Origin of the sequence: Micromonospora inaquosa, from assembly GCF_003857055.1 — a bacterium.
In the GTDB taxonomy this organism is placed as follows: Bacteria; Actinomycetota; Actinomycetes; order Mycobacteriales; family Micromonosporaceae; genus Micromonospora; species Micromonospora inaquosa.
In genome coordinates, this window is sequence record NZ_QGSZ01000255.1 from 1 (window position 1) to 49,208 (window position 49,208).

Sequence of the window (49,208 nt, forward strand, 5' to 3'; positions counted from 1 at the left end):
GCGAAGATCCGCTCGCGGCTGCCCGTCTCGACGAGTTGACCCAGGTACATGACCGCGATGTCGTCCGCCAGGTACTCGACCGCGGAGAGGTCGTGGGTGATGAAGAGGCAGGCGAACCCGATGTCGCGTTGCAGGTCGGCGAGGAGGTTGAGCACCGACGCCTGCACTGACACGTCGAGCGCGCTGGTGGGTTCGTCCGCGATGAGCAGCATCGGCTCGGAGATCAGTGCCCGCGCGATGCTGACCCGCTGGCGTTGCCCGCCGGACAGCTCGTGGGGATAGCGACGGGCCACCTCGGCGCGCAGGCCCACCCGTTCCAATTGGGGAGCGACGCGGGCGTCCCGGTCACGCCGGGAGATCCGCTTGCCGGCCAGCCGCAGTGGCTCGGCCACGATCTCGCCCACCAGCATGCGCGGGTCCAGCGACGCGGCCGGGTCCTGGAAGACGATCGACACCGCGCCGCGATGGGGGCGCAGCCGCCGCCGGGACAGGTGGGTGACGTCCGTGCCGGCGATCCGCACCGTTCCCGCGGTCGGCTCGACGAGGCGCACCACGCATCGGCCCACTGTCGACTTTCCGGAGCCGCTCTCCCCCACCAGGGCGGTGACCCGGCCGCGCGCGATGGTCAGGGACACCCCGTCCACGGCACGCACCGGGCCGAAGTGCATCACCAGGTCCGCGATCTCCAGGGCGTTCGGCTGCGGCGTCATCGGTTCGCCTCCTGAGCTGCCGTCGGTGCGGTCGGTGCCGTTGTGCAGGGGTGCCAACAGGCCGCGACATGGTCGGTGCCACCGATGCCCTCCAGCGGCGGGGCGGCCTCCCGACACTGCTGGTCAGCGGCCGGGCATCGATCCGCGAAGGTGCAGGCGTCGGGTTGGCTCGCCAGCACGGGCACCAGCCCGGGGATCTCGGTCAACCGGTCCGTGCCGGCGTGCCGGCCCGGCTGCGGTGACGCCGACAGCAGGCCGGCCGTGTACCGGTGTCGTGGGTTGGCGAACAGGTCGTCCACCGGCGCCCGTTCCACCACCCGGCCCGCGTACATGACGACGACGCGGTCCGCGATGTCGGCGATCACGCCGAGGTCGTGGGTGATGATGAGGACGCTCGTGCCGAGCTGGTCGCGCAGGTCCCGCAGCACCTGGAGGATGCCGGCCTGGACGGTGACGTCCAGCGCGGTGGTCGGCTCGTCGGCCACCAGCACCTTCGGGCCGCAGGCCACCGCCATCGCGATCATCACGCGCTGGCGCATGCCGCCGGAGAGCTGGTGCGGATAGCTGTCGACCCGAAGGGCGGCGGACGGGATCCCGACGAGCGTCAACAGCTCGACGGCGCGCGCCCGCGCCGCCCGTCGGGACATCCGCTCGTGGACCTGGAGCACCTCGCCGATCTGCCGCCCGACGGTGAGCACCGGGTTCAACGAGGTCATCGGCTCCTGGAAGATGTAGGCGATCTCCCGGCCGCGGACCCGACGAAGCGCCGACTCGCGGGCCCCGATCAGCTGCGTGCCGTCCAGGCGTACCGAACCGGTGACCCGGGCGCTGCCCGGTAGCAACCCGGCGATGCTCATCGCGGTGACGCTCTTTCCGCACCCCGACTCGCCCACCATCCCGACGATCTCCCCGGGGGCGAGGTCCAGGCTGACCCCGTCGACCGCCGAGACGGTGCCGGTCTCGGTGGGGAACGACACCGACAGGTCGCGGATCTCCAGCACGGGCGCGGAGGCCGTGGTCATCGCCGGTCTCCCTTCGGGTCGAGGGCGTCGCGCAGGGCGTCGCCGAAGACGTTGAACGCCAGCGCCAGGCCCATGATCACGACGCCGGGAAGGACCGCGGCCCACGGTGCGCGGGCCGCGAACTGCTGGGCGGTGGCCAGCATGGTGCCGAGGCTGGGCGCCGGGGGCTGGATGCCGAGGCCGAGGAAGGAGAGCACCGCCTCGCCGAGGATCGCGGCCGGGATGGCGACCGTGGCCTGCACCAGGATCACCGACGTCGCGTTCGGCAGGATGTGCCGGGCCAGCACCCACAGGTCGCTCGCCCCGTCCACGACGGCCGCCGCGACGAAGTCGAGCGACTTGAGTCGCAGGGTGTCCGAGCGGACCACCCGGATCACCCCGGGGATCTGGGCGATGCCGATGGCCACCGCGGCGTTGCCGAGGCTGGCACCCCGGATCGCCGCCAACCCCACCGCCATGATCAGGAACGGGAACGCCAGCAGCAGGTCGGTGAAGCGCGAGATCACCGCGTCCCAGGCCCGGAAGTAGCCGGCCGCGAGCCCGAGCGGCACCCCGATGACCAGCGACGTGGCCACCGCCAGGAGCCCCACCTGCAACGACGCCCGCGCACCGAGCATGATGCGGGAGAGGACGTCGCGGCCGAGATCGTCGGTGCCGAGCAGGTGCCCGGCGGTGCCGGGAGGTGCGAAGGTGCGGGCGAAGTCGGTCTGGTCGACCGAGTAGGGCGCGAGCCAGGGCGACAGCAGGGCGATGACGCCCGCCAGCAGGAGCACGACGAAACTGACGACGGCGAGCGGGTTGCGTCGTAGCCGCCGCAACACGCGGGCACGCCGGGTGACGCTGACGGTGCCGGTCTCCGCCATCGGTACGGTGAGGACGGTCATGCCGGTTCTCCCGTCACCCGGATGCGTGGATCGATGACCGAGTAGAGCAGGTCCACCAAGAGGTTGATCACGATGTAGGCCGCCGCGGTGAGCAGGACGACGGCCTGGATCACCGGGTAGTCCCGTTGGAACACCGCGTCGATGGTCATCTTGCCGAAGCCCGGCAGCCCGAAGATCTGTTCGGTGACGACCGCGCCCGAGATCAGCCCGCCAAGTTGGAGACCCACCACGGTCACCACCACGATGAGGCTGTTGCGCAGGGCGTGCCGGGTGATGACGGCGCGCGGTCGTAGGCCCTTCGCCTTCGCCGTCCGCACGTAGTCGGAGGAGAGCGAGTCGAGCATCGCCGACCGGGTCTGCCGCATGATGATGGCGGCGAGGCCGGTGCCGAGGATCACCGCGGGCAGGACGATGTGGTGCAGGTTGTCCACGGGGTCCTCCAGGATCGGCACGAAACCGGAGGCGGGGAAGAGCCCGGTCGCCACGGACAGGTAGAGGATCGCCAGCAGCCCGAGCCAGAAGTGCGGCACCGACAGCCCGATCAGGGCCAGGCCGTTGGCGAGCCACTCCGCCGGACGTCCACGACGGACCGCCGCGAGCACCCCGGCGCCGACGCCGAGCGCCGCCGCGATGAGGATCGCCAGGACGGACAACTCGACGGTCACCGGCAGGGCGGTGGTGAGCATCGACGAGACCGGGGTGCCGGTGCGGATCGACACCCCGAAGTCGCCCTGCGCCATCCGCTCCACGTACTGGGCGAACTGCACCGGCAGCGGTTGGTCCAGCCCGTAGTGCTGACGGATGGCCGCCAGGGCCTCCGGCGACCGGTCCTCGCCGGCCAGCGCGAGGGCCGGGTCGCCGGGGAGCGCCCGTACGCCGACGAAGACCACGATCGTCGACAGCAGCAGGGTCACCGCCGACTGCCAGGCGCGGGTGAGTAGGTATCGGGCCACGACTACCTACTTGCCGAAGCCGGCGAAGGCCGCCCGGATGACGCCGTCCGGGTAGACCTGCAGGCCCTGGATCTGCTTGCTGACGGCGGTCAGGTTGCGCTGCCGGTAGAGGTAGATCAGGGCGTCGTCCTGCTGCATCAGGGTGACCGCCTGCCCGTACAGCTTGCGGCGCTGCTCGATGTCACCGGCCTGCCGGGCCTCGGTCAGCAGGGTGTCGAGCTGCGGGTTGCTGTAGCCGGCGACGTTCTGGCTCGCGCCGGTGCCGACGAAGTTGGTGATGTTGGCGTCCGGGTCGATCCGTCCGCTCCACCCCAGTTGCAGCAGCTCGAAGTTGCCGCGGTCCTGCTCGTCGAGGAGCGACGAGTACTCCACCGGGTTGATCTTCAGGTCGAAGCCGCCGTCCTTGACCATTGACTGCAACGCCTGGGCGAGGCGCAGCGTGTCGGGGGTGTTCGAGGCCAGCATCGTCACCGTGTACGGCGTCTGCACGCCGGCCTCGGCCAGCAGCTGCTTGGCCTTGGCGGGGTCGTGCGCCGGGCAGGTCTGCGCCTCGGGGGACGAGAACGTGCTCGCGGGCGAGATCGGGGAGCAGGCGACCGCGTGCAGACCGTTGAAGACCGCGTCGACCAGGGCCTTGCGGTCGATGGCGTGCTCGAAGGCCTGCCGAATTTTGGCGTTCTGGGCGAGGGGGCGGTTGATGGGCTTGGGGGCGGTGCCGATGCCGTCGACGTTGCCGACGTTGATGGTCAGGCCCTGGTAGCCGAGGGACTGGGACTGGAGGACGGAGACCGCCGCGTCCTGTCGGAGGGAGGCGACGTCCTGGGTGGAGACGGAGTCGGCCACCTGCGCGTCGCCGGAGCGCAGGTTGGCGGCGCGGATGCTCGCGTCGGTGAGGATTCGCCACGAGATGGCATCCAGGTGCACCTTGCTGGCGTCGTAGTAGTTGGGGTCCCGGACGACCTCGATGGAGTTCTGCGGCACCCGCTTCGCGAACTTGAAGGGGCCGACGCAGACCGGCGCCGAGGCGAAGTCGTCGCCGAGGCTCTGCAACGCCTTGGCGCTCATGATCATGCCGGCCCGGTCGGCGAGGGCGCCGAGCAGCGGGGCGAACGGCTGCTTCAGCCGCAGGACGACGGTCTGCGGGTCCGGGGTGTCGACGCCGTCGATGGGGCCGAGTTCGCTCTTGCGCGCCGACCGGGCGTTGGTGAGGTGCCGTTGCAGGGTGGCCTTCACCGCGGCTGAGTCGAACGCCGTCCCGTCCGCGAAGCGCACGCCGGACCGCAGCGGAATGGTCACCGTCCGGCCGTCGCCGCTCGTGGTGGGCAGGGCCGTCGCGAGCTGCGGTACGACCTGCGCCTGCTCGTTGACGTCGTAGAGCTTCTGGCACATCGCCTGGAAGACGTAGCGGGAGTAGAGGCTTCTCGACAGCGTCGGGTCCAGCGCGTCGGGCTCGGCGGAGAGGGCGATGACCAGTTCGCCGCCCTGCTTCACGGCGGCCGGGTCCGCGGGCGTACCGAAGGAGTCCTGGCCTGCCGACTGATCGCCGCCGGACGGGTCGCCGCCTTCGCTGTTCGACACCGGTGAGCAGGCGACGACCGTGCAGACGACGGCAGCCGCCGCCACGGCGGCCCGGAGCACCCGACGGCGGGGCAGGTTCGTTTCGCGGACGGAGAGGTTCGTCATGGAGAGCTCCTCGAGTGGGCGATTCGGGGAGCGTATGTTGTATACGATGTCCGCCGCAAGACCCTCGTGAACGGCTCGCCAGGCACCCGGGTGCCCTGAACAGGACCCGCCCGGTGTCAGATCGCGGGCCGCGTCCGGCCGCCTCGAACCAGGCTGAGCAGGACGACCAGCGCGAGCACCGCCACCACCGCGCTGAAGACCTCGCCGGCCGGGCGCAGACCGATCGTCTGGATCAGCAGACCGACTCCGACGGCGGGCACACCGAGCATGGCGAAAAGGATGGCGAAGAAGGTCGACACCGCCTCGGCCTGGTGCCGCGGTTCGGTCTTCATCGTGATCGTCGCGATGCCGTCGCCGACCGCCACCCCGGACGCGACCCCGACGAGCACCGCGCTGACGAGCAGCGTCGCCAGCGACGCCATCCACATGCTGAACCCGAGCAGGCCAGCCCCCACGACCAGGCCGACGCAGGCGCTGGCCAGCGCGGCGCCCGAGGACAGCACGCGGGTCAGCAGCTGACCGAACGCCGCGCCGGCGAACGCCACGAAGACCACCAGCGCGGCCAGGGTGTGTGAGGTCTCGTGCAGGACCATGCCGAGGAACAGCCCACTCACCGACGTGAGCACCCCGAGCGCGGCGAAACCCGCGCCAGCGGTGATCGCCGAGCGGACGAAGTCGCCGCGAATGGCCGCCGGCACGTGCAACCGCTGCACTCGCAGCGTCACCGGCGAACGCTCCCGCATCGTCTCCGGCACCCCGATCATCGCGAGGATCGCGATCACCGCCAGCACGAGCACGATGGCCCAGGGCAACCGGAGCGGCTCGGGCGCCACGTCCGACACGATCCCGGACAGCAGGGTGCCGGTGGCCAGGCCACCCAGGTTTGCGAAGATCGACACGGTGGCGGCACGCTTCGGGTGCCGGGGGTCGATCAGCTCTGCCAGCGCGGCGGTCGCCGCTCCGATGACCAGCGCGGCGGAGAGACCGGCGATGATCCGGCCCACGATGATCATCGCCAGGTCCACGGCGGTCAGGAACACGGCGTCGGCGACGACGGAGAGGAGCAGCGCGATGAGGATGACAGGGCGTCGGCCGATCTGGTCGGAGAGCCGACCGAAGACCAGCAGCCCGGCGACGACTCCCAGCGCGTACAGCGCGTAGACCACGGTCACTGTCAACGACGAGAACCCGAACTCCAGCTCGTAGAGCGGGTAGAGCGGGGTCGGCACGGTGGTGCCCACGAGCGTGATCCAGAACGCGAACGCGACCCGCACCGCGCCGGACGTGGACCGGGTCGTTGCGCCCCCGGCGCGGCTGGCGTCGGACATGATCACTCCCCCCGGGATCGGACCCCTGCCTGCGCGCCGCCGACTCCCGCACCCTCCCCGTCGCGGCCCCTGTCCCCGCGTACAGCATGGGTCTTGACCTTGGCGGAGATGCGGTAACGGCCCGAAACGACCGCATCAGGTGGCTGCGCGCTCAACCCCGGGCTCGGCCGGACAGGGCCGCCCGCAGCGCCGGTCCGAAGACCCGCCGGACGTCGACCGGGGAAAGCGCACCGATCGAGCGGATCGGGTTCAGGTAGCGCGTGAAGATCAGCCCACCGAGCACGCCGACCGCGGCGGTGGCACGTCGCGTCGCGTCGGGCCCGCCGAGAAATTCAGCGATGCGGAGGCGTAACTCACCGTCCAGGTAGTCCCGCAGGGCGCGCATCGTGTCGTCATCCTGCACCGCCATCCGGCTCTGCACCGGCCCGGTGGCGTCCCACAGGCCGGTGACGGAGTCGAGCAGGCGGTCGGCAAGATGGTCCCGGTCGCCCCGCAGAGCCTGGTCGAGCGCGGTGGGATCAACGCACAGCAGGTCCAGGGACTGACTGAAGAGGCCCTGCTTGGAGCCGAAGTGGTAACTGATCAACGCCGCGTCGACGCCAGCGGCGGCGGCGATGGCCCGGACCGTCGTGCCCGGATAACCGTGCTTCAGAAACAGCTCGCGGGCAGCCGCGGTGATGCGGGCCTTGGTGTCCGGGTTGCCGCGGGGCCGACCCCGAGTTTTATTCAACACGGTTGAATAGTGCTCTCCCCCGCTGGCACGGTCAACGCCGCCAACCCCCAGCGAGGAGCGAACACATGCGCACTGTCGTCTTCGGCGCCACCGGCCCCACCGGCCGTCAGATCATCGGCCAGGCCCTGGCCGCCGGCCACGAGGTCGTCGCGGTCACCCGCCGCCTACACGCCGTGCAACCCCGCCCCGGCCTCACCGTGGTCAGCGCGGACGTCGCGGACCCCGGCGCCGTCGACCGGGCCGTGGCCGGCGGCGACGCCGTTCTGTCCAGCCTGGGCGTCCCGCTCACCGCGAAGCCGATCACCGTCTACTCCCGGGGCAACGCGAACATCCTGGCCGCCATGGACCGCCACGGAATCAAGCGCCTGATCACCGTCAGCTCCAGCGTCCTGGATCCCACCTGGCGACCGTCCGGCGAGTTCTTCTTCAACAACGTGCTGGACCCGCTGTTCAACCGCAGGGCGGGCCGCACCGCGCACGAGGACATGCGGCGGATGGAGTCCCTCGTTCGCGACAGCGACCTGGACTGGACCATCACCCGGCCCTCCGGGCTGTTCGACCACCCGAGCGTCACTCACTACCAGGTGGCCGAGGACGTCGCGGACGGCCTGTTCACGGCACGCGCGGACCTGGCGGCGAGCATGGTGGCGCAGCTGACCGACGACCGGTACGTCCGACGGGCGATGGCGGTGATCACCACCGAGGTCAGGCCGAGCATCGCCGGTCTGATCTGGCGCGAGGCCATCATGAAGAAGAAGTGACCGTCCCGCCGCCCGGCGGTTGGTCACCGACACCGGACACCCGGCTCGGCGACCAACCGCCAGGCTCACGTCCAGCTATGCCGAGACGCTCGCGACCGCGAAGCGGCCGGGACGCGGTGGGAAGCGGCGCGCACGGTGCCGCTTCCCACCGCGTACACCTAGGAGTTGTATGCCTGCGCGGTCACCGTGACCTGGCGGGCGACGCCCGCGCGCGCGGGCCAGGAGATCCGCACCTCACGGGTCTCCCCCGGCAGCAACCAGAAGTAGTTGTCGTCGTAGCGGGCCGGCAGGACCCGCTCACCATGCTGGTCGCGCACGGCCAGCCGCACCAACGCGGCGACCGCACGGCCCTGGTTGCGGACCGTCGTGGTGACGGTGTTGCGCCCGTCCACCACGCGTACGCTGCCCGACGACGTCGACAGCCGCGTGCTCGGCAGGTCGGTGAGCGCCCGCAACTGCTCGGCCTTGTCATAGCGCCAGTAGGTGTTCTCCGCGAGCAGCCGGTCGCGGCTGTCGCGCAGCTCCAGTCGCACCAGGTGCAGCCCGCCACCGGCCGGCGCGGCGAGCGGGAAGACCGCCGTCGTGTCCGAGCGGGCCACGTCCACCCGCTGACGCTGGGGCGAACCCAGCGACCGGCCACTCAGGTCGTACCGTCGGGCGCTCACCGTGACCCCGCTCAGCGGCGCGGCGGTGTGGTTGACCACCCGGACCTGCCAGGTGCCCGGGTCGGCCTGGACGTGCACCGGCTCGCACCCCTTGCGGGCGCCGTAGTAGGCGCCGTTCACGTCGAGGTCGTAGTCGTAGGTCTGCCAGACAGTGCTGTGCCACGCCGGGTGCGACATCCACAGCAGCAGACCGGTGGCGTCCTGCCACAGGTTGGCGTTCCACGCCTCGAACATGGCGCGGTGGCTCTCGTAGTTGACGAACTGCGCCCGGGCGGCGAACTCGTCGAGCGAGTCGGACTCACCGAGCCGCGCGTCGATCGCCGCCTGGTACGTGCCGACGCGCTGGTTACCGATGGTCGACCAGTCGTGGTAGTTCCACACCTCACCGATCGGCCACTGCGGCGCGTCACCGACGAGGTTGCGCATGCTCTCGACGACCGGCACCACCGGCATGCCGATCTCGGTGTGGAAACCGAACGCGCCCGTGTCGTAGGTGTTCCTGTTGTTGTACGTCGCCGGCTCCACCCAGTGGTACGGGCCGTGGCCGCTGACGATGCCGCCGGCCGAGTTGGGGATGTAGAGGATCTCCGGGTGCTCGGTGGCCGCGGCCTGCTTGAGCCCGGCGTCCACGATCGGCGGCGGGTCACCCTCGTTCGCGCCACACCACACCACGATGCTCGGGTGGTGGCGGAACCGCCGGATGGTGTCGGCGGCGATGTCGACGTAGCCGGGCGGGTTGGGCAGGAACGCGCCCGCCTGCCAGAAGTCGTTCCACACCAGGATGCCCTGCTCATCGCAGGCCTGGTACAGCTCCTCGCGGTTGCTGCTGCCGAGCCAGTTGCGGATCATCGTGAAGTTCATGTCGCGGTGCATCTCGACGGTGTCGGCCAGCCGGTCGGGCAGCACCCGACGCAACAGTTCGTCCCAGCCCCAGTTGCCGCCCCGGGCGAAGACCGGCACGCCGTTCACGCTGATCTTGAGCTGGGTGACGGCGTTGCTGACCGACTTCACATCGGTCCACCGCTGCCCGTCGTCGGAGACCTGGATGACGAAGTCGCGCGCGTACGCCTGCTCCCAGACGATGGTCACCTGGTCGAAGCTGACCGGTGCGCCGAGGTCGACCTGGATCCACTGGTTGTCCTCGAACTTCGACGACCACCGGGTCCGCGGGTTGCCGTCGACGGCCCGGTCCGGGCCGTTCGAGTCGCTGTCGGACGACGACGCGGTGGCGGTCCTGCGCAGCGCCAGGTCGACGTCCGGCTCGGCCTGCCGCTGCACCGAGAGCCCCCACATGGACACGCCCCACGAGGTCGCCCGCGCACCGGTCTGGATGCGCAGGTGCTGGGCGGTCTGGCTGGCGAACATCTCGACCTGGGTGGCGCGGCTGCCCAGCGGGGTGTCGTTGCTGACCGCCTTCACATCGGTCCAGGCGTCCCCGTCGGCGGAGACCTGGACGCGGTAGTCCAGCGCGTACGCCTGCTCCCAGACGATGGTGACCCGGTCGAAGTCGACCGCCGCGCCGAGGTCGACCTGGATCCACTGGTTGTCCTCGGCCTGGGAGGCCCAGCGGGTCGCCGGATCGCCGTCGACGGCGTTGCCGGGACCGTTGCTGTCGTTCTCCGACGACAACGCGGTCGCGTCGCGGCGCAGGGCCAGATCCGGGCCGGTCCCGTCGGCCACCGACAGCGAGAACATCGAGATGCCCCAGCCGGTGGCGCGCTGGCCGGCCTGGATGCGTACGTGCCGGGCGTGCTGGCGGTCGAACGTGACGGTCTGGGTCGCGGCGCCGTCGACGAACTCCAGCGCCGGCCTGCCGGGGGGTGAGATGACGATCGGTTGGTGCCAGTCGTAGGCGAACTCGCGGACACCGAAGCGAAGCGCACGCCGGTCGCTGACCGAGCGGTTGACGGTGGCGGTGAGCGTGAGGTCGTACAGGTGCGGGTCGCCGTAGCCGTTGGGCCACCAGAGCCGGGGCTCGCGCAGCCGCAACGCGGGGAAGCGCTCCGGGGTGAAGGTGACTGTGGTGTTCCCGCCGGCGGGAACGGTCACGGTCGACTCGACGCGTACCCTGTCGAACTCCGCGTGGACGGTGACAGTGGTGGCGCTGGCCGCCGCGTTGCGGACCGGCACCCGGATGGTGACCTCGGCGGTGTCGGTGTCGGGCAGGTCGGGCAGCGTGGTCTGCACGTGCGGGTCGCCGATGACCACGGCGCCGGTGCTGCGCAGGCGGACGTGGTCCCAGAGGCCGGTGACCCGGTCGCGGACGGCGGGCATCCAGTCCCACCCGGACACCGCCAGGTAGGTCGGCGCGTCGAGGTAGTGGTGGGCCGACTGGAGGAAGGTACGACCGTCGGGGCCCTTGTCGCCGGGGGTGCCGGGATGCGGCATCGGGGTGACCCGGACGGCGAGGACGTGCTCGCCACGGTGACCGGCCAGCGCGTCGGTGATGTCGAAGGCCGCTCGCGCGAACGGGTGCGTGACGCTGCCGACCGCCACGCCGTTGACCCAGGCGGTCGCCTCGTGGTTGATCCCGTCGAACTCCAGCCAGATCCGTCGACCGGCCGAGGTGTCCAGGTCACGCGGCAACCGCAGCGCGCGCCGGTACCACCAGGTGTGCCGGGACAGCGCCTCCGGGATGCGCAGGTTGTTGAGGCCGGCCACCGGGTCGGGCAGGTGACCCTGCTCGACCAGGGTGCCCAGCACGGTGCCGGGCACCGTCGCCGGCAGCCAGGACCGGACGTCGACACCGGCGCGGGAGAGTTCGGCGCCGTCGGCGGTGCCTGCGAAGTCGTCCATCGTCAACGACCAGCCCGACTCCAGTGGCACAGTGCCGTCGGCGGCGACCTTCAGCTCGGGGGCCGGGCCGGCGTTGCCGCCCTCCCAACTGGTCCAACCCTCGGCCTTCGGCCGGCCGGCCAGCGCCACGCCGTAGACCTGGAAGCCGTTGAGGCCCACCGGGTTGCTGTTCGATCGCTTCGTGACGGTCATCCGGATCCACCTGGCGGTGACGGGTTCGGGCAGTTTGATGGTCTGCACGCCGCCCTGGCCCTCGGTGGTCTCGTACACCGACCGCCAGGCCCGGCCGTCGGTGGAGACCTCGATCCGGTACGCCGTCGCGGCGCTGGAGAGGATCTCGTCACCGTCGGTGTCGGTGTAGTTGCCGTCGAACGGCGCGTCGGTGAGCGTGGCCTCGAAGACCAGAGAGATGGCCTCGATCCGGCACGGCGCCTGAAGGTCCACCGCAATCCACTGTGGATCACCGTTGGCGGCACGCCAACCGCTCCCCCGGACGCCGACCTGCGGCAGGCCGTCCACGGCGAAGGTGGCGGGCGTCGGCGCGTAGTCGGTCGAGGAGACCGTCACCGGGCGGTACCGGGCAAGGTCGGTGGCGGTCGGGGTGGGGGGTGGCGGCGGCCCGGCGGCGGACGCGAGGGCGTCCGGCAGGACCGCGGTCACCCCGACCGACGCCAGCAGCGTCGCGCCGGCGGAGAGGAAGGTACGCCGCGAGATCGGCGATGGCTCGGACATCGTGCCTCCAGACGTGGCAACGTTGTCAGACGTGATCCGTGACAACGTTGTCAGATCGTGGTCCCCTGTTTCCCCCGAGTCAAGAGCCTGGGTCCACCGTGTTTCCACGACCACGCAGCGCAGGTGCGGGCGGCCGTCCACCGCCCGCACCCCCGGGCCGATCACTCCGGGTACGAAGGCCCCGGCTCGGTCCGCAGCATCCGCTTGAGCATGCGGTTCGCCGCCCGCATGTCGTCGGTGATCAGACGGGTCCGCACCGTTCCCTTGCCGGTCAGCTTGCCGCCCACCTCGAACACCTCCGTCTCGCCCGGCAGCGGCACCGCCTGGCAACCCGTGTACGTCTGGTCGGGCAGGCGGCCGTCGAGCAGGAAGGCGTACACCGGGTCGTCCACGCAGGGCGTGTAGTACGGGAAGACACCGTGGCTACCCTCGTTGTCGACGCTGATCATCGACGCTCCCGGCAGCTTCTTCGACGCCGCCAACGCACCCTCGTACGCCGTGGCGACATCGAGCTCGTCCTGGAGCATCAGCACCTTCGGGAAGGTCTTCCGGTCGAACGTCGGCATCCGGTTGCTCGTGGGCCAGTACGCGCAGGCGGGCGGGTTCTGCAGGTACGGCGCGACCAGCGGGGCGTCGCGGGTCAGTCGCCGGCTGAACGCGTTCCAGTATGCGACGCTGTCATTCCACTGCCCGTCCTGGCAGCGGATCACCTCGAAGACGTAGTCGATGTCGTAGCTGTACTCGTCCGCGGCCTGGACCAGCTGGGCCCGGTCACGCCGCGTCTGCAGTGCCGCCTCGGCGGAGACCCGCGCCTGCTCGATGTACGCCCGGCCATCGGCGGTGATCCCCGGCGCCGTGCGCAGCTTCGCGCTGGCGGCGGTGAGGATCTGCTCCGGCGTCCAGCCGTTCCACTCCTCGTAGTACTCGATCACGGTGTTCACGGCCGCCGCGGCGACCGGGTAGTTCTGGGTGTCGTAGAGAGCGCCGAGGATGAACCAGCCGAACATGAACGGGCCCATACCGATGCGGGTGCCGCCGGCCCGCTCGAACATCTCCCGGATCAGCATCGGGTCGGTGCCCCGGCCGTACAGGTCGTCGTGGCGTGCCATGTACGGCAGCAACTGCTCCTGGAACGCCCGGTCGCGGGTGAACGGCTGAAGGTCCCAGGTCTCCTGCAGGGTGGGCGAGCCGACAGCGGCCACCGAGTCGAGCACCATCCGGTCGGTGCGGCTTCCGAACGTCGCCGCGTACCAGGTGCCCAGCCAGGTGCCGTACGAGTAGCCGAGGTAGTTGAGCTTGCGCTCGCCCAGCAGCACCCGGATGAAGTCCATGTCGTAGGTGGTCTGCTCGGTGGTGATGTACTTCGTCAGCTCGGTGCTGCGACAGCCGGCCACGTTGGCCCGGGTGATCAGGTCATTGGTGTTGTCGGTGTCCCGGTAGGTGACAGTGCAGAGCAACGGGCTGCTCTGCCCGACACCACGCGGGTCGAACCCGATCACGTCGTAGTGCTCGGCGAGGGCGGGCGCGGACCGCGCCACGTACGGCGCCAGCGACAGGCCGCTGCCGCCGGGGCCACCCGGGTTGACCAGCAGGATGCCCTTGCGGTCACTGCCGGAGGCGACGGTACGGCTGATCCGGACCTGGATCGTCTTGCCGTCGCCGGGGTTGTGCCAGTCGCGCGGCACCGTGACCGTCGCACAGGTCAGCCGCAACTGCGCCTCGTCCTCGGCGCTGACGTCGGGCAACCCGCAGGGCTCCCAGGAAAGCCGTTGGGTGGCGAGCGTCGCGGCCAGGGCCGCGGTGTCCGGCTCGGCCGCCTTCGCCGCGGCGGCCGGGGTGCCGGCCGTACCGCTGCTCAGGACGGCCGCGACCAGTGTCGCGGCGAGGATGGCGGCCGGCCGGCGCACCCGGTGTGGGTGGCGCGAGCTGGTCGTGAGGTGGGGCATCGTCCCGTCCTCTCGTGGAGCTGATGATCGAGTGGCTCCACCCTGGACCAGGAGTGTTTCGCGGCGGCGGTCTCCGGTTGACGAAGACCGGCCATGGCATGATCCGGCCAGTCACAACCAGCCGCGGCGGCTGGCCTGCACGCCGAGCTGGAACCGGCTGCGCGCGCCGAGCAGTTCCTGCAGGCGACTGACCCGCCGGTGCACGGTCCGGTTGCTGACGCCGAGGTCGCGGGCGATGGCCTCGTCGGTGAGGCCCGCGGTGAGCAGGGCGAGCAGCCGCTGGGTGGCGGCCGTCGGCTCGGCGTCCGGCTCAGCGGCGTCGGTGGTGGTGTGGATCGGCGCGCCCAGTCGCCAGAACACCTCGAACAGTTCGGAGAGCCCGTCCAGCAGGCGGGAGCGGTGCACCAACAACGCGTCGGTCTCTTCCCCACTGCCGCGCGGCAGGATGACGAGACCGTGGTCGGAATCAGTCAGCACCATCTTCAGCGGCAACTCCGGGAAGACCCGCGCCTGCTCACCCGCCGCGACCGCGGCGCGTACCGCCGCCAGCATCGCCTCGTCGTGCAGCAACTCCCCCTCGTAGACGCAGCGATAGCGCAGGCCGCGACGCAGCCCGTCGTACTGGACCTCCTCCGGCACCCGGGCGGTGTCCCGCAGGTACGGCCCCCGCTCCAGACCGCGTACCTCCGTGCGGGCACCGGCCTGGAGCTGCCGGAACAGTTCGCGGGCGGTGTGCTTGCCCTCGACGACCTCGACGAACGCGGCGCCGGTGCCGTGGACCGCGCTGTACAGACCGGACAGCGCCTCCGCGGCGGCGCGGGCCCGGGCCGCCTCCATCTCGCGCTGGGCGGCCCAGCTCTCCAGCGCGGTTCGCGGTGGCCGCAGGTGCAGCACACCGGCGCTGTCGCGGTGCACCGCCCCGCTGCTCAGCAGCCCGGCGAGCGCGCGAGCGGCCCGTGGCGGCGCGGTGGACAGGAACTCCCGCTGCGGCACGGGTGCCACCCGCAGCAGGTCGCGGTAGACGTCCGCGACGTCCGACGTGATGGGGAGCGGTCCCGTGTCATGGTCAGTGGCCACGCCGGGAGGCTCGGTTGGCATGCCGGGGATCGTAGAACGCGAGGCTGGCGGCGGCTCAGCGGGGCCGGACGCCGCCTGCCGCTGCCGCTGGTCGTGATCGGAATCGGCGTCGGAATCGGAATTCGTCAGGACATCGCGATTCTGGCCCAGGACATCGCGGTTCTGACCGTCACACACACCCGTGCCGGCTCCGCCACCGACCCGACGACGGGCCTCCGGGACTCCGGGACTCCGGGGCCCCTGCGGCCCCGCGGCCCTGCGACCCCGCGGCCCTGCGGCCCCGCGGCCCTGCGGCTCCGGGGCGGCAGGCTTAGCAGGTTGCCTCTGGAGCTGATGCCACAAACGATTCAGGCCACCGACACCACCTGGCCGGCGATGCCGCAAACGATTCAGCTCCAAAGGCAACGACCGCCACCTTCTCCCCTCGGTCCACGGCTCGGCCCAGAGATGCCCACCCACACGGCAGCGCCAGCACGGCCGCCGATCACACCCGAACGCCCGCCGGCGGCTCAGCCGTCGATCCGATGGCGCCACGAGCCACGAGCCACGAGCGCCGGGCACCGAGCGCCGGGCGAGGCGTCATCCGTACCCGTCGACAACCTGGCCCGGTGACGACCAGCGCCCGGCGGTCAGCTCGCCGGGCCGCCCGCGCGGTGCTCGGGATCGCGAGGGCGGTACTCGGGGCGGAGCTTCGCGCTCGCGAACGCCGCCTTCACCGCCGCCGAGAGCGCCGCGATGTCGTACGCGCCGTGGTGTCGACGGCCGTTGATGAAGAAGGTCGGGGTGCCCGTGACGCCGCTGAGGTCGGCGGACTCGACGTCCTCGGCGATCCGGTCCACGCCCATCCGCTTCACCATGTGCTCCCGGAACCCGTCCAGGTCCAGGCCGAGCTGTTCGGCGTAGCCGAGCACGTCGGCGGGGTTGAGCGCGTCCTGGTGGGCGAGCAGCAGGTCGTGCATCTCCCAGAACGCGCCCTGCTCCCCCGCCGCCTCGGCGGCCTCGGCGGCGAGTTGGGCATGCGGGTGGACATCGATGAGCGGCAGGTGCCGCCAGACGTACCGGACGTTGGCGAAATCCGCCAACAGCTCGCGGACCACCGGCTCGGCCTGCCCGCAGTAGGGGCACTCGAAGTCGCCGTACTCCACCACCGTCACCGGCGCGTCAGGCGACCCGCGCAGGTGGTCGCGGTTCGGATCGACCGGCAGCATCAGGTCGACGATCCCCTCGGTGACGCCCAGCAGCGCCCGTGACCGCCGCGCCGGCGAGAGCCGCCCGACGGAGTGGAACACCAGCCAGGTGACCAGCGACGCGCCGAACGTCGCCACGATGATGCCGAACTTGGCGTCGTCCAGGGCCGGGCCGTGCAGGGCATGGGTGGCGATCAGGAGCGCGACGGTGAACCCGATGCCGGAGACCGTGCCGACCCCCAGGACGGCGAGCCAGCCGACGGGCGGCCGGAACCGGTTGCCGCTGAGCCGGGCCACCAGCCACGCGGTGAGCACGATCCCGGCCGGTTTGCCGACGACGTACGCCACCACGACACCGACCGTCACCGGGGAGGTCACCGCCCTGGCCAGCAGCTCGCCGTCGATCACGATGCCGACGTTGGCCAACGCGAAGAGTGGCACGATCAGGTAGCTCGCCCACGGGTGGTACAGCGTCTGCAGCCGCTCGTTCGGCGACAGCGCCGAGCTGAGCCCGGCGCGGGCCACCCGCGCCAGTTGTGGGGTGGGCTGCTCCCGGAAGAGCCGGAACTGGTCGCTGGCCCGCTGCAGGTCGCTGCGGCCGGGGGCGTACGCGTAGGTCAGCAACCCCATCACCAGGCCCACCGCGACCGGATCGACACCGGACATCGAGACGGCGAGCCAGGCCGCCACCCCCAACAACGCGTAGACCGGCCCGAACTGCACACCCCACGCCCGGACGAGCAGGACGACACCGAAGATCGCCGCCGCGACGACCAGCGCCGTCAGCGAGGGATGGTGCGGGTACGCGATGGCCAGCACCGCGATCGCCACCACATCGTCGACGACGGCGACGGTCAGCAGGAAACCCCGCAGGCGCTCCGAGAAGCGCGGCCCGAAGACGGCCAGCGCGCCGAGCGCGAGCGCCGTGTCCGTGGCCATCACCGCACCCCACCCCGCCGCTGTGGTCCGCCCGGCGTTGATCACGAGGTAGATCGCGATCGGCACGAGCATGCCGCCGACCCCGACCAGGATCGGCAACGCCAGGCGACGCCGCTCCCGCAACTCGCCGATGTCGAACTCGCGGCGCAGCTCCAACCCAGCGACCAGGAAGAAGATCGTCATCAGGCCGCTGTTGATCCAGGTACGCAGGTCATGCGACACGTTCCAGCCGCCGAGCTGGAACGAGAGGGTGGTGCTCCAGACCGACTCGTACGACGACCCGTGCAGATTCGCCCAGCCGAGGGCGACCACCGCGGCGATCAACACCACCCGCGCGCCGCCGGTCTCGGTACGCAGGAACGCGCGCAGCGGAGCGTTGAACCGCCCCTCCCAGGCCGTGCGGCTGGTCCAGCCCCGGCGCATGTTGTCGCTCGTCACGGGGACAATCTTCGCCGACCTGACCGTCACACGGTTCGGATTGCTACTCCTCCCCGGCGACGGCGACCGCGAATGCCTCTCCCACTGCGCGCCGATCTTGCGGTTTCGGTGGTCAAGATGCGGGAGAATGCGTCATTTGTCGCCACAGAAATTGCAAGATCGCGCGTTGAGGGGCACCCTCGCCGACCACCTTGGCAGGCATGCACGCAGCGGCACCGGTTGGTAACGTGCCGGTCATGTCGCCGGTTGCCGCCGGCAGCGGTCCCCTGGGGAGGGTCGACATGTGGGCGGACGACGCCGCGCTCGACGCGGCGGAGCGCCGGCTCGACGAGTGGGAATCATCGCTCGCCGAACGGGCGGAACGAGCCAGGACGCTATCGACGACGATGCGGAACCTGACCGGCACCGCCCGCAACGCCGACCGGACGGTCGAGGTCACCGTCGACTCGACCGGCCTACTGATCGACCTCAAGCTCGACGAGGGCACCCGCCAACAACCCGCGACCCACACCGCCCGGCAGATCCTGGAAACCACCGCCGACGCCCGCGCGGACCTGCTCCGACAGGTCACTGCCGCAGCTGAGGAAACGCTCGGCGACGACGCGAGCGCCCAGGCCATCATCGACTCGTACCGCAGCCGGCTTCTCCCCGACCGGGGATCGAACGATGCCCGCCGGTGACGGCATCCAGGTCGACCCGGACGACCTGACCGCCCACGCCGCGCGCCTCGACCGCTGCGCCGACAGCCTCGACACCGCCCAACACGCAGGCCAGCACGTCCGCTTGGGCGCTGACGCCTACGGGCAGCTCTGCGCGATGATGCCGGTGCTGCTCGACGGCCTCCAGCAGGCCCTGGTCGACGGCATCGGCGCCGCCGCCGTATCGGTCCGGGACACCGCCGGCAACCTGCGAGTCGGAGCGGACCGCTACCGAAGCTCCGACGCCCACGCCAAACACCTGCTCGACAACGTGCGGCAGCACCAGCTCGACGGGGCGCGGCAGCACCAGTGACGTCGAACCCGCTCGTCGCCGCCGCTGCGGACACCCCGCCCAGCGCCTGGGCGGGCGTGTGGATCTGCGAGGACATCGAACTCATCGCGCAGGGCGTCCGCAACGGCAGTTGGATCGACGGCAGCCTCGGCGTCGTGAGCGCCGGCCTGGACGCCCTCGCCCTCGTCTCCGACCCGGTCGGCGCCCTGCTCCAGTACGGGATCGCCTGGCTCATCGAACACGTCAAGCCGCTCAGTGAGGCGCTGGACTGGCTCGCCGGAGACCCCGCGCAGATCACCGCACACGCCCAGAGCTGGCGCAACGTCGCCGGGTCACTGCGCGACGACGCCGCCGAACTGGCCCGCGCCGTCCGCAACGACGTCGCCGGCTGGGGCGGCAGCGCCGGCCCCGCCTACCGAGCCTGGGCCGCCGAACAACAACAGGCCATCGCCGGCCTCGCCCAGGGCGCCGACACCCTGGCCGCGATCACCGAAGGCGCCGCCGGCCTGGTCGCCGCCGTCCGGCTCCTCGTCCGCGACGCCATCGCCACCTGCGTGTCCCGCATCATCACGTACGCCGGCGAACTCCTCATCACCGGCGGCCTGGCCGCGCCGCTGGTCGCGGAGCAGGTGACGACCTTGGTGGCGTCGTGGGGTGCGCGGATCGCGCGGCTGTTGCGCGGGTTGCTGGCCAGCCTGCGGCGGTTGATCCCGGAGGTACGCCGACTCGGCGACCTCATCGAGAAACTCAAGCAGGTCCTGGGCCGACTCAGGGGATCGCCGGTAGACCTCGGCGACCTCAGTCGGGTTCGCGGTCGAGGCGCTGGTCCTCGAATGCCGATGAACACAGAATCGGTGACGACTATTGCCGCGAAGTACGGGATTGATATCTCCGACATCCGGCTCACCGTCAATAACCGGGTGTCTGGTGTGTGCGGGCTGACGAAGCCCGACGAGTCGGTCATGCTCTGTCGAGAAGCCTTCCGGAGCGAGGAGGACCTTGCCCGTACCCTTGAGCATGAGCGGTTCCATGTCGCCGAACTCCGGCAAGGGCACCCGTACCCAGCCAGCCGTCATGAGATCGACGCATTCGAGGATCGAGCTTATGCGCATGAGGAACAGTGGTGGACCAACCATTCGGTCAGACCGGAAGGAGCGCGTTGATGGCCACGTTCGATGAGTGGCTGACGGCGTACGACGTCGTCTATCGTGCGCTGCCGGCGACGTCGGATCTTGCCTGCCCGAACTGCGGGCACCGGACCCTACGAATCGTCTTCACGGCACGGCCAGCAGCTGCGGAGGGGTACGTCTCGTTCTGGTGCGACACCTGCCTGGAGGGGATCTACGTGTCCCGGGCGCCCGTTCCACCCGGAGTCACCGCCCGATCGACGGACGAGCCGAGCGAGGAACGCAACCGGGGCATCCCCGACTACCGCCTCGTGACGTAACGACTGTGCGCCTGTTAGGCCAGGGTGACCTGGTCCGCGAGCATTGATTGTGGGAACTAATGGCTGGCCTTATCGTCCTGCAACCCGGCGTCGACTGGACCGCAACCGGAGGGTTGTTCGACTGGACGCTAGAGTTCTTGATCTCCCGTCTCTCCGACAGGCAGACCGCCGACCACCTGCAGGAGATCGTCGACAACAACCTCGGGTCGTTGTGGATCGACGACTTGCCCATCGCAGCACAGCAGGAGATCGTGGGCCACTGGCGCAACGGCCTGGTGACGGCTGGCGAGCGACAACTTCCGGAGACCGAGCACAAGGTCGACGTCATCCGCCATCTTCAGGAACTGGTCGACACAACCTATTCGGCTGGGTTTCCCGGATCAGGCAGTATTGGTAGTCGATGACGCCGTGCGGTCCCATCACCGTAGGAGTTGGTCCAGGGCTCCGGCGACGTCGTGATCGCCTCAGACTTGAGGCATTCGGTTGAGAAGCGCCTGGTGTGCCGGCAGTGAGCCGTTCTGCGCAACGGGTCGATCACTGAACGTTGTCACGCGATTGTGAGGACTTCAATCCTTCCGCGGAATCGCGGTCGCGGTTCTCGTCTGGGGGTTCGGCGGTTGGATGTCTGCTAGAAGGCCCCACTCGAAGCGGGTCCGCAGGCGGTCATCCAGGGTGTACAGCTGGCGCGGGGATCGGTCGGAGCTGATGACGATCCGCTTGTCGGCGTTGTGCAGGGCGTTGAAGGTGTGGAGGACCTCCTCCTGCGCCCGGTCGCTGTTCTCTAAATGCTGGATGTCGTCGATCAGTAGGACGTCGACGTGGCGGTGGCGGCGTTGGAAGTCATGCGTCTTGTTGTGCCGCAGGGACTTGGTGATCTTGGCGAGTTGTTGGGACGAAACGTATTGGATGAACTGTGCGTTGCGGAGCATGGTTGCGTGCTGCCCGATCGCGTGCAACAGGTGGGTCTTGCCCAACCCCGAGCCGCCGAAGATGAACAGCGGGTTGTACGCCTTCACCGGTGCTTCGGCGACGGCGACCGCCGCCGCGTGAGCGAATCGGTTGGACGAGCCGACGACAAACGTGTCGAAGGTGTGCTCGGGGTGGCCCCAGTCCTCTTCCATGGGGGCACGTTAGGCCCGGACCCGCGCGTCACGCAACGCGCGCCGACGTCCTGGACAAGTCCGTCATGCCGGCGGTCGACTCCCCGATTCCGGACGGACTGTCGGTCACCGAACTGACCACGGTATTGGCGACCCTGTTGGCATCGCCGAACGCGGTCGGCATGCACGTGGGAATCTACGACCCCGAACTCGACCCGACGGTCCAGGTCGCGACGGCGCTGGTCGACGCCATCGTCAACGCGTTCGAGACCGCGAACAAGCACAATTGACCACGCCCGCCCCATGCCCGGGTGGTTGCCTACACGGCATGGGCCGAGACCGGCGCCCTCGCTGAACGCACCCGCGCTCCGGCTTAGGACTCCTCCATATCGGGCGCCGGCGCTGTCGGCGCACCGCCGACAGCGGTCTCTCACCATGGCTCAGGGCCCCGGCAAAGCCCTGAGGTGTCCGGCTTGATCGGGTTGAAGTAAACGCGCCCTTGCTGGTGGTAGCGGGGGGGCATGACCGGTTCAGAAGATCATCGAGTTTCCTACTCCTTGTGATCTGTCCGAAGTGACCCATGCCCGCGTTGACGAAGGTGTCTGATCCCCGGGCTCGGCGGTGTTCCGGCGGAACACATCGCCCAAGCAGTCGGGTTACCCATTCCGGGCCGTGACGGGGGTGTCGGTGGGCGCATACCGGACCTGGTCGTGTGGAGCAAGGCTCAGGCAGACGCCGTGTGGCTACCGGTCGCCTACGTGCTCCTCGTGGTCGAGATCGTTTCGCCCGTCTCCGAGGGCGTCGACACGGTGACCAAGCGCAGCGAATACTCCGCCGCCGGCGTCCCCCAGCAGTGGGTGGTGGAGCAGCCCTGCTGGTCGTAGCGAAGACGACCGCTGGTCACGGCGACGTGCAGCCCGTACCGGAGCAGCTTGTCGATCTTTTCGGTGCGTCGGCGGTGACCGAGCCGCTCCAGGCCGGCGCGTAGTGGCCGTTCCTCGCCCATGCTCGGTAGGCCCTGCGGCGCGGCCACGAAGGCGCTCGCCACCTCCTCGGGCGGCATTTCCTCGAACGCCCAGTCGTTGCTCGCCTGAGTGACCCGGTACCCGCGGTACGTCTGTGGGTCGCCGCCATGAGGCCGGGCGTACCGTACGGCGATCTTGGAAGTCGTACGTCTGAGGCAGGATGTGCGCCATGACGACGCAACACCAGCACCTGGTCTACGGCCACTCCACGGCGCACGACTGCCTCGCCTTCGCCGACGCCGGCACCGCGACCGAAGAGGCCGCGGAGATCCGGGCGCTCACCGCCGCGCGGACATGGGGCGAAGCCCGGCAGGTTCGAATGACCCACCTGCCGAACCCCGCAGGCCCGGAATACCACGAGCCGGAGGACGGGTACGCCGACGACAAGCCCTTCGACATCACCAAGGTGGGTGCGGTCGAGGACGGCAACTGGCCGCCGATGGTCACCGAGCGGGCGTTCACGGTGCTGCCGCAGGACCTGCAGGACCGGTACGGCAAGCGTCAGGTCACCGTGCACAACGGCGACTACCTTGAGATCGCGGTCGCCGGTGAGGGCGAGCTGGTCGCCGAGCTGCGGGTACGCGGCTACGAGGTGACCCGCGACGACGCGCTCATCAACCTGCTCGACGGCTTCGACCTGGGCTCACCCGCCGCTTGAGCAGTCACGGAGACGCCCGCGTCGCCCGGGGTGAGCCGGCGTCTCCGTGGCTGGTCAACGTCGGCGCTTGTTCAGACTCGGAAGGCCACCGGACACGGTCCGCACGCTGCCGTCCGGGTTGCTCCGGCCTGGCTTCGGTTGAGCCTCCGTCACCCGTCGCCCGGCGAGGTCGGAGGCCCTCAGGTTGACGACAACCCGGTCCGGCCGCTGCCAGCTCCGTAGCTGGGTCAGGGCGTGCTGGCTGTCGGCGATGCCGGTGAGCGAACAAATCGCCGGCATCGCGCGGGACGGCTCAGCGAGCAGGAGATGGGCGACGTCCGCTGGGGTCAGATTGCGTGGCAAGGCGTCGCCGGCCGGGACGAGGGAACCGTGGATCTCCCCATTCTCCAGCCACAACCACACCGGCCTCCGGCCATCGCCGGGTCGCATCACCGACGTTGTCGACCGGGCGCTCAGCGTGGCGCTCGGCTTGGTGCGCAGGTTGGTGCTCGGCGTGGTGCGCAGGTTGGTACCCGGCGTGATGCTCGGCGTGGTCGAGGCCTGCCTGGACGCAAGGTGAGCGCGTAGGGCAGCCGCCAGCTGCGCCCGTCGCCGCGCCAGGGCCGCAACGTCGGCCGCCGGGCGGGACAGGGCCGCAACGTCCGCCGCCGGGCCGGACAGGGCCACCTGGTCCGCCGGTGCCTTCGGACGGGGTTGCGGCCGTCTGGTCGGGGCCGCTCGCCGTTTCGCCGCTCGCCATTCCTCCATGAACCAGCCGGCGAAGGTCCACTGCTCCCGGGTGAAACTGACCGGAATGACCTCGCTCAGGTCCGGTGCCGACGGGTCCTGAACGGAGAGTTGGGCGTGCCGCTTCGCCTGGTCGGTTGCGGTGAATGACCCGATATCGAGGATTTCGGCCAGCGGTATCCGCCTGACGTAAGCCCTCGGCCACGGCAGCAAGCGCCAACGCCGGAGGACAAGGTGCTCCTCCTCGAACCTGGCGTCCCAACGCCGAACGGCCATCTCCCGCCACCTCCAGTGCTGCGCACGCTAGCGGCCTGATGATCATCACCGCACTCGGCACAACGGGCAGTTCAGATGTCGGATCGTCCGGTTGTGTCAGCGACGTAGGCGGCGGGAGCAGTCGCCGTCGTGTCCGTCGCGCAGGAGGCAGCGCCGGCCGCCCGGCATTCGCAGGTCGCAGAAAACCCGGTGGCGCAGGAACTGCTGGTCCTCCTCAGAGACGGTCGTCTCCCCCGGGTCCGCCATCGGCAGCACCAGCATCCACCGGCCGATGACCCGGGCCAGGCGTTGCGCGGCAGACAGGTCGTTGGCAACGACGGGCAGGTGGATGACGTACCGCTGGCTCATTGGGCCCGGCCCCGCTCGTTGCGGGCGCGGGCCTGATCGGTCTGCCAGCGACGCAGGCCGGCCTTGATCCGGGCGGTCTCGCGGCGGCTCTCGGCGAGAGCGGCGTAGACCGCGGCCATGTCGACGGCGACCCGGTCGAGGAAGGCGTACACGTCGTCGGGGTTCAGACCGCGACGTCCGAGCCCGGTCGGTGGGAAGCGGCGCTCACGCACCTGCCACGGCAGCAGACCGGTGTACGCGGCGGAGCGATACGTCGCACCACTCGGCGGCTCCGGTCGCTGATTGCTGGCGTTCATGTCTGCCTGCCTTCCTGCTGCGGAGGGGCGAGGGGTGTTCGGGGAAACACGGCGGCCGTTCGGGGGGACCGGCCGGCCGCCGTGCTGTGATCAGCCTGCGACAGTCCGCAGTGGAAACGCAACGTTCCACACCGCAATTTCGCCGTTGTGCATTGACTTTCTTTGCTGAAACCCGTAGGAGTTGCAGGAGCAAGTCACGCAGTGTTGCGTGATGGAACCAGGGAGTGTGCGGATGCCCGAAGACATCGGATCGACAGTGCCGCGCCGGCAACTCGGCCGGCTGCTGCGACAGTTCCGCAACGAGGCCGGAGTGACACTCGACGCCGCCGCCGAAGCCCTCGAATACAGCCGGCAGAAGATCTGGCGCCTCGAATGCGGCCAGGGCTCCGTCCGGGTGCTCGACGTCAAGGCCATGTGCGAGCTGTACGGGGTGTCGCCCGAGATGACCGAGGCGATGCGCGGCCTGGCCACGGAGACGAAGTCGAAGGGCTGGTGGCACGCGTACGGCGATGCGGTGCCGAACTGGTTCGAGCTGTACGTCGGCCTGGAATCCGCCGCTTCGCGGCTCAGAGGCTTTGACGAGTCTCTGATCCCCGGCATCCTGCAGACCAAGGGCTACGCCGACGCGCTGATCCGGCGCGGCAGGATCCTCAGCGACGAGGAAAGGGAGCGCGCCGTCCAAGTAAGGCTTCAGCGGCAGGCGCTACTCGTCCGGCGGCTTCCTCCGGCGCCACGGCTGGAGTCGGTTTTGTCGGAGGCAGTGCTTCGACGCAAGGTCGGCGGCCCCAACGTCATGACCGCGCAACTCGACCACCTACTCAGGGTGTCAGAGTTACCGAATGTGTCCGTCCGAGTGCTACCACTGGCGGCGGGGCCACACCCCGGCGCGGTCGCCGGTACCGTCATGATCCTCGACTTCCCGCCCACCAAGGGCGGCAGAGCAGCCCCGGAACCGTCTGTCGTCTACAGCGAGTCGCTGACCGGTGCGCTCTACCTCGACAAGCCCGACGAGTTAGCCGCATACGAACGCGTCTGGGGAGGGCTGGATGCGATGGCCCTCGGCGAGGCAGAATCGAAAGACATGATCAAGAGAATCTCCGGGGAGATGCGGCATGACTGACCTGACCGGCGCCGTCTGGCGCAAGAGCACCCGCAGCGGCGACAACGGCGGCGCCTGCGTCGAGGTCGCGACCAACCTCCCCGACACTGTCGCCGTGCGCGACTCGAAGGATTCCACGGGACCGCTACTCACCTTCACCGCTCAGGCATGGGCCGACTTCATCGCGGCTGCCAAACGGGAGGGCCGCCCCAGCTAAAGGTCGGCTTCGCCGATGATGCGCGGCCTCCTCCAGTCGGTCACCAGTCACGTGCCCAGTCCGGCGGCGGTACGACGGCGAGGTGCGGCTCTCCACTGATCGGTTCGAGAGCGTGCACCACCCGCAGATGCCCGTCGGCCGCTGCGTCCTCGTCGATGAGGACTCGGCCACTACTGCCGTCGGTGCCGACCAGCAGCCACCGGCTGGGATAAATGCTGCCGTCGTCGACCAGCGCGCGCACCCCGAAGGTCCGGGCCAAGGTAACCGCCAGCTCTCGTTCACCCTGACCGATGGCGTCAGCAAGGTCGGTGTCACCGGTCAGGATCCAGCCGAACTCCTCGTCCTCCAGGGGAGCGCTGAGCATGGCAACCGGCCGAGGGTCATCGACAGCTCGATCCTCGACGCGTCCCACGTAGACAGCATCCGGTGAGATGCCGTAGCCCTCGGTCAAAAATCGGCAGAGCGCCCCGGCGGGCACTTCCTGCTCGAAGTGGATCTGATAGCGCACACTCACCCCCGGTAGCTCCCGTGGTGGCCGAAGGCAGCCAGCACGCATCCAGCAGTTGCCCCGACGTCGGGTGCCATCGTACGTCTGTTGCGCCTGCGGTAATTTCGCGTCGATGATGGACTTTAATCGAGCGTCACCTTGCGCAGCCGCAAGCCTTTGTCCGACCAACGACAGAGTTAAATGCGAGCCGGATAGCTGACAGGGCAACTCTTCGACCACCACGCTAATCTGCCTTCGGCGGTTCCGCTGAAACACGCGACCATTTCAAAGGAGAATGTCATGTTCATCGTGGCGACCCAGGATCCAAAGACGCGCGGTCAGTCTGAAGCTCCCGAATCGGGCGCGGATGCGTGGGGTGCTCTCCTACCCATCGACGCCGGCCTCACGCAGGCCGAGGCGGATCGGCAGTTGGCTACCTACCTGGCCGGGGTGCAAGCGGGCGAGCCGCTGTGCATCCGCGCGCACGGCAACGACGAGGAGATCGGCGACGCCGAGGCCGGCGCGAAGGACTGGGGCTGGACGTACAAGAAGCTGGCCCGGATGCTGGCCACCCACCTGACCGCCACCCCGAGCGTCGTCCTGATCCGGTCGTGCGCCGAGGAAGTGACCAACTTCCCCACCCAGATGGCGGTCCGCCTGGAGTCGAACTGGCCGGGCGCGAACCACCTCGACGGGGTCGTCATCTACGGCTACAACACGTCTGTCAACATCAGCACACCAATCCCCACGCCGCAGCAGCTCACCAAGAACGTCCAGGTCCAACCGGTCATCGTCTCGTTGTAATTTGCGGCTGCGTCTGACAATTCATCTCGGCGTCGCAGACGGCATCGGCGCTGACCGTCTGGCCCGCATTCCCTACGACCTGCAAACCTCATCCCACACCATTCCACCCCCGACAGCACGCCAATCAACTGCGCTCGAAAGTTGCGCTTCAATGGCTGCTGTCGGGGGTGTCCCGTTACGGCAATTCCAACGTTCGGCTGGCGGCGGGGCCTACCGCTGCGGCGACGACGCCGTATCCGAGACGAACGGCAGGAACGGGCTCGGCGTCCCGCTCCAAGACACGGATAAGGCCTCCCTGGCCCGGGTGCTAGCAACGAACATCAGACAACGTTCCCGGAGCAGGTCGTTGTCGTGCTGCAGCTGGTCCACTTCAGCCGGCGTGATCTCCTTGGCGAACGGCACCGCCCGAGCAGTGACGCCTACCATCGCGACACAGCGAAACTCCAGACCCTTCATGGCGTGCATGGTGGCGAGGCGCACCCCGTCGATGTCCGCACCTGGCTGGTCCCGAACGAGCGCGGACGGAATTTCGGCGTCGGCCAGCGCGTCGCGCACCGCATTCAGCGTCAGGTTGAAGCGGGCGCAGACAGCGATCTCGTTGGCCGCCACACCCTGCCTCAACCACTCCCCCACCCGCTCCACGAGCGCAGCGACCTCAGCCTGGCTGGTCGGATACCCGGCGGAGTGAGGTCGCTTGCCGTGCAACAGCGATCGGTAACCGGCGAGGGTGTCATCACCGTCGCCACCGAGGCCCTCGATCCGCGCGCCGACGAGCACACCAGTGGACCAGGCGAGGATCTCCTCGGTGCTGCGGTAGTTGACCCGCAGCCGGCTGCTGCGCCCGGTTACGGAGATGCCGAGCGCGCCCAGCGAGACCCGGGAGTCATAGATCCGCTGATGTGGGTCTCCGGTGATGAAGAGGTCATCCGGGCCGGGGGCCACCGCGGCGCGCAGCACCCGCCACTGTGCGGGGTGCAGGTCTTGGGCCTCGTCGACCACGACATGGTCGTACCCGTGGATGGTGCGGTCGGCGCCGTCGAGCAGCTGCGCGGCCCGCGCGCAGATCTGCAGGTGAGTGCTGGTGCCGGCGGCCGACACCTCCTTCTGGAACATCTCGACGGCGTCCCACACGCGGTCGCGCTGCCGCGGCCCCAACGCCGACCCGCGGCCGCGTCGGCTGGCCGCCCGGTAGTCCTCGCGGCTCTGCACACCGTGGGCCAGGATGACGTGGCGGAACTCCTGCGCCAGGAACTGCTCGGTCCACGGCAGGGTCAGCCTTCGGCACACCCGCCGCCAAATCTGCCGTTCGTCAACGTCGCCGATCGGGGTCGGCACCCGCCCGGCGAGGGCCCGCACGGCGCGGTTCGCGAAGGCGTTCACCGTGGTCACCTCCACCCGAGCCAGTTGCTCCTCGTCGTTGAGGAGTAGCGCCAGGTTTTCCCGCAAGGCCGCGGCCAAGGCATTCGTGTACGTGGTGAGCAGCACCCGACTATCGGGCGTACGCGACAACAAGTGCTTGACCCGGTGCAGCGCCACCACGGTCTTGCCCGTACCCGGCCCACCCGTCACCTGCGCTGGCCCGTTGTAGGAGACGCGGTAGGCGACCCGCCGCTGCGACGGGTGGAGGAAGACACGCCAGGCCGCGAAGGGCTTGTCGAGGATCTCGGCGAGCTCGTCCGGTCGGGTCACCAGGGTGATGCGGCTCTTCGTGTTGGCGATGGCCGCCGCCAGGCTCTCGCTCGGCTCCGGCGTCGCGTCCGCCGGCCGGCGCTCGGCCACCACGTCGCCGTAGACCTCGTCCGGCGAGAAGCCCTCGGCGAGGTACTGCAGAACCTCGAACTGGTCTTCGGGCAGCAACGTGCCGAACGCGTCCAGCTGAGCCCTGTCGGTGACCGTACGGACGGCACGCAGCACCTGGTCGTCGATGCCAAGGTCGCGCAGCACCGTGTTGGAGTGGCGGGCGAACAGCAGCGTCGGCGCCTCCGCTGCGGCCTTCTCCAGCGCTGGGGTGAGCTGTTCGATGGCGACGACGTTACGGACCTCCAGCGCCCGGGTCGCCGTGTTGACCGTGTAGATCCGCTTCGCGGCCCAGGTGTACGCGTCGTCGTGCGGCACGACGTTGAGCAGCAGGAAAGTGTCGCTGCCGTCGTCGGGCGCCAACACCACCCCGCGCCAGAAGTCGGTGACCCGGATGGTCCGCATCCGCGGATCGCGGGCGTTGTTCACCGACTCCAGGTGCAGGCCCTTGTCGGCGTGCAGCTCGGCGATGGTGAGCAGCTGGAACTTCTCCATCGCCTTGCGTACGCCGGCCTTGACCGGCTTTGCCAGAACGTCGTAGCTCTGCCAGAAGGTGTTAGCAAAGGCGAGCTGCGGCACGGTCGGGGCCTCCTGCGTGATCGCTCGGCGCGCGGATGCGACCCTACCGGCCACGCTATCGGTTTCCATGCCTACCTGAATCCCATCACTACCCGTAGCTGTCCATAATCTGACAGCGATTCGCAATTTCTTGAATCCGACGAGTCGTTAGATCCACACTGGTACATGGCCCGCTCGGACGGTACGCCAGATGGAAGCCGCAGCCGCCAGAAACCGCCTCGACCGGAGGTGCCCGCGCCCGACGGCCTTCCCCCTTCGTTGCAGCCGTTGTTGGCGCGAATCGCCGATCGCCTGGCCGCCCGTAGCGAAGCAACCCTGCAGGCCGACATTCGACAACTCCTGCTGGCCGGCGATTTCGGCCTCGCTGAGGCCCACCTCGACGTTGACCTCGAAGCTCAAGCCGGCGGTGGCAGACGTATCGACATCGAGGCTGGTTACACAGTCATTGAGGTCAAGCGACGACTCCAGAACGGACGTCCGCTGCAGGAGGCCGAGCGGCAACTCGGCGGCTACGTTCGCTCGCGGAGCCACGAGAGCAGCCAACGGTACGTCGGCATCCTCACCGACGGGGCCACCTGGCGTGCGTACCAGCTAACCGGCGACTCGCTGACCCTCATCGACACCCACGCGTTGGCTGCCACTCGCCCCGACGGGTTGGCCCTCTTCTACTGGCTTGAGGGCGTGCTGGCAACGAGTCACCGGGTCCGGCCGGCACCCGCCGAGGTTGCCCGTCGTCTTGGCGCCGCGAGCACCTCCCACAAGCTGGATCGCGCTGCGCTCGCCGCACTCTACGAAGAGCACGCGCAGGTCCCAACCGTAAGACTGAAACGGCAACTCTGGGCGGGGTTGCTGGACAGCGCGCTCGGCACGCAGTTCGTCGACGACCCGGACCTCTTCGTCGAGCACACCCTGCTGATGAACAGCGCGCACATCATCGCGCACCTGGTCGTCGGCATCGACGCCATGGATCTGCAGCCGCAGGACCTCATCACCGGGCAACGGTTCGACCAGGCCCGCATCCTCGGCGTGGTCGAGCACGACTTCTTCGGTTGGACCACGGAGGTGCCCGGTGGTCGCGAATTCGTCCAGGGGCTCACTCGGCGGCTTGCCCGGTTCGATTGGCCCCGAGCCGACCACGACATCCTGAAGGTGCTCTACGAGTCGATGATTGGCGCCGAGACGCGCAAGCGGATGGGTGAGTACTACACCCCCGACTGGCTCGCCGAGCATCTGGTCGACACCGTCGTCACCGATCCGCTGCGGCAACGGGTGCTGGACCCCGCTTGCGGCTCCGGCACCTTCCTTTTCCACGCCGTACGCCGGTATCTTGCTGCCGCCGAGGCGGCCGCCGTTCCGCTCGACACCGCGTTGACACAGCTCACCAAGCATGTGGTTGGCGTTGACCTGCACCCGGTCGCCGTGGCGCTCGCACGGGTGACCTACCTGCTCGCCATCGGCCACGAGCGGCTGACTGATCAGCGCGACGCCATCACCATCCCGGTCTACCTCGGCGACAGTATGCAGTGGAGGGAACGACACGACTTGTTCAGCGAGGAACATGTGCGGATCAGCGCCGGCTACAACGCGAACGAGGTCGAGGAATGGCTCCGTTTTCCGAAGGACCTACTCAAGGAGCCGAGCCGCTTCGACCAGGTCGTCGCCGGCCTGGCCGGCATCGCGGCGAAACCGAGAGAGGGCAACGGTCCGCCGTCGCTGAACGCGTTCTTCCATCGGATGAAGATCGGGACCGACGATCAGCCGATGATCCTCAGCACCTTCGAGGCGATGTGCCGGCTGCACGACGAGGGGCGCGACCACATCTGGAGCTACTACCTGCGTAACCTCGCCCGGCCCGTCTGGCTCGCCTTGAGAGACAACCGGATGGACGTCCTGATAGGTAATCCGCCGTGGCTCGCCTACCGCCACATGCCTCGGGACATGCAGGCAAGGTTCAGAGAACTGTCCCGCGACCGCGGGCTATGGCACGGCCGAGAGTTCGCGACCAACCAGGACCTCTCAGCCCTGTTCGTGGCGAGATCCGTCCAGCAGTACCTTCGGTTCGACGGCTCGTTCGCTTTCGTCATGCCCAACTCGGTGCTCGATCGCGAATACTTCAAAGGCTTCCGCAGCGGGTGGTACGAAGACCCCGCCGAGCCTGCCGGTATCGCCTTCGCTGGTTCCTGGGACCTACGGCGACTCCGCCCTCACCCCTTTCCGCGCGGCGCCGGCGTCGTCTTCGGCCGGCGGGCCACCCTGAGCACCTACCGGCGCCTCTCCGCGGTGACCGAGCGTTGGGCGGGACGCCTACCGGCGAGCATCCGGTCTTGGCACGAGGTCGAGCCTCTCATGACCCGTGAGCCAGCCAATCTGGTCGCCGGTGGGTCGCCCCTCTCCGAATCACCGTACAAGCCACGGTTCACGCAGGGCGCTTCGATCGTGCCGAGGGTGCTCTTCTTCGTTGAGACGGACACCGGTGGGCGGCTCGGGCTCGGTGCCGGGCGCCACGCCGTGCGCTCGGCGCGCAGCAACCTGGAGAAGACGCCGTGGAGGGACTTGCCGGCGCTCGAAGGCGTCGTGGAGAGCGAGTTCATCCGGCGGGTGTTGCTCGGTGAGAGCCTGCTGCCGTACCGGATCCTGCCGGCGAGGCAGGCGGTGCTCCCGATCGACGGCTCCACGCTGATGTCCGGGCCGGGATCGCGGCTCGACTACTACTTCGGCCTCGCCGAGTGGTGGCGGCAGGCCGAGGCCACCTGGGAGGCGCACCGCAGCAGCCGACGCCTCAACCTGACCGAGCAACTCGATTTCCGGCACAAGCTGACCGCGCAGTTTCCGACGCCACCCCTGCGTCTGGTCCACGGCAAGGCGGGCATGCACGTCGCCGCCGCCGTCGTCGACGACCCGACCGCGATCATCGATCACAAGCTCTACTGGGCCCCGATCGCAAGCTGGGAGGAGGGCCACTTTCTGTCCGCAATCCTGAACAGCGCCGTTCTCACCGAGCTTGTGCGACCGATGATGTCCTACGGCAAAGACGAGCGGGACATTGACAAGCACGTATGGAAGCTGCCCATTCCTAGCTACGACGACGCCGACCCGACGCATCAGCGACTCGCCGATCTTGGCCGTGAGCAGCGCCAGACGATCGCCGGGCTCAACTTGACTGAGGGCATGAACTTTGTGGCTATGCGCCGCCGCATCCGCGTCGTGCTGGGTCAGCATCCGGCGACCTCGGAGATCGAGGCAGTCATCAGAGCGATGTTGGGATGACGACCATGCGCAGGCCACACCTTCTCATGATCTGCTGCGGCGACTCGCCGAGCATCTCGAAAGCGTGTGCCAGCGCCCGCACCTTGCAATGCACTCCTTGAGCGCGTCGAACTCGGCGCGGTTCTACTGCCAGGCCGGGCCCACCAGGCCAATCGCGAAGCCGGTCAGGGCGTCGAGAACGGTGGTGACCGATCGTTCCGTTCGGTACGGAGCGTCAGTGCCGCGAGGGGCGGCCGCCGAGATTGATTCCGCCGTGGACGTCGCGCGCCTGCACTACCGGCCCGTGCACGTCGCCGGAGATCGAGTTAGCTACACCGCCAGCACCTTCGGCGACGGTGGCCTCGATCTGTGACCACCGAGCGCGCAACTCAGCCCCAAAGGCCACGTCGCGGCGCGACTCACTGTCGAGCAGCTCGGCGAGGCGGCCCACCGCCTCTGGCGAACGCTGTTGCAGGGCCTCTTCGACGGCAGCACGCGACGCCGACTCGTGCTGAAACCGGGTGCGCAGAAAGCCGATCAAGGAGGACACCGCCGCCCGCCCACTCTGGGCCAGCTCGGTCGTCGCCCACGCCACGAGCGTCGTCGCCGCAGTCACCATGATCGGGTCGGTCACAATCCGCCTCCCGCCATCGCCCTCGGCTCGTAGAGACGAACACGGGGCATCATCAATTAAGAGCCTTCGATGTTACCTTGGGTGCTCGCGCGGACACTCAACCTCGGAGGTCGTCATGAGCGGACAGCGCTGGGAAGCGGACCCTACCGCCGAGCTGACCCGCCGTTGGGGGAAGTCCTCCCACGAGCTAGGCAACACCTCCGGCGACGGCAGCTGCCCCGACGTCTGGGAGTTGAGCAACGGCGACATCGCGGTGATCGGGCAGGACCTCACGGAGGCCTACCAGGGACGACTTCCCGCCGACGTCTCGGTCGATCCTGGCGAACGACTTATCATAATTCCCCGATCGACAATGATCGCGGCGAAGGTGGACATACCTGATGCATGACCTGTTCCATGGGGATCCCGGTGAGCTGCTCCGCCTGGAGGACTACTGGGCGGACTTCGACGATCGGTTCTGGCGGACCAGTGTTCCGGGGTTCTGGAAGCTGGAACGTCAGCAGACCTTCAAGGAGCCCGGCGACGAGGGATGGCAGGCGTTCGCCGACGGGCGATGGGAGCATTCGCTGCGGGTCCTCGACGCGCGCCGCCCCGATTTCCAGAGCTACTACCGGCGGATCGCGGAGAACGGCTTCGCCACCCGCCGGGTTCGGGTTGTCGAAGAGCCACTCACGCCGTACCTCCAGTGGGAGCTGCACGTTCTGCGTCTGCGGCACGAGCACGGCGGCCTGACCCGCGTGGTCGGTGCGGACGCGGTGGCGTCGGCCGAGGCGAGCGGTCAGTTGCCGGAGATCTACACCCTCGGTGCCGAGGTGATGTACGAGGCTGTCTACGACGCCGACGGCGTGTTGGCGGCTGCCCGCCGCTGGCGCGACCCCGAGCTGGTAACGAACTGCCAGTCCTTCATCGAGTCGCTCTACCGAAGCGGCCAGCCGCTGGACGAGTATTTTGCGCGTGTGGTGGCACCGATGGGGCCTCCCCACGTGGGGTGATTAGGTGGAAGGCGTCGGTTCGGACGAGCCCGGGCAGCGGCCGGTTCAGGTGAACCGGTCCGAGCTGTCCGGCTCGGCGGAGCTGGTCCAGGCCCGCGACGTGTACGGCGGTGTGCACTTCCACGGCGAGGTGGATTCCCAGGAGCGGCCGCAGCAACTCCCCGGTGACGTACGAGGTTTCGTCAACAGGGTGGAGGAGCTGCGAACGCTCAACCGGCTGCTGACCGAGGGGGATCAGAGCGTCGATGTCAGCCTGTCGGTGATCACCGGGACGGCTGGAGTCGGTAAGACCTCGATCGCCCTACGCTGGGCGCACAGCGTCCGGAACAAGTTCCCGGACGGGCAGCTCTACGCCAACCTGCGCGGTTACGATCCGGGCGAGCCGGCGCAGCCGGATCAGATCCTCGACCGCTTCCTGCGGGCCCTCGGCGTTCCGTCCTCGGCGGTGCCAGCGGATCTGGATGGTCGGGCGGCGCTGTACCGTTCGCGCCTGGCTGGTCGGCGCGTGCTGGTGGTGTTGGACAACGCCGCCAGCGCACGTCAGGTACGCCCGCTGCTGCCTGGCACGGATCACTGCCTGGTCGTGGTCACCAGTCGGAACATGCTGTCCGGGCTGACCACCCGCGACGGAGGCCGACGGCTGACGCTGCGAATCCTGGCCGAGGACGACGCCGTCACCCTGCTTCGCGACGTCACAGCGCCCTACCGCAGCGGCGACGCCCCCGCTGAGCTGACCGAGTTGGCGCGACTCTGCGCCCGGTTGCCGCTGGCGCTGCGTATCGCTGCCGAGCGCGCGGCAAGCCGGCCATTCATGCCGCTGGGCGAGCTCATTCAGGATCTACGAGACGAGTCGGCCCTGTGGGACGCGCTCACCGCCGAGGAGGACGAGGAGTCCGACGCGGTGCGGGCGGTCTTCGCCTGGTCCTACCGTGCGCTGAGCCCGGCGGCCGCCCGACTGTTCCGGCTGCTGGGGCTGCACCCCGGCCCGGACCTCAGCGCCCCGGCCGCCGCCGCGTTGACCGGTGTGACACTGGCCCAGGTACGGCAGCCGCTCGGCGCTCTGGTTAGCGCGCACCTGTTGGAACAGACCGCGCCGGGACGCTACCAACTCCACGACCTGCTGCGCGCCTACGCGGTCGACCAGGTTCGACACCTGGAGAGCGCAGAGGAACGGCAGGCGGCACTGCGCCGAGGGCTGGACTGGTATCTACACACCGCCGATGCCGCGCTGGCCAGCACGTTGCCCTTCAACCGGACCGTACCGTTGGGCCCGCCGAGCGACGTCAGGCCGCTCACCTTCGCGACCAACGCCGAGGCGGACGCCTGGTTCGACGTCGAACGGGACAACCTGGTGTCCGCCACGCGAGTTGCGGCCGGCGCCGGCCTACCGCGGACTGCCTGGCAATTGGCTGCGCTGCTACGCAGCGTCTTCATGCATCAGAACGCCTTCGAAAGTTGGTTTGCCACGGCCCGGATCGGGCTGGCGGCAGCGCGCACGCTCGCCGACCGGCGCGGTGAGGCGGAGGCGTTGGAAAGCCTCGGCAAGGCTCACTTTCAAGCCCGCCAGCTCACCGAGGCCGCCGAGCACCATCAGGCCGCACTGGTCATCCGGCGGGAGATCGGCGACGAATACGGCATCGCAGTGTCAATCAACGCGCTCGGGTTGCTGGACCTGCGCCACCGTCACCTCGGCGAGGCGCTCAGCCACTTCAGGGCGAGCCTGGCGATCTTCGAACGACTCGGCAACCGGCGGTGGCAGGCCCTGCTGCTCAGTAACCTCGCCGAGACCCGCTACGAGCTGGGTGAGTTGACTGAGGCGGCAGCGCTCCTGGAGCAGGCGCTCGCGGTGCAGCGGGAGATTGACGACCGGGCGCAGGAGGGCAATTCGCTCTTCTTCCAGAGCATGATGCTGCGGGAACTCGGCCGTACCGACGAAGCGCTTGCCGCCATCGAGTCGGCCATCGCCATCGCCGAGGGTGTGAGCCAGGTGTGGCTGGGGCACTGGCTGGTGGAGCACGCGCGGGTGCTGCGCTCCTCCGGTCGGTCCGCCGAGGCGCTGGAGGCCGTGCACCGGGCGGCCACGATTCAGCGTCGGCTCGGAGACCGCAGCCGCGAGGCAATTGCTCTCGACGGGGCCGGCGAGGCGTACCGGGAGCTGGGGCAGGCGGACGAGGCCATCGCCTTTCACCTGCGTGCGGCAGCGGTGCACCGGCAACTCGGAGACGTTTGGCAACTCGCCCTGACGCTGCATCATCTGGCTACCGCGCTGACGGCGGCAGGACGCGCCCAGGAGGCCGGCCAACACTGGCGGGAGGCTCAGGCCCTGCTGACCGGGTTCGACGATACCCGTGCTGCCGCGCTTCGCGAAGGCATCACTGCGTCGCTATAGACCACCAATAAGCAATACGCTTTCCATCAGTCGTGATCGGCCCAACTCCATCACAGCCGGTCGGGACCGTCTCGCCGCGACGGAGTCCGCAACACCATTACACCCTCGACAGTACGCCGATAAGCAGCGCGTGGGAATCGCGCGCTGATGGCTCCTGTCGGGGGGTGTCTTGTATGGTCAGTGGCGTGTTGATCCTGCGTGACAGTGCCTATAGAAATTGATTCCTGGGCAACGATCACGCGTTTCACCGATGGCGTCCGGATGTAACAAAATGCAACACGGAGAGGACGGGAGCCGATGGCCGACGACATGGGATCAACAGTGCCGCGACGGCAGCTCGGGCGAGCGCTGCGCGACCTACGCACCGAGGCGCGGATGACGCTGGACGGCGCGTCCGAGGCGATGCAGTTCAGCCGGCAGAAGCTGTGGCGCATCGAGACCGGCCTCGGCCCGGTCCGCTCGGTGGACGCCAAGGCCCTGTGCGAGCTGTACGGGGCGACGTCAGACCTGACCGGCGCTCTCACCTCCCTCGCCGCCGAGACCAAGGCCAAAGGTTGGTGGCACTCGTACGGCGACGCCGTCCCCGACTGGTTCGAGCTCTACGTCGGCCTGGAATCCGCCGCGTCCTTCATCCGCCGCTTCGATGAAGCACTCATTCCCGGACTGCTTCAGACACGCGCCTACGCCATGGCGATCTACCAACATCGCCACGAGGTGACGGAAGAGGATCGCCTGCGCTTGGTTGACATACGACTGCAACGGCAGACCCTCCTTCACCGGCGACTGCCGCCGGCACCCAAGCTCGAAGTGATCCTGGCCGAGGCAGCACTACTCCGCAGGGTTGGCGATGCGGCAACCATGGCCGACCAGCTTCGTCGCCTACTGGAGGTCGGGCAGATTCCTAATGTCTCGGTCCGAGTCCTCCCGCTGACGGCCGGAATCCACCGAGGCGCTGAGGCGGGGACCTTCGTCATCCTCGACTTCCCACCCGGCAATCGGACCACCCCCGAGCCGCCGGTTGTCTACTGCGAATCGTGGACCGGAGCCCTGTATCTGGATCGACCAGAGGAGTACGAAGCCTACGAGCAGGTGTGGGCGGGCCTCGATGACTTGACGCTCGATGAGGCACAATCGAGCCAACTCATCAGTAAGATCATCGGAGAGGTCCACCATGGCTGATTTGATCGACGCCCAGTGGCGCAAGAGCACCCGCAGCGGCAGCAACGGCGGCGATTGCGTGGAGGTCGCCGACAACCTGCCCGGCCTCGTCGCCGTACGTGACAGCAAAGACCCGGCCGGACCCGCACTCGCCTTCTCCCCCGCTGCCTGGGCCAACTTCGTCCGAGCCACCAAGTCTGGGCACTGAGCCGTACGCCAGGCGGGAGCGCGGCCCGCATCCCTACCGGACGCGCTCCCGTCGCCCAACGGACCCGGACGTCGCGGTCTTTGCTAGAGGTCGGGTCCACGCCTGATCTGGGCGATCCGACTGTCCAATGTCCTGACGTGGGCGGAGCCCAACCCGTACTCCGCGACGAGAGCAGGCCGAAGCGCCTCGAGATGTCGAAGACCCTCGCTCGTACGGCCTACGGCGGGCAGCATCATGCCGAGGCGGTAGGTGGCGTCCCGGTGCAGGGGGTCGTACGGCTCGGCGAGGGCGAGGAAATTGGAGAGCTGCTTGACGGCCTCGTCGATGTTGCCGATCTCGGCGTGACTGACGCCCGAGTAGTAGTGGAGAACGGCCAGGTCGTCGCCAGCGTCTATCTTTGGGAGGATCTCGTCGAGGACGGCCGCCACCCGGCTGAACTCGTCCGCGAACCACAGCGTCGAGGCTAGGGCCACCTGCATCTCCAGCTTCAACGCCGGATCAGCGGCGGCCCGCCCCACCGCCTCGTCAAGCAGATCGATCGCTTGCTGGAACTGCGATTCCTGGACCAGGTCGCCGACCCGCTGCTGGATCTCGATGGCCTCGTCGACGCTCAGCGGCGCCGAGGTCGTCGACGTCGGCTTCGGAGCGGGGGCGGCTCCCCGCTGACGGGGCGCGGGTGCGAGTGGGCGGAGGAAGGGACGGCGCGGGTCACGGTTTCCGCCGGGGCCAGCGGGACCGGGCTGGGCGGCGATCGGAAGCAGCGTCTCGTAGACGTCCTCCGCCGAGGGGCGGTCAGCGGGCCGCTTCGCCAGCATTCGCGCGACCAGGTTGTCGAGGTCGGAGGGCACGTCGGCGCGCAGCGCCCGTGCCGTCGGCGCCGGGGTGTTGACATGGTGATCCTGGTAGGAGCGGCTGGTTGTCTCCACGAACGGCACCCGCCCGGTGAGGGCCTCGTACAGGACACACCCCAGCGCGTAGACGTCGCTCGCCGGCCCAACAGGGTTGCCCAGAACCTGCTCCGGCGGCATGTAGGGCGGACTGCCGACGGTCAGGCCGACCTGGGTCAGTCGTGGGAGGGCACTCGCGCCGCGCAGGATGGCCACCCCGAAGTCGAGGACCTTGACCACTCCCCCGTCGCTGACCATGAGGTTCGTGGGTTTGATGTCGCGGTGGACGACGTCGACCCGGTGGACGTCCACAAGGGTGGCCGCCACCTGGGCGGTGATGGCGACGGCCCAGGTGATCGGCCACGGGTCGGCGGCATAGGTCCGGGAGGCGATGAGTTCTGCGAGCGTCTGCCCATACACCAGCTGCATCACCAGGTAGATGCGGCCGGTCGACTCCTCGACCCCGAAGTCGTACACCGCAGGGATGCCTGGGAGTTCGAGGCGGGCGGTCGTGCGGATCTCCCGCAGGAACCGCTCCCGGTCTGCCGCCACTGCCTCGTTGAACGCCGCGCTCTCCGCGCTGCCGAACGTCACCGCCGGGCCGGGCGTGTTCCGCATCAGCTTGATCGCCACGCGCCGGTCCAGGTGCCGGTCGTAGCCGCTCCAGACGGCACCCATGCCGCCGCTACCGATCGGCGCGTCGACGCGGTACCGGTCCGCGAAGACCCACTCCTCAGGCGGTATCACGTCGCTCACCGCGCGCGTTCCCCCGTATCGTCACTCGCCGCTGGTCGCTGTCGCACGCTTCTCGTTCGCCCCGGAGACCTGACTGCGGAGCTTGCGCAGGGCTTCGGCGCGAGACGGGCTCAGGATCAGCCCGTACGCCCGACGCCGGGCCTCTGCCTTGACGGCGGCCTGGAACTCCGGGTTGTCGAAGTACCGCCCGACGAAGGTGGTGTTGCGATCATGGTTGCGGGCCACGATGTTGTCCAGCTCTGGGTCGGCCACCTGACCGAACCGTTCGATGTCGTTGTTGAGCGCGACCTGTTGCATCTTCTCGTCCTCAGCCAGTGAGATGATCTGCTGCACGAGCAGGATCTGATCAGACGAGCTGAGGTCGTAGCCGAAGCGCTCGTTGAGTTCCTCGATCACCTCGCTGAGCGGCTTCTCCTCGATCTGGCGGGCGGCGCCGCCGTCGGGCGAGAACCCGGGGATGAGGTGCGCGCCGGACGGTTGCAGCGAGAGGTCCTCCTCAGCGCGCTTGCGGATGCGCAGGTGGCTCAGCGTCGCCGCACCGATGTCCACGCCAGCACCCGGCTCGGAGGGTAGCCGCCGGAGCAGGAAACGGCTGTAGAGGTAGAGCCGTTCCAGATCCTCGTCGGCGTACCCGACGACCTGGGCCAGAAATCCGTACGCCCGGACGTAGTCGCTCACCGACGAGCGAAACTTCTCGGCGCGGTCCCGGTCGTCCTTGGCCAGTTGGGTGAACCGGTCGACCGCCGGCTCAAGGAACCGGTAGAGCGTAGCGTGCGCCTTCTCCAGTTGCCCGTCGGTCGTCGAGGACTGCTCGGCGGCGAGCAGGGCTTCGGTGAAGGCGTCCATCTCCGACTCGACCAGCAGTTGAAAGTCCATCACCTCGCGCTGCTTGTCGTAGAGCAGGTTCGGGTCGGTCGGCTCGGTGATGGTGGTCTCGAAGTACGGCTTGAACGACTTCTGGATGTCTTCGGCCTTGTTGGCGAAGTCGAGCACGAAGACGTCGTCCTGCGTCTTGTCCGGGTGGGTGCGGTTCAGGCGGGAGAGGGTCTGGACGGCTGCCACGCTGGCGAGCGGCTTGTCGACATACATCGCCGCGAGCAGCGGCTGGTCGAAGCCCGTCTGGTATTTCTCGGCGACGACCAGGATGCGGTACTCGGTCTGGTTGCGGGCCGTGGCCTGAGGATCGCCGACCTTCGTGTACGCGAACGCGTCCGGCAGGGCCGCCTCGGAGAACCCGTTGAGCTTCGACTCGGAGTAGTCGATGCCGTCGAGGGTGAGCGTGCCGGAGAACGCCACGATCGGCGCGCAGTCGGTGACACCACGCTTGTCGAGGTACTTGCGCATCGCCTGATAGAGCCGCAACGCGTGCTCACGGGAACGGGTCACCACCATCGCCTTGGCCCGCTCGCCGATGCGCTCGCTGACCTCGGTGCGGAAGTGATCGATGATGATCTGCGCTCGTTGGTCCTGAGACTCCGGGTGCAGCTCGGCGGCCCGAACCAGTTTGGCCTTTGCCTTCTTCGGATCGACCTCGGGGTCGGTGGCCTCCACTGCCTCCACCGCCGCGCTGGCCAGCCGCCACCGCGCTTCGTAGGTGATGTAGTTGCGCAGCACGTCGAGGATGAAGCCCTCCTCGATGGCCTGGCGCATCGAGTAGACGTGGAACGGCTCCATCTGGCCGGTCCCGGGGTTGCGGGTGCCGAACAGTTCGAGTGTCTTCTGTTTCGGCGTGGCGGTGAAGGCGAAGTAGGACAGGTTGGCGTGTTTGCCCCGGGCCAGGGCGGAGGCGGTCAGCAGGTCACCGTCGGCGTCGATGTCGTCCGAGCCGAGCCGACCGAGCGCCTTCTTCAACGCGTTCGCCGACTCCCCCGACTGCGACGAGTGCGCCTCGTCGATGATGACCGCGTACCGGCGCTGGCCCAGCTTGGCGACCTTGTCCAGCACGAACGGGAACTTCTGCAAGGTCGTGATGATGACGCGGGCAGTCGAGCCGGTGAGGGCGTCGGCGAGTTGCTGGGAATCCTCGTCGATCTTCTTGACCACACCGGCCACGTGGTCGAACTGGTAGATTGTGTCCTGCAACTGCCGGTCCAGCACGACCCGGTCGGTGATGACGATGGCCTTCTCGAAGACCGGCTCGTTGTCCGCGTCGTGCAGGTTGGACAGTCGGTGCGCCAGCCAGGCGATGGTGTTCGACTTACCCGAACCGGCGGAGTGCTCGATCAGGTAGTTGTGACCCGGCCCGTGATCTGAGGCGTGGTCGATCATCCGCCGCACCGCGTGCCACTGGTGGTAGCGCGGGAAGATCAACGGGCTGATGTGGGGGGCTGCCTTGCCCTTCCTCGGCACCTCGACGTGCACGAACCGCTGCAGCAGTTCGAGGAAGTTGTCCCGCTGCCACACCTGCCGCCAGAGGTAGGAGGTCTGGTGGCCGTCCGTGGGCGCGGGCGGGTTTCCCGCACCGCCGGACACGCCCGGTCCGTTCGAGCCCACGTTGAAGGGCAAAAACCGGGTCTGTTCCCCGGCAAGCCGCGTCGTCAGGAAGACCCGGTGCGGGTCAACGGCGAAGTGCACGAGGGTACGCCGTGCGAAGATCAGCTCCTTGGCATCGCGATCCTTGCGGTACTGGCGCTTCGCGTCCTCGACGTCCTGCCCGGTCAGCGTGTTCTTCAACTCCGCCGTGGCGATCGGGATGCCGTTGACGAACAGGCCCAGGTCCAACTCGTCGGCCGTCTTCGCCGAGTAGCGCAACTGCCGGACCACGGTGAGCCGGTTCGCCTGGTACTCGTCGAGCGCGCCGATCGCGAGGGTGTGACCGGGCCGGAAGTAGCAGAGGTGGATGGTGACGCCCCGGTCCTTGACCCCACTCCGGAGCACGTCGAGCGCGCCCCGCTTGTCGATCTCGACCGCGACACGCTTCGCGAACTCCCGCTGGGCGGTGGCCAGGTCGCCATAGGCGGTGATGAGCCGGTCGAACTCCTTCTTCTGGGTCGCCCCGATGAAGGTGCCCAACTCGCCGGTGTCGAGGCCGAGGTCGGGACGGTAGCCATTGGACAGCCCTCGGTGCCAACCGCGCTGGAGGAGCTCGGCCTCGATCGTCGCCTCGAACGCCTGCTCCTTGTAGGCATGTGCACTCACGACAGGTCCGCTCCCCTCCCGGTGGTGACATCAAACTGCCCGGTGACCGCCGCCGTAATCAACGCCTGCCTCCGCTCGGCAAGCAATACATTGCTCTGATCAATCACCGTGGAGAGCTGGAAAAGCTCTGACTCAGCCCTCTCTAGCGAATCCGTAAAAGCCGCTTGTTCGCTCGGCGGAATCTGGGGGATCGTCAACCCGAGGATGTCTTCGCCCCGGATCTTAACAGTAAGGCCGGCCGCGCCTCGGATAGTCGAGGTTATCTGCTGGCGCCCATACTGACTCCTCAAGACCAATGCAACAAACGCGGATGACCAGCCCCGGGCAAGTTTAACTCGATACAATAAGTCGCTGAGCAGCAACTTCCGGCCCTCTGTTTGCGCCACGGCAGCCATACCAACAAGGTCCGCCGATCCGCTACCTCGAGTCAGCAGCAGATCGCCGTCATCCACCTTGTAACGGGTGTCAGGTGCCGTGGCAGTTGGTAGCAACTTGTGGGCCAATGCATCGAATCGGCCAGAAGACACGGCGCTCGTCTTCAAGACGGCCCACTCTTCTGGCAGAGCCTCCGCGTCATCGCATTGAGGACTCCAGCCCTGCTCAAGGCCCACACAAACGCGGCGCAGCGGCAACTCGCCGCACGTTCGAACCGCATTGGAGACAGCCTCTGCCAGCCGCGTCTGCCAACGCTCAGAAAGCAAAACCCGCTGACGCAACCTCGCAGCGGCAAGCCTGTCGATGCGGGCGGTTTCGGCGTCGAGGTAGTCGGCGATCCGCCGCTGCTCCTCAAAGTCTGGATACGACCAGGGGGTCGCAAGAAACTCGGTTGCGTCGAGGTTCTGAATCCCAGTCGTCTGCTTGATGCTCCGCTCAGGAACGCCAAGGTAATAGGCCGCAGCGAAGGAGTAATTGAGAAATCGGGCATCCATGCCCCCGGCTGGACGGAGTCGAGCACAGAAGTTCGAACACACGGCGTCGACATCTAGATCGAACAACACCGTGGCGCCGACAGGTTGCCGTTCGCCGCCGCCGGATTTTTCAAGGATGATGTCCCCAGGAATCAGGCGCTGCGACTTGAAGACGCTAGGCGCGACATGCCGCAAAGGAGCTTTGTCAGGCTTTACGCGCAACCGACCCCGGTCGAAGTCAGCGGCTCGAAAGCACACAACGTCAGATCCGTCCTCGAGCGGCTCCTCGCCCCAGACACCGTTACGGACATCACGAACCATGTTCTTAATACGGGCCGAGGTCCAGCTAGGAGGTGAATCAAGAGAGCCGACACTCATCCTCATGAAGTCACCTCGCTCAGCAGCGCCTGAATCTGGGATTCGAGTTGGCGCAGTTCCGCGTCGATCTCGGCGAGCAGCCTGGGCGGTTTGTAGACGTAGAAGTGGCGGGTGAAGGGGATCTCGTACCCGATCTTTGTCTTGGTTTCGTCGATCCACGCTTCCGGGACGTGCGGGCGGACCTCGCGGTCGACGTACTCGTGGATGTCCTCGACGAGCGGCACATTCTCGAAGTCGCGCAGGTCCGCGTCCGGGACGACCTCGCCCTTGACCTTCTGCACTTCCCCGTCCGGGTCACTGATGGAGACGCTGTCCATGATGGCCTTCCCAGGGGCGCCCGTGGGCCAGAGCGCACCCCCGGCGACCGCCGCCGCGTGCAGCGCGTCCTTGGCTTCGGCCTTCGTCTGCCACACCGTGCCGAGCAGTGGCTTGAACGCGCCGATCAGCTCGTCGCGGTGCGCGTACCGGGACAGGGGCTTGCTCTCCGCGAGCGCGGCGAGGGTCTCCTCGGTGATCTCGAAGCGGAGCTTGAGCGGTCGCTCCACGGTGATTCGCTGGTAGCCGAAGTCCGTGGTGTGGAAGACCTTGACCTTACCGTGGTCCGGGTGCAACTCGTCTGCCGCGATGGTGAGGGCCTGGCCGTAGAGCCGGGTGATGTGTGTGACCTGGTTCTCGGAGATCATTTTGCGCTTGTCACCGAGGCTCTTGCGCATCTTGACCCACTGGTCCCGGGCGTCGAGCAGGATCACCTTGCGCTTGAGGTTCTCCGCCTTCCGGTTGGACAGGATCCAGAAGTACGTGGAGATGCCGGTGTTGTAGAAGAGCTGGTCGGGCAGGCCGACGATGCCCTCAAGCAGGTCGTTCTCCAGGATCCAGCGGCGGATGTTCGACTCACCGGACTCGGCCGCGCCGGTGAACAGCGGCGAGCCGTTGAAGACGATCGCGATGCGGGACCCGCCCTTCTCCGGCGGCTCCATCTTGGAGATCATGTGCTGGAGAAAGAGGAACGAGCCGTCGTTGATGCGCGGCAGGCCGGCGCCGAACCGGCCCGCATGCCCGAGCGTGGCCTCGGCGTCGACCTCGTCCTTGACCTTCTTCCACTCCACCCCGAAGGGCGGGTTGGCCAAGAGGTAGTCGAACCGTTGGCCCTCGTGGCCGTCGTCGCTGAACGAGTTGCCCAGGTGGATGTTCGACGGGTCCTGGCCCTTGAGCATCATGTCCGAGCGGCAGATGGCGTACGACTCGGCGTTCAACTCCTGACCGAAGAGGCGCACCGTCGCGCTCGGGTTGAGCGATGAGATGATCTCCTCCGCCGCCGACAGCATTCCGCCGGTGCCGCAGGCCGGGTCCAGGACGTTGATCACCGGGGCTCCGGTGAGGTGCTCGTTGTCCGGGCCGATGAGCAGGTTCACCATCAGCTTGATGACCTCGCGTGGCGTGAAGTGCTCACCGGCGGTCTCGTTCGAGATTTCGGAGAAGCGCCGGATCAGCTCCTCGAAGACGTATCCCATCTGGTGGTTGTCGACCCGCTCCGGGCTGAGGTCGATGTCCCGGAACTTCTGCACCACCGGATAGAGCAGCTTGGCCGACTGAAGGCGGGCGATCTGGGTGTGGAAGTCGTACTTGTCGATGATCTCGCGGGCGTTCGGCGAGAAGCCGTTGATGTAGTCGGTGAGGTTCTTCGCCACGTCCGGGGCGGACGCGCCGATGGTGTCGAAGCTCTGCTTGGACGTGTTGTAGAACGGCAGGCCGGCCGCGAGCCGGAGCAACTGGTCCTTGTTGGTGAGCGTCAGCGAGGCGTCGCGGTCCCACACCGCTTTGCGGGTCGGTGCCATGACGCAGTCCAGGCGGCGCAGCACGGTCAGCGGGAGGATCGCCTTGCCGTACTCCGACTGCTTGTAGTCGCCGCGCAGCAGGTCGGCGACTGACCAGATGAAACTGGCCAGACTTTGATGGGTACTCACGTGAACAGCTCGCTTTCACTACTCTTCGGGGGCGGGAGGGCCCCTGGTCCCAGCAGAATTCAGTCAAGTGGGGGTCTTACCGTAGTCGCGTCACCGCGAATGGTGACAGCCCAAGATCGGTCACGGTTACTCCTCGTCCGGTGGACGCAGCGCTCCGCCGGTCAGGCCGATGCCGAGGGCGTCCGCGGCCTCGTCGGCGAGTCGGCTCACCGTGTCGGCCGTGTCGCGCAACTCCTGCACCTGGCGGAACGCCCGCCCGTACCGCTGCTGGTCCGGCAGCGTCATGACCGGCACCTGCAGCCGGCGGACATCGACCCGGACGATGGTGCTTCCGGTGGCGGCCGCGTTGACGTTCTCCTCCGCGCTGAGGAACGCCGTGAGGAACCACGCGTCCAGGCGTTGCGGGTCGGGACGCAGCAGGAGATGCTGCCGGCCCAGCGGTCGGCCATCGTCCGCGGCATCAGCGACGCGGGCACGGTAGGGCCGGGCGAACAACTCCGGCAGGATGACATCCCCCGCACGGATCTCAACGTCCGAGTCGACGGCGACAACCCGACCAGCGGGTACCGCACGCAGCAACGTCAGCGCCCCGCCTCGGAGCAGGTCCGCGACAGCCGTCGTACGCCAGGTCTGCGGCTGTTTGCCGGCGGCTGTCCACAGTTCGCTCCGCTCCGTCACGCCGATCAGCGCCTCCGCCGCGTGGCGCAGCTCGGCGTGCCTCCGCCGCACCTGGCGCAGATGATCCGCGGGCCGGATGGCCACCGTCACCGACTGAACGTGCCGGGCCGGAGCGAGGTCGGTCGGCCCGGCGAGCAGATCGACGACCGGCACCGCCCGCGCCACGGAGGGCACGGCTTCGAACACCCCGCCGTCGTACGCCGACCAGGCACCGAGCACGGCGTCGCGGACGGACTCCCAGCCCTGTCGGCCTGGCCCGGCTGCGTCGACGAAGAGCACGGTGTCGGGCGCCGTCTGAGCTCCGTCGTCGAATCGCGTCAGGACCCACAGGTTCAGACCGATGTGCGGGGGTGGTGCGGCACCGGCCGGCAGCGCGATGACCGCTCGGAGAGCGCCGCTCTTCACCAGCTCGGCTCGGATGCGGCGACCGGAGGCGCGTTCGGCGGTAGCGGGTGGCATCAGCAGGACTGCTCGACCGCCGGGTGCGAGGTGGGCGAGACAGTGTTGGACCCAGGCCAGCTCGGGCTCACCCTTCGGTGGCAGGCCATAGACCCAGCGCGGGTCGTACGCGAGGACCTCCTGGCCCCAGTCGCGGTTGCCGTACGGGGGATTACACAGCACCCCGTTGACGCCCAGGTCGGGGAACGCGTCCTCGCGCAGGCTGTCCCCACCGCGAATGTCGGCGCGCACCTTGCCGAATTGCAGGCCAAGCCGCGTCGCGGCCTGCGCCGCCTGAACTGGCAGTAGATCCTGCCCGTGCAGTCGGCGAGCGCCACGACGGGCAGCCGCGGCAAGCAGCCCGCCGACCCCGCAGGCTGGGTCGTACACGTCGGCGGGGAAACGCTGATCGGGGCCGGGCAGCAGATCGGCCATGAGATCCGCCACCTCCGCCGGTGTCCGGTACGTGCCGGTCGTGGTCGAATCGTCGGCACCCCGCTCGCCGAGAAGGTCGGCGGCGACGAGCGCGCCATCTACACGCACGCACCGCAGCAGTGCCCGCAGGACCGGGGCCTCGTCGCCACCGTACGTCACCGCATCGCCGGTGAGGTTGGTGGCACGCCGGATCAGATCCCTGTCGGGCAGGTCCAGCGCCCGGTCGAGGTATGCGGGGTCGAGCCGGTGCGCGGCGAGCACCAACGGCAGCAGCCGTAACGGCTCACCCTTCTCTGGGCGTTCACGCAGAGCCGCTCGCAGATCCTCCGCCGGCATTTCGGCCGGCAGCTGACCTCGACCGCTGAGCCAGGAACGGACCGCGTCCAGGTCGTACGCGGGGCTCGTCTCGGTCCCGCCGGAGGGTGACGGGAAGTCGGTGTGGCGGCGGCGCCAGTTACTGACAGTCGCCCGGCTAACGCCGGCCATGCGGGAGATCTCCGCAGCGGTGACCTGTGGCATGTCTGCTCCTCGTTGACAACCAGTCAGCGCAACCCTAGGGCAGCGGGCGGTTGATGGCAACATCGTGGTTGACAGTGTTTTCACGCGATGCTTTACTTTCGCTGCTTTCGCCGCGCTGGTTGCGGCGTAATCCATCCCCTGCGGCGTCACTGAGTGCCGCCACCCTCCAGTTCAGGAGAAGCCATGCGGAAGACCACGACCTTCGCTCTGCTCGCCACCGCTGTCGTCGCCCTCGGCTGCGGCGCCGGCTCGACCGACAACGCAACCAACTCCAGCAACGACGCGGGCGGCGCCAGCGACAACGCGGGCGGGGCCAAGGGCGACGACAAGCCGAAGACCGCGAAGGTCGGCGAGCCGGCCCGGGACGGGAAGTTCGAGTTCACGGTGAAGTCGTCCAAGTGCGGCGTCGCCAAGGTCGGCAGCGTCCCGCTCGGCCAGAAGGCGCAGGGCCAGTTCTGCCTGGTCACGCTCAACGTGAAGAACATCGGCAAGGAAGCGCAGATGTTCGACGGCAGCAGCCAGAAGGCGTACGCGGCCGACGGCACCGAGTACTCCGCCGACACCGGCGCGGCGATCTACGCGAACAAGAACGCCGAGACGTTCCTCAACGACATCAACCCCGGCAACCAGGTGACCGGCGTCGTCGTCTTCGACATCCCGAAGAACGTCAAGCTCGCCAAGCTCGAGCTGCACGACTCGATGTTCTCCGGCGGCGTCGACGTCGCCCTGAGCTGACCGTTCGCGCCGAGGGCGGGACCCGCGAAGCCCGCCCTCGAC

The 49,208-nt window shown here is 68.5% G+C and carries 41 protein-coding genes and 1 pseudogene; 19 read left to right on the forward strand and 23 right to left on the reverse strand.

The window, feature by feature from the left end; all coding sequences use genetic code 11:
• The 7 genes from DLJ59_RS22635 to DLJ59_RS37940 form a co-directional block, all read right to left on the reverse strand.
• Window positions 1–710: ATP-binding cassette domain-containing protein (locus DLJ59_RS22635; protein WP_148096961.1), on the reverse strand; the 710-nt coding region annotated here is incomplete at its 3' end.
• Complete coding sequence (locus DLJ59_RS22640) at window positions 707–1,732, reverse strand: ABC transporter ATP-binding protein (RefSeq protein WP_124774618.1); 1,026 nt, start codon at window positions 1,730–1,732, stop codon at window positions 707–709. The genes DLJ59_RS22640 and DLJ59_RS22635, both read right to left, overlap by 4 nt.
• Window positions 1,729–2,616 carry an ABC transporter permease gene (locus DLJ59_RS22645; RefSeq protein ID WP_124774619.1) on the reverse strand — a complete coding sequence of 296 codons (888 nt, stop codon included), beginning with the start codon at window positions 2,614–2,616 and terminating at the stop codon, window positions 1,729–1,731. The genes DLJ59_RS22640 and DLJ59_RS22645 overlap by 4 nt, the downstream gene beginning before the upstream one ends.
• Window positions 2,613–3,569 (reverse strand): ABC transporter permease, encoded by a 957-nt coding sequence (locus DLJ59_RS22650; protein WP_124774620.1) that lies wholly within the window; start codon window positions 3,567–3,569, stop codon window positions 2,613–2,615. Before DLJ59_RS22650 ends, DLJ59_RS22645 begins: the two co-directional genes overlap by 4 nt.
• Window positions 3,570–3,575: 6 nt before the next feature.
• The gene (locus DLJ59_RS22655) at window positions 3,576–5,252 is read right to left on the reverse strand and encodes an ABC transporter substrate-binding protein (protein WP_124774621.1); all 1,677 of its coding nucleotides are present in this window, start codon (window positions 5,250–5,252) and stop codon (window positions 3,576–3,578) included.
• Between the two features lie 116 nt (window positions 5,253–5,368).
• Window positions 5,369–6,580, reverse strand: coding sequence for an MFS transporter (locus DLJ59_RS22660; RefSeq protein WP_124774622.1), 1,212 nt, complete (start codon window positions 6,578–6,580; stop codon window positions 5,369–5,371).
• A gap of 151 nt (window positions 6,581–6,731) precedes the next feature.
• Window positions 6,732–7,313 carry a TetR family transcriptional regulator gene (locus tag DLJ59_RS37940; protein ID WP_124774623.1) on the reverse strand — a complete coding sequence of 194 codons (582 nt, stop codon included), beginning with the start codon at window positions 7,311–7,313 and terminating at the stop codon, window positions 6,732–6,734.
• Window positions 7,314–7,378: 65 nt separating this feature from the next.
• On the opposite strand from DLJ59_RS37940, the gene DLJ59_RS22670 reads away from it, so the two are divergent.
• On the forward strand, window positions 7,379–8,074 hold the full coding sequence (locus DLJ59_RS22670) for an NAD(P)-dependent oxidoreductase (RefSeq protein WP_124774624.1): 696 nt from the start codon (window positions 7,379–7,381) through the stop codon (window positions 8,072–8,074).
• A gap of 158 nt (window positions 8,075–8,232) precedes the next feature.
• Here the strand turns inward: DLJ59_RS22670 and DLJ59_RS22675 are convergent, their stop codons facing one another.
• The 4 genes from DLJ59_RS22675 to DLJ59_RS22690 all read right to left on the reverse strand — a co-directional run bounded on the left by DLJ59_RS22675 (window position 8,233) and on the right by DLJ59_RS22690 (window position 17,839).
• On the reverse strand, window positions 8,233–12,267 hold the full coding sequence (locus DLJ59_RS22675) for a discoidin domain-containing protein (RefSeq protein WP_124774625.1): 4,035 nt from the start codon (window positions 12,265–12,267) through the stop codon (window positions 8,233–8,235).
• A gap of 161 nt (window positions 12,268–12,428) precedes the next feature.
• Window positions 12,429–14,213 (reverse strand): alpha/beta hydrolase, encoded by a 1,785-nt coding sequence (locus DLJ59_RS22680; protein WP_124774626.1) that lies wholly within the window; start codon window positions 14,211–14,213, stop codon window positions 12,429–12,431.
• A gap of 111 nt (window positions 14,214–14,324) precedes the next feature.
• Window positions 14,325–15,311 (reverse strand): LuxR C-terminal-related transcriptional regulator, encoded by a 987-nt coding sequence (locus tag DLJ59_RS22685; protein ID WP_124774627.1) that lies wholly within the window; start codon window positions 15,309–15,311, stop codon window positions 14,325–14,327.
• Between the two features lie 608 nt (window positions 15,312–15,919).
• The gene (locus DLJ59_RS22690) at window positions 15,920–17,839 is read right to left on the reverse strand and encodes a Na+/H+ antiporter NhaA (RefSeq protein WP_425271451.1); all 1,920 of its coding nucleotides are present in this window, start codon (window positions 17,837–17,839) and stop codon (window positions 15,920–15,922) included.
• Window positions 17,840–18,135: 296 nt separating this feature from the next.
• Here DLJ59_RS22690 and DLJ59_RS22695 point away from each other — a divergent pair, with 296 nt between their 5' ends.
• From DLJ59_RS22695 to DLJ59_RS22715, 5 genes are read left to right on the forward strand one after another with little or no spacing between them, the layout of a single operon-like run.
• Window positions 18,136–18,534 (forward strand): YbaB/EbfC family DNA-binding protein, encoded by a 399-nt coding sequence (locus DLJ59_RS22695; protein WP_124774629.1) that lies wholly within the window; start codon window positions 18,136–18,138, stop codon window positions 18,532–18,534.
• Window positions 18,521–18,865, forward strand: coding sequence for a type VII secretion target (locus tag DLJ59_RS22700; protein ID WP_124774630.1), 345 nt, complete (start codon window positions 18,521–18,523; stop codon window positions 18,863–18,865). Before DLJ59_RS22695 ends, DLJ59_RS22700 begins: the two co-directional genes overlap by 14 nt.
• Window positions 18,862–20,007 (forward strand): WXG100 family type VII secretion target, encoded by a 1,146-nt coding sequence (locus tag DLJ59_RS22705; protein ID WP_244236170.1) that lies wholly within the window; start codon window positions 18,862–18,864, stop codon window positions 20,005–20,007. Before DLJ59_RS22700 ends, DLJ59_RS22705 begins: the two co-directional genes overlap by 4 nt.
• Window positions 20,007–20,291 (forward strand): hypothetical protein, encoded by a 285-nt coding sequence (locus DLJ59_RS22710; RefSeq protein ID WP_124774631.1) that lies wholly within the window; start codon window positions 20,007–20,009, stop codon window positions 20,289–20,291. Before DLJ59_RS22705 ends, DLJ59_RS22710 begins: the two co-directional genes overlap by 1 nt.
• 59 nt (window positions 20,292–20,350) lie before the next feature.
• Window positions 20,351–20,695: a hypothetical protein gene (locus DLJ59_RS22715; protein ID WP_124774632.1), complete on the forward strand. Its 345-nt coding sequence runs from the start codon at window positions 20,351–20,353 to the stop codon at window positions 20,693–20,695.
• 186 nt (window positions 20,696–20,881) lie between these two features.
• On the opposite strand, the pseudogene DLJ59_RS22720 reads toward DLJ59_RS22715, so the two are convergent.
• Window positions 20,882–21,421 (reverse strand): annotated as a pseudogene (locus DLJ59_RS22720) (DnaA ATPase domain-containing protein); the annotation flags it as partial.
• Here DLJ59_RS22720 and DLJ59_RS37945 point away from each other — a divergent pair.
• The 3 genes from DLJ59_RS37945 (at window position 21,310) to DLJ59_RS22735 (ending at window position 23,074) form a co-directional block, all read left to right on the forward strand.
• Window positions 21,310–21,681 (forward strand): arginase family protein, encoded by a 372-nt coding sequence (locus tag DLJ59_RS37945; protein WP_279635772.1) that lies wholly within the window; start codon window positions 21,310–21,312, stop codon window positions 21,679–21,681. The pseudogene DLJ59_RS22720 and the gene DLJ59_RS37945 overlap by 112 nt on opposite strands.
• 447 nt (window positions 21,682–22,128) lie before the next feature.
• Window positions 22,129–22,275, forward strand: coding sequence for a Uma2 family endonuclease (locus DLJ59_RS37580; RefSeq protein ID WP_244236171.1), 147 nt, complete (start codon window positions 22,129–22,131; stop codon window positions 22,273–22,275).
• A 310-nt stretch (window positions 22,276–22,585) separates the two neighbouring features.
• Window positions 22,586–23,074 carry a hypothetical protein gene (locus tag DLJ59_RS22735; RefSeq protein ID WP_124774635.1) on the forward strand — a complete coding sequence of 163 codons (489 nt, stop codon included), beginning with the start codon at window positions 22,586–22,588 and terminating at the stop codon, window positions 23,072–23,074.
• Between the two features lie 54 nt (window positions 23,075–23,128).
• Here DLJ59_RS22735 and DLJ59_RS37585 read toward each other — a convergent pair whose 3' ends face one another.
• From DLJ59_RS37585 to DLJ59_RS22750, 3 genes are all read right to left on the reverse strand, one after another.
• Window positions 23,129–24,076 carry a hypothetical protein gene (locus DLJ59_RS37585; RefSeq protein ID WP_244236172.1) on the reverse strand — a complete coding sequence of 316 codons (948 nt, stop codon included), beginning with the start codon at window positions 24,074–24,076 and terminating at the stop codon, window positions 23,129–23,131.
• 96 nt (window positions 24,077–24,172) lie between these two features.
• Window positions 24,173–24,424, reverse strand: a complete 252-nt coding sequence (locus DLJ59_RS22745) for a hypothetical protein (RefSeq protein WP_124774636.1) — start codon at window positions 24,422–24,424, stop codon at window positions 24,173–24,175.
• The gene (locus tag DLJ59_RS22750) at window positions 24,421–24,720 is read right to left on the reverse strand and encodes a DivIVA domain-containing protein (RefSeq protein ID WP_124774637.1); all 300 of its coding nucleotides are present in this window, start codon (window positions 24,718–24,720) and stop codon (window positions 24,421–24,423) included. The genes DLJ59_RS22745 and DLJ59_RS22750 overlap by 4 nt, the downstream gene beginning before the upstream one ends.
• Window positions 24,721–24,952: 232 nt before the next feature.
• On the opposite strand from DLJ59_RS22750, the gene DLJ59_RS22755 reads away from it, so the two are divergent.
• A complete protein-coding gene (locus DLJ59_RS22755; protein ID WP_124774638.1) occupies window positions 24,953–25,840 on the forward strand; it encodes a helix-turn-helix domain-containing protein in 888 nt (295 codons plus the stop codon).
• Entirely contained in the window at window positions 25,833–26,036 is a 204-nt protein-coding gene (locus DLJ59_RS22760) for a DUF397 domain-containing protein (RefSeq protein WP_124774639.1), read from the forward strand. The genes DLJ59_RS22755 and DLJ59_RS22760 overlap by 8 nt, the downstream gene beginning before the upstream one ends.
• A 40-nt stretch (window positions 26,037–26,076) precedes the next feature.
• On the opposite strand, the gene DLJ59_RS22765 is transcribed toward DLJ59_RS22760, so the two are convergent.
• The gene (locus DLJ59_RS22765) at window positions 26,077–26,550 is read right to left on the reverse strand and encodes a hypothetical protein (RefSeq protein WP_244236173.1); all 474 of its coding nucleotides are present in this window, start codon (window positions 26,548–26,550) and stop codon (window positions 26,077–26,079) included.
• Between the two features lie 273 nt (window positions 26,551–26,823).
• Here DLJ59_RS22765 and DLJ59_RS22770 point away from each other — a divergent pair, with 273 nt between their 5' ends.
• On the forward strand, window positions 26,824–27,327 hold the full coding sequence (locus DLJ59_RS22770) for a hypothetical protein (protein ID WP_124774640.1): 504 nt from the start codon (window positions 26,824–26,826) through the stop codon (window positions 27,325–27,327).
• A gap of 210 nt (window positions 27,328–27,537) precedes the next feature.
• Here the strand turns inward: DLJ59_RS22770 and DLJ59_RS22775 are convergent, their stop codons facing one another.
• Window positions 27,538–29,703 (reverse strand): UvrD-helicase domain-containing protein, encoded by a 2,166-nt coding sequence (locus tag DLJ59_RS22775; RefSeq protein ID WP_124774641.1) that lies wholly within the window; start codon window positions 29,701–29,703, stop codon window positions 27,538–27,540.
• Window positions 29,704–29,970: 267 nt separating this feature from the next.
• Between DLJ59_RS22775 and DLJ59_RS22780 the strand changes: the two genes are divergently transcribed.
• Window positions 29,971–32,970 (forward strand): class I SAM-dependent methyltransferase, encoded by a 3,000-nt coding sequence (locus DLJ59_RS22780; RefSeq protein ID WP_208648798.1) that lies wholly within the window; start codon window positions 29,971–29,973, stop codon window positions 32,968–32,970.
• 214 nt (window positions 32,971–33,184) lie between these two features.
• Here the strand turns inward: DLJ59_RS22780 and DLJ59_RS22785 are convergent, their stop codons facing one another.
• Window positions 33,185–33,583: a hypothetical protein gene (locus tag DLJ59_RS22785; RefSeq protein WP_124774642.1), complete on the reverse strand. Its 399-nt coding sequence runs from the start codon at window positions 33,581–33,583 to the stop codon at window positions 33,185–33,187.
• A 115-nt stretch (window positions 33,584–33,698) separates the two neighbouring features.
• Here DLJ59_RS22785 and DLJ59_RS22790 point away from each other — a divergent pair, with 115 nt between their 5' ends.
• From DLJ59_RS22790 to DLJ59_RS22810, 5 genes are all read left to right on the forward strand, one after another.
• Window positions 33,699–33,971: a hypothetical protein gene (locus tag DLJ59_RS22790; protein ID WP_124774643.1), complete on the forward strand. Its 273-nt coding sequence runs from the start codon at window positions 33,699–33,701 to the stop codon at window positions 33,969–33,971.
• A complete protein-coding gene (locus DLJ59_RS22795) occupies window positions 33,964–34,575 on the forward strand; it encodes a DUF6879 family protein (protein WP_124774644.1) in 612 nt (203 codons plus the stop codon). Before DLJ59_RS22790 ends, DLJ59_RS22795 begins: the two co-directional genes overlap by 8 nt.
• 4 nt (window positions 34,576–34,579) lie before the next feature.
• Complete coding sequence (locus tag DLJ59_RS22800) at window positions 34,580–36,964, forward strand: ATP-binding protein (protein ID WP_208648799.1); 2,385 nt, start codon at window positions 34,580–34,582, stop codon at window positions 36,962–36,964.
• Window positions 36,965–37,261: 297 nt separating this feature from the next.
• Complete coding sequence (locus DLJ59_RS22805; protein WP_124774645.1) at window positions 37,262–38,143, forward strand: helix-turn-helix domain-containing protein; 882 nt, start codon at window positions 37,262–37,264, stop codon at window positions 38,141–38,143.
• A complete protein-coding gene (locus DLJ59_RS22810) occupies window positions 38,136–38,330 on the forward strand; it encodes a DUF397 domain-containing protein (protein WP_124774646.1) in 195 nt (64 codons plus the stop codon). The genes DLJ59_RS22805 and DLJ59_RS22810 overlap by 8 nt, the downstream gene beginning before the upstream one ends.
• 83 nt (window positions 38,331–38,413) lie before the next feature.
• Here DLJ59_RS22810 and DLJ59_RS22815 read toward each other — a convergent pair whose 3' ends face one another.
• The 5 genes from DLJ59_RS22815 to DLJ59_RS22835 form a co-directional block, all read right to left on the reverse strand.
• On the reverse strand, window positions 38,414–39,973 hold the full coding sequence (locus DLJ59_RS22815; protein ID WP_124774647.1) for a serine/threonine-protein kinase: 1,560 nt from the start codon (window positions 39,971–39,973) through the stop codon (window positions 38,414–38,416).
• A 21-nt stretch (window positions 39,974–39,994) separates the two neighbouring features.
• Window positions 39,995–43,111, reverse strand: a complete 3,117-nt coding sequence (locus DLJ59_RS22820) for a type I restriction endonuclease subunit R (RefSeq protein WP_124774648.1) — start codon at window positions 43,109–43,111, stop codon at window positions 39,995–39,997.
• Window positions 43,108–44,403 carry a restriction endonuclease subunit S domain-containing protein gene (locus tag DLJ59_RS22825; protein WP_124774649.1) on the reverse strand — a complete coding sequence of 432 codons (1,296 nt, stop codon included), beginning with the start codon at window positions 44,401–44,403 and terminating at the stop codon, window positions 43,108–43,110. The genes DLJ59_RS22820 and DLJ59_RS22825 overlap by 4 nt, the downstream gene beginning before the upstream one ends.
• On the reverse strand, window positions 44,400–46,361 hold the full coding sequence (locus DLJ59_RS22830) for a type I restriction-modification system subunit M (RefSeq protein WP_124774650.1): 1,962 nt from the start codon (window positions 46,359–46,361) through the stop codon (window positions 44,400–44,402). Before DLJ59_RS22830 ends, DLJ59_RS22825 begins: the two co-directional genes overlap by 4 nt.
• A gap of 126 nt (window positions 46,362–46,487) precedes the next feature.
• On the reverse strand, window positions 46,488–48,431 hold the full coding sequence (locus DLJ59_RS22835) for an N-6 DNA methylase (protein ID WP_124774651.1): 1,944 nt from the start codon (window positions 48,429–48,431) through the stop codon (window positions 46,488–46,490).
• Between the two features lie 183 nt (window positions 48,432–48,614).
• On the opposite strand from DLJ59_RS22835, the gene DLJ59_RS22840 reads away from it, so the two are divergent.
• Window positions 48,615–49,166: a DUF4352 domain-containing protein gene (locus tag DLJ59_RS22840; RefSeq protein ID WP_124774652.1), complete on the forward strand. Its 552-nt coding sequence runs from the start codon at window positions 48,615–48,617 to the stop codon at window positions 49,164–49,166.
• Window positions 49,167–49,208: the final 42 nt, after the last annotated feature.

Excerpts from the sequence above, each read along its gene's own strand:
- DLJ59_RS22710 (WP_124774631.1), top strand. The coding sequence starts at position 20,007 with ATGGCCACGTTCGATGAGTGGCTGACGGCGTACGACGTCGTCTATCGT.
- DLJ59_RS22790 (WP_124774643.1), top strand. The coding sequence starts at position 33,699 with ATGAGCGGACAGCGCTGGGAAGCGGACCCTACCGCCGAGCTGACCCGC.
- DLJ59_RS22805 (WP_124774645.1), top strand. The coding sequence starts at position 37,262 with ATGGCCGACGACATGGGATCAACAGTGCCGCGACGGCAGCTCGGGCGA.
- DLJ59_RS22655 (WP_124774621.1), bottom strand. The coding sequence starts at position 5,252 with ATGACGAACCTCTCCGTCCGCGAAACGAACCTGCCCCGCCGTCGGGTG.
- DLJ59_RS22750 (WP_124774637.1), bottom strand. The coding sequence starts at position 24,720 with ATGAACGCCAGCAATCAGCGACCGGAGCCGCCGAGTGGTGCGACGTAT.
- DLJ59_RS22660 (WP_124774622.1), bottom strand. The coding sequence starts at position 6,580 with ATGTCCGACGCCAGCCGCGCCGGGGGCGCAACGACCCGGTCCACGTCC.
- DLJ59_RS22840 (WP_124774652.1), top strand. The coding sequence starts at position 48,615 with ATGCGGAAGACCACGACCTTCGCTCTGCTCGCCACCGCTGTCGTCGCC.
- DLJ59_RS22690 (WP_425271451.1), bottom strand. The coding sequence starts at position 17,839 with ATGCGCCGGGGCTGGACCAGCCGCACGGCCTGGGAGGGGCGGTTCAAC.
- DLJ59_RS37585 (WP_244236172.1), bottom strand. The coding sequence starts at position 24,076 with ATGGCCGTTCGGCGTTGGGACGCCAGGTTCGAGGAGGAGCACCTTGTC.
- DLJ59_RS22715 (WP_124774632.1), top strand. The coding sequence starts at position 20,351 with ATGGCTGGCCTTATCGTCCTGCAACCCGGCGTCGACTGGACCGCAACC.
- DLJ59_RS22795 (WP_124774644.1), top strand. The coding sequence starts at position 33,964 with ATGCATGACCTGTTCCATGGGGATCCCGGTGAGCTGCTCCGCCTGGAG.
- DLJ59_RS22675 (WP_124774625.1), bottom strand. The coding sequence starts at position 12,267 with ATGTCCGAGCCATCGCCGATCTCGCGGCGTACCTTCCTCTCCGCCGGC.
- DLJ59_RS22700 (WP_124774630.1), top strand. The coding sequence starts at position 18,521 with ATGCCCGCCGGTGACGGCATCCAGGTCGACCCGGACGACCTGACCGCC.
- DLJ59_RS22825 (WP_124774649.1), bottom strand. The coding sequence starts at position 44,403 with ATGAGGATGAGTGTCGGCTCTCTTGATTCACCTCCTAGCTGGACCTCG.
- DLJ59_RS22685 (WP_124774627.1), bottom strand. The coding sequence starts at position 15,311 with ATGCCAACCGAGCCTCCCGGCGTGGCCACTGACCATGACACGGGACCG.
- DLJ59_RS22755 (WP_124774638.1), top strand. The coding sequence starts at position 24,953 with ATGCCCGAAGACATCGGATCGACAGTGCCGCGCCGGCAACTCGGCCGG.
- DLJ59_RS22760 (WP_124774639.1), top strand. The coding sequence starts at position 25,833 with ATGACTGACCTGACCGGCGCCGTCTGGCGCAAGAGCACCCGCAGCGGC.
- DLJ59_RS22745 (WP_124774636.1), bottom strand. The coding sequence starts at position 24,424 with ATGAGCCAGCGGTACGTCATCCACCTGCCCGTCGTTGCCAACGACCTG.
- DLJ59_RS22645 (WP_124774619.1), bottom strand. The coding sequence starts at position 2,616 with ATGACCGTCCTCACCGTACCGATGGCGGAGACCGGCACCGTCAGCGTC.
- DLJ59_RS22640 (WP_124774618.1), bottom strand. The coding sequence starts at position 1,732 with ATGACCACGGCCTCCGCGCCCGTGCTGGAGATCCGCGACCTGTCGGTG.
- DLJ59_RS22670 (WP_124774624.1), top strand. The coding sequence starts at position 7,379 with ATGCGCACTGTCGTCTTCGGCGCCACCGGCCCCACCGGCCGTCAGATC.
- DLJ59_RS22810 (WP_124774646.1), top strand. The coding sequence starts at position 38,136 with ATGGCTGATTTGATCGACGCCCAGTGGCGCAAGAGCACCCGCAGCGGC.
- DLJ59_RS22735 (WP_124774635.1), top strand. The coding sequence starts at position 22,586 with ATGACGACGCAACACCAGCACCTGGTCTACGGCCACTCCACGGCGCAC.
- DLJ59_RS22695 (WP_124774629.1), top strand. The coding sequence starts at position 18,136 with ATGTGGGCGGACGACGCCGCGCTCGACGCGGCGGAGCGCCGGCTCGAC.
- DLJ59_RS22835 (WP_124774651.1), bottom strand. The coding sequence starts at position 48,431 with ATGCCACAGGTCACCGCTGCGGAGATCTCCCGCATGGCCGGCGTTAGC.
- DLJ59_RS22680 (WP_124774626.1), bottom strand. The coding sequence starts at position 14,213 with ATGCCCCACCTCACGACCAGCTCGCGCCACCCACACCGGGTGCGCCGG.
- DLJ59_RS22770 (WP_124774640.1), top strand. The coding sequence starts at position 26,824 with ATGTTCATCGTGGCGACCCAGGATCCAAAGACGCGCGGTCAGTCTGAA.